Consider the following 57,671-nt stretch of genomic DNA (forward strand, 5'->3'; position numbering starts at 1 on the left):
CTCCGCGCTCGCGAAGACGTTGCGCAGCACGTTGGAGATGTCGCGCTCGGGCGCGACGAAGCCCGGGACCTCGGCGTTCGTGGAGTCCGAGAGGAGGAGGTCGATGCCTTCCTCACTCAGACGGGCGAACGCGTGGAGGTCGGTGAGGCGGCCGTCCAGCGGGAGCTGGTCCATCTTGAAGTCGCCGGTGCAGACCACGAGGCCGGCCGGGGTGCGCAGGGCGACGGCCAGTGCGTCCGGGATGGAGTGGTTGACCGCGATGAACTCGCACTCGAACGGGCCGAGACGCTCGGTGTCGCCCTCGACGACCTCAAGGGTGTACGGGCGGATGCGGTGCTCCTGGAGCTTGGCCTCGATCAGGGCGAGGGTCAGCTTGGAGCCGATGAGGGGGATGTCCGGCTTGAGGCGGAGGAGATAGGGGACTCCTCCGATGTGGTCCTCGTGGCCGTGGGTCAGGACGATGCCCTCGATGTCGTCGAGGCGGTCCTTGATGGAGGTGAAGTCCGGCAGGATCAGGTCGATGCCCGGCTGCTCCTCCTCGGGGAAGAGGACGCCGCAGTCGACGATCAGCAGACGGCCGTCGAACTCGAAGACCGTCATGTTGCGGCCGATCTCGCCGAGACCGCCCAACGGAGTGACGCGGAGGCCGCCCTTGGCGAGCTTCGGCGGGGCGCCCAGTTCGGGATGCGGATGACTCAAAAGACTCTCCTCACCACACCCGCCATGGATCTCGGGGATCGTGGCGGGCATGTCGTGTGCGTGCAGTGGCTGCACGGGCTGCTGCTGTCTGTGGGGGTACTGCTCGGTGGTGCTTGTTCAGTTGTGAAGTCAGTGTTCAGAGGTGTACCCCGCCTGCGGCGAGGTCGATCTTGAGCTGGTGGGTCTCGTCCGCGGACAGCTCGACGAGCGGCATGCGCAGGGGGCCGGCCGGCAGGTTCTGGAGAGCCAGGGCCGCCTTCGTGGTGATCACGCCCTGGGTGCGGAACATGCCGGTGAAGACCGGGAGGAGACGCAGGTGGAGCTCGGTGGCCTTGCGTACGTCGCCGGAGAGGTAGGCGTCCAGCAGGGCACGGAGTTCCGGGGTGACGACGTGGCCGACGACGGAGACGAAGCCGCACGCGCCCACCGAAAGGAGCGGGAGGTTGAGCATGTCGTCGCCCGAGTACCAGGCGAGGCCGGAGCGTGCGATCGCCCAGCTGGCGCGGCCGAGGTCGCCCTTGGCGTCCTTGTTGGCGACGATCCGCGGGTGCTCGGCCAATCGGACGATCGTCTCGGTGTTGATGGGAACGCCGCTGCGGCCCGGAATGTCGTAGAGCATCACCGGGAGCTCGGTGGCGTCGGCGATGGCGGAGAAGTGCCGGAACAGGCCCTCCTGCGGGGGCTTGTTGTAGTACGGCGTCACCGCGAGGAGGCCGTGGGCGCCGGTCTTCTCGGCGGTGCGGGCCAGCTCAAGGCTGTGACGGGTGTCGTTGGTGCCCACTCCGGCGATGACGTGGGCCCGGTCGCCGACCGCTTCCAGTACCGCCCGTACCAGCTCGTTTTTCTCCGCGTCGCTGGTGGTCGGGGACTCGCCGGTGGTGCCGTTGACGACGAGGCCGTCGTTGCCTGCGTCCACCAGATGGGCGGCGAGCCGCTGAGCGCCGTCGAGATCGAGTGCGCCGTCCGCCGTGAAGGGCGTGACCATCGCGGTGAGGACCCGCCCGAAGGGGGTCTGCGGAGTGGAGATCGGAGCCATGGGTAACACGCTACTCGCTGCTCAGCGCGGGGTGTCCCCTCGGGGGCACAGTGTACGGCGGGGGAAGAGGACACCGGCACTGCCTGCTCGGGGGTTCAAGCAGTGCCGGGTCCGTTTGATCAGCCTAGATGAACTTCTTGAAACGCCGCAATACGGACACCTCGTGCGGCCCATCCGTACATCTGTGCCCGCAAGGTGCCTGTGCAGCGTTACGGGGCGACCCGGCCGTTCTTGTTGAAGGCGGCGTGGGTGAGCGGCATGAGCTGCGCCCAGTGCGATTCCATCTGCTCGCCGACCATCTCGATCTCCCGCTGCGGGAAGGACGGGACCTTCGCCAGCTCGTGCTGGGTGCGCAGCCCGAGGAAGTGCATCAGCGAGCGCGCGTTGCAGGTGGCGTACATGGAGGAGTACAGGCCGACGGGGAGGGTGGCACGGGCGACCTCGCGGGCGACGCCGGCGGCCAGCATCTCCTGGTACGCCTCGTAGGACTGGCGGTAGGAGTCCTCCATGACGCGGGAGGTGAGTTCCTGCTGCGCCTCGGTGCCCTCGACGAACACGTACTTGCCGGGGCGGCCCTCCTGGACGAGCTTGCGGTCCGCGCCGGGCACGTAGAAGACCGGGTCGAGACGGCGGTAGCGGCCCGATTCCTCGTTGTACGACCAGCCGACGCGGTGGCGCATGAATTCGCGGAACACGAAGATCGGGGCGCTGATGAAGAAGGTCATCGAGTTGTGCTCGAAGGGGCTGCCGTGGCGGTCGCGCATCAGGTAGTTGATGAGGCCCTTCGAGCGCTCGGGGTCCTTGGTGAGCTCGTCCAGGGACTGCTCGCCGGCCGTCGAGACGCGGGCGGCCCACAGGACGTCCGAGTCCTGCGCGGCGTGCTTGACCAGCTCGACAGTGACTTCACTGCGGAAGCTGGGCTTCTGGGTCTCTTCGGGGGTGCTGTCCGGGGTCACGGTCACCGGCGGTCCTTCCACTTGCGTCGCTCTGGGCGGCGTCCACTCTACGGGCCGCGAGGGCGTCGCCGGGACGGACGGACCGTCAGGACATTCTTTGAGGTAGTCGGGGAAACAGGGCACCAAGTGGCAGCCCCGTTCGTCTCTCTCTGTAGAGGCATCACCGATGCGCCGACATTCGAAAAAGCAAAGGAGCGACACTCATGTTTCGCCGGCGAGAAGCCGTCCCGTTCGCCTTCGTGGCCGAGGCCGACCGCTTCCGCAGTAACGTCACCCCTCCCCCTCCGGAACGCCCGAGTGCGTCGCAGATCTTCGGGCGCTCGCTCGTCGGTCTGACCGTGGTCGCCGGGCTGGTGGGCTCGCTGATGTTCGGGCTCCCCGCCCTCGATCCGCAGAACTCGCCGGGCAAGGCGCAGCAGTCCGAAGCCGCTCAGGGGCGTTGACCTTTCGGGCATTCGGGTAGCTCACGACACGTCAGGTCTCTTCCGGGCCCCCTGAGGTGGCTCGGCGGAACGCCGCTCGGTAGCCTCACCGGGCACAGCCCAACCGAGCGTGCTTGTGAGTGAGGACCTGTCGTGCCCCTGCCCTTCTTGACGGCCGACCGCGCTTTTGCAGCCGACGCGTACGACATCGCGCTGCCGTACGACGACCACGACCAGTGGCGGCGTCCGTACCGCCCCGGGCCCTATCGGGTCGGGGCCGCCGCGGTGTTGCTGCTGCTCGCGTCGTTCGTGCTGCTGTCTGCGACGATCATCGCGTTCGCCGCGGAGCTGACCGCCGGGCTGATCGTGCTCGGCATCGGGCTGGCCACGGTCGCCTGTGCCCTGCGGATCCTGCGGATGGGGGTCTGGGTCAGCGGGGCGGGCCTCCGTCGGGTGGGTTTCCTGAGCACCGTCACGGTGCCGTGGGGGCAGACCGAGGTCGTACGGACCGTGCAGCAGCCGGTGCGCTGGCTCGGGCTGCCGCGGACCGTGCAGGGACAGGCGCTGGTCGCGCAGCGGCGGGGCGGGTCGCCGCTGCCGCCGCTGCTGACCGATCACAACGCGGACTTCCTGTCCCGTCCCGAGGCATTCGACCGGGCGGCCGACACGGTCGAGGCGTGGGGTGCCGAGTACCGGCGGTAGTCAGGGCGAGTACGGCATGAGTACTTGAGTAAGGGGCGACCTCCTGGAGGTCGCCCCTTACTCATGTACGGGTCCGGTCAGTCCGTGCGCACGGGTTTGCCGTCGTGCAGGGCGATGGCGCGCTGCATCGCCTTGCGGGCGCGCGGGGTGTCACGGGCGTCCTGGTAGGCGACGGCCAGGCGGAACCAGGAGCGCCAGTCCTCCGGGTTGTCCTCGGTCTCCACGCGACGCTTGGCGAACACCTCGTCGGCGGAGTCGCGGTCGATCCGGCCCGCCGGGGTGCGCCTCAGTTCGTCGACGGGCAGGGCGCCTTCGGCGTCGAGTGTCGCGGCGAGCTTGTTGGCCTTCCGTACGAACTCGGTGTTCTTCCAGAGGAACCAGACGCCGATGAGCGGGATGATCAGGGCGGCGGTGCCGAGGCCGATGCCGAGCGGGGTTCCCAGCTTCATCATGGCGACGGCACGGCCGCCGACCAGGACGAAGAAGACGACCAGGACGGCGGCCGTGACGAGGTAGGTGATCTTTGCGCGCATGGCTGTGGGGACCGCCGTCAGTTCAGGTCGAGGAAGTGTTCCAGGCCGAAGGTGAGGCCGGGAGCGGTGACCACGCGGCGGGCGCCGAGCAGGATGCCCGGCATGAAGCTGCTGTGGTGCAGGGAGTCGTGGCGGACGGTCAGGGTCTCCCCCTCGGCGCCCAGCAGGACTTCCTGGTGGGCGAGGAGGCCGCGCAGCCGGACCGAGTGGACGGGGATGCCGTCGACGTCCGCGCCGCGGGCGCCGTCCAGGGCGGTCGCCGTGGCGTCCGGCATGGGGGCGCTGCCGGCCTCGGCGCGGGCGGCGGCGATGAGCTGGGCCGTGCGGGAGGCCGTACCGGAGGGGGCGTCGGCCTTGTTCGGGTGGTGCAGCTCGATGACCTCGACGGACTCGAAGTACGGCGCGGCGATCTGCGCGAACTTCATGGTGAGGACGGCCCCGATGGAGAAGTTGGGGGCGATCAGGACACCGGTCGAGGGGGAGGCGTCCAGCCAGGAGTTCAGCTGCGCGAGGCGGTCCTCGGTCCAGCCGGTGGTGCCGACGACGGCGTGCATTCCGTTGCGCACGCAGAATTCGAGGTTGTCCATCACCGAGTCGGGGGTGGTCAGTTCGACGACGACCTGGGCGCCGGAGTCCTTGAGGGTCTCCAGCGTGTCGCCGCGACCGAGCGCGGCGACGAGTTCCAGGTCTTCGGCCGCTTCCACGGCCCGTACGGCTTCGGAGCCGATGCGGCCCTTCGCGCCGAGGACCGCCACGCGCAGCTTGCTCATTGCTCTTTGCTTCCTTCGGTGGAGTGGAGTTATGCGACCGCTTCGTCGAGGCGCGCGGCCTGCTTGCCCTTGAGCGGGCCGATCACCGAGAGGGACGGCCGGCTGCCCAGGATGTCGCGGGCCACCGAGCGCACGTCGTCGGGGGTGACGTCGGCGATACGGGTGAGCATGTCGCTGACGGACATGTGCTCGCCCCACGCGAGTTCGCTCTTGCCGATCCGGTTCATGATCGCTCCGGTGTCCTCCAGGCCGAGGACGGTGGAGCCGGAGAGCTGGCCGACGGCGCGGGAGATCTCGTCGTCGGTGAGGCCGTCGGCCGCCACCTGGTCGAGTTCGTCGCGGCAGATCTTCAGGACGTCGTGGACCTGGCTGGGGCGGCAGCCCGCGTACACCCCGAACAGGCCGCAGTCGGCGAAGCCCGAGGTGAACGAGTACACGCTGTAGGCCAGTCCGCGCTTCTCCCGGACCTCCTGGAAGAGTCGCGAGGACATGCCGCCGCCGAGTGCGGTGCTGAGCACGCTCAGGGCCCAGCGGCGCTCGTCGGTACGGGCGAGGCCCGGCATGCCGAGGACGACGTGGGCCTGTTCCGTCGTGCGGTCGAGGAGTTCGACCCGGCCCGCCGTGCGGAGCTTGCGGGAGCCCGCGCGCGGTGCGACCGGCGTGGCGTCGGGGCTGCCGAGGGCGTCGGCCCTCTCGAAGGCGCGGCGCACCTGTCGTACGACCGTGGCGTGGTCGACGTTGCCCGCGGCCGCGACCACCAGGTGGGTGGGGTCGTAGTGCTTCTTGTAGAAGCGGCGGATGCGGTCCGCGGTGAGCGCGTTGATCGTGTCGACGGTGCCGAGGACCGGGCGGCCGAGGGGGGTGTCGCCGAGCATGGTGTGCGCGAAGAGGTCGTGGACGCAGTCGCCCGGGTCGTCCTCGGTCATCGCGATCTCTTCGAGGATGACTCCTCGCTCGGCGTCGACGTCCTCCTGGCGGATCAGCGAACCGGTCAGCATGTCGCAGACCGTGTCGATGGCGAGGGGGAGGTCGGTGTCGAGGACACGCGCGTAGTAGCAGGTGTACTCCTTCGCCGTGAAGGCGTTCATCTCGCCGCCGACCGCGTCGATCGCGGAGGAGATGTCGAGGGCGCTGCGCTTGGCGGTGCCCTTGAAGAGGAGGTGTTCGAGGTAGTGCGTCGCGCCGTTCAGGGAGGGGGTCTCGTCGCGCGAGCCGACGTTGACCCAGATCCCGAAGGTGGCGGAGCGGACGGAGGGGAGGGTTTCGGTGACGATGCGCAGGCCGCCGGGGAGGGTGGTCCTGCGTACCGTACCGCTTCGCTTCGCTACGCCTTTGCTCAATTTTCCGTCCTTGGAGGCAAAGCTGCCGTTCTCCCCCTGGAGAAGCGTTTGGGTACGGGCGACGGCCCGCCCCTCCGAGGAGGTGCGGGCCGTCGTCACGGAACTACGGGACGTCACTTTTAGGCGTCGTCCTTCGTTTCGTCGTTCTCTTCACCCTCGATGACGGGGATGAGGGAGAGCTTGCCGCGGGAGTCGATCTCGGCGATCTCGACCTGCACCTTGGAGCCGACCGCGAGCACGTCCTCGACGTTCTCCACGCGCTTGCCGCCGGCGAGCTTGCGGATCTGCGAGATGTGCAGCAGGCCGTCCTTGCCCGGCATGAGCGACACGAACGCACCGAAGGTGGTGGTCTTGACGACCGTGCCCAGGTAGCGCTCGCCGACCTCCGGCATGGTCGGGTTGGCGATCGAGTTGATCGTGGCGCGGGCGGCCTCGGCGGCCGGTCCGTCGGCGGCACCGATGTAGATGGTGCCGTCGTCCTCGATCGTGATGTCGGCGCCGGTGTCCTCCTGGATCTGGTTGATCATCTTGCCCTTGGGGCCGATGACCTCACCGATCTTGTCCACCGGGATCTTGACGGTGATGATCCGGGGGGCGTTCGGGGACATCTCGTCCGGGACGTCGATGGCCTCGTTCATCACGTCGAGGATGTGGAGGCGTGCGTCGCGGGCCTGCTTCAGCGCGGCGGCCAGGACCGAGGCGGGGATGCCGTCGAGCTTGGTGTCGAGCTGGAGCGCGGTGACGAAGGTCTTCGTACCGGCGACCTTGAAGTCCATGTCGCCGAACGCGTCCTCGGCGCCGAGGATGTCGGTGAGCGCGACGTAGTGCGTCTTGCCGTCGATCTCCTCGGAGATGAGGCCCATGGCGATACCGGCGACGGGGGCCTTGAGCGGCACACCGGCGTTCAGCAGCGACATGGTCGAGGCGCAGACCGAGCCCATCGACGTGGAGCCGTTGGAGCCCAGCGCCTCGGAGACCTGGCGGATCGCGTAGGGGAACTCCTCGCGCGTCGGCAGGACCGGCACGATCGCGCGCTCGGCGAGCGCGCCGTGGCCGATCTCGCGGCGCTTGGGGGAGCCGACGCGGCCCGTCTCGCCGACGGAGTACGGCGGGAAGTTGTAGTTGTGCATGTAGCGCTTGCGGGTCACCGGGGAGAGGGTGTCCAGCATCTGCTCCATGCGCAGCATGTTGAGGGTGGTGACGCCCAGGATCTGGGTCTCGCCACGCTCGAACAGGGCGGAGCCGTGCACGCGCGGGATGGCCTCGACCTCGGCGGCCAGCGTACGGATGTCCGTGACGCCGCGGCCGTCGATGCGGACCTTGTCCTTGATGACGCGCTCGCGGACGAGCTTCTTCGTCAGGGCGCGGTAGGCACCGGAGATCTCTTTCTCGCGGCCCTCGAAGGCCGGGAGGAGCTTCTCAGCGGCGATCTCCTTGATGCGGTCCAGCTCGGTCTCGCGCTCCTGCTTGCCCGCGATGGTGAGGGCCTGGGAGAGCTCCGACCTGACGGCCTTGGTGAGGGCCTCCAGGACGTCGTCCTGGTAGTCGAGGAAGACCGGGAACTCGCCGGTGGGCTTGGCGGCCTTGGCGGCGAGGTCCGACTGGGCCTTGCAGAGGTTCTTGATGAAGGGCTTCGACGCGTCGAGACCGGCAGCGACGACCTCTTCGGTCGGGGCCTCGGCGCCGTCCTTGACGAGCTGGATCGTCTTCTCGGTGGCCTCGGCCTCGACCATCATGATCGCGACGTCGCCGTCCTCCAGGACACGACCGGCGACGACCATGTCGAAGACGGCGTCCTCAAGCTCGGTGTGCGTCGGGAACGCGACCCACTGGCCCTTGATCAGGGCGACGCGGGTGGCGCCGATCGGGCCGGAGAAGGGCAGGCCCGCCAGGATCGTGGAGCAGGACGCGGCGTTGATCGCGACCACGTCGTACAGGTGGTCGGGGTTGAGCGCCATGATCGTCTCGACGATCTGGATCTCGTTGCGCAGGCCCTTCTTGAAGGAGGGGCGCAGCGGCCGGTCGATCAGGCGGCAGGTGAGGATCGCGTCCTCGGAGGGCCGGCCCTCGCGGCGGAAGAAGCTGCCGGGGATCTTGCCGGCGGCGTACATGCGCTCTTCGACGTCCACCGTGAGGGGGAAGAAGTCGAGCTGGTCCTTGGGCTTCTTCGACGCGGTCGTGGCCGACATCACCATGGTGTCGTCGTCCAGGTACGCGACGGCGGAGCCGGCGGCCTGCTTGGCCAGGCGGCCCGTCTCGAAGCGGATGGTGCGGGTGCCGAAAGTGCCGTTGTCAATGACGGCCTCGGCGTAGTGGGTCTCGTTCTCCACTAGCGTTTTCTCCTCGTCTTCGTCCCCAGTCGCCCGTGTGGCGGTGGGACGGTGGCGGAGAAGCGTGCGCTGCGACTTGGTGCGGGCCGGTCTTCGATCGAAGCACCCGGGGTCGTGTTTCTCCGGGGGCCACTACCGAGGACCGGCGGGCTGGGCGGCGCGCCGCTTCTCGCTCTTCGTTTTGTTTCCTGCGTCGTGCTTGTCGTACGGCGTGCGGGGTGCCCCGTACGACGTACGCGCTGCGCGCCACGTCGTGCGTGCAGCGTCGAGCTGGTGCTGCGTCTTTCCCGTGCAGCGGGGTCCTACGCGTCCCAGACTAGATGCGGTCCGGTACGTCCCGCACGTACAAGTTCTGCACGTACGGCAAAGGGAGCGGTCCCAGTAGGCGGGAACCGCTCCCTTCGTGGCGTCTTACTTGGCGCCGCCGGCCGCACCGCGGCGGATGCCGAGGCGGTCGACCAGCGCACGGAAGCGCTGGATGTCCTTCTTGGCCAGGTACTGGAGCAGGCGACGACGCTGGCCGACCAGGATCAGCAGACCCCGGCGGGAGTGGTGGTCGTGCTTGTGCGTCTTCAGGTGCTCGGTCAGGTCCGAGATGCGGCGGGAAAGCATGGCGACCTGGACCTCGGGAGAGCCGGTGTCGCCCTCCTTCTGGCCGAACTCGGACATGATCTGCTTCTTGACAGCGGCGTCGAGCGCCATGCGTGCTCCTCGTGATGAAGTGATTGCCACCGAGTGCCCCTGGTCTCGTTCTCAGGGGAGCTTCCGTTACTCGGGAGGCGGGGATCCGATGGGCGCAGCCCGCAGAGCTCCGGGGAGTCTCCGATGGGCGCGTACACAAACGGCCGTAGGTCAGAGTACCAGGCCGGAGGTTCGGTCCTCGCAGGGTGAGCGTGAGGGGTGCCGGGCGCCGGGACGCGGCGCGGACTACCGGAAGCCGGTGCGGAGCAGACGGTACATGTCGAAGACGGCCAGGCAGAGCGGGACGAGGGTGAGCAGGACGCAGGCCTCGGCGATCTCCAGGAAGCGGCCCCAGAAGGGAGTGACCCCTTTGTTCGGGACGATCAGGGCGATGGCCGTCAGCACGGCGGCGGCGAAGGCGAGGGCCGCGGTGAGAGTCACCGTACGGAGGTCCGCGTGGCCGGGGGCGAGGGCTCCGGCGATCGGGACGGCCGGCGGGCGGAGGGCCGGGCCCAGACCTGCCAGCAGAAGGGCGGTGAGTCCTGCGGCCAGCACGCAGCCTGCTTGGGCCGTGTAGCGGAAGAGGTGGGCGCGCAGCAGGAGGGCGACGCCGAGGGCCAGGGCGAGCAGCTGGGCGTGGGCCTCGCCGGAGAAGCCGAGTACGGCGGCGGACACGACGGCGACGAGGGCGCATCCGCCGATGAGGCCGGTGAGGAGTTCGTGACCGCGGCGGGTGCGGGCGGCGATGCGCACCGGGTCGACGGGGTCGCGGCGCGATTCTCCGGCGTCGAGGTCCGGGTCGGGGTCTGCCGCGTAGCCGTCGGCGGCCGGGGTGGGCGGCGGGGCGAAGCCGACCGGGAGCCGGGCGAAGCGGGCGGACAGTCCGGGAAGGAAGGCGAGCGCGCCGGCCACGAGCGGGGCGCAGAGGGCGGCGGCGCGGGAGGGCGTGAGGTCGGCGACGGTCGCGAGGAAGGCGAGGAGGAGACCGGTGGCGGAGGCGACGGTGGTGGCGACGAAGGAGGCGTCGGTGGGGGTGCTGGTGGGGAGGGGGGTGCCGCGAACCGAGTGACGTGGGGAGTGGACAGGGTCGGCGGGGTTGAGGGGGCCGTGGTGAGTGCTGCGCGAGGCGGTGGTGGCGGTGTCGCCGCGGCGGGAGGCGATGAGGAGGAGCACGGAGGAGAGGAGGACGGCGGCACAGGCGAGCAGGAGGCGGAGCTGCCCCGTTTCTGTGCCGGGTGCCGCCGGCACGAGCGCGGCCCCGGCGACGGCCGCGTGCGCGAGGGCCGCGAGGCCGAGGGAGACGGCGGAGCCCTGGTCGTCGTACACCCGGGTGCGGACGGCGGCGAGTGCGAGGAGGAGGACGGCGGCCACCGCGGCGAGGGCGCCGGGGAGTCCGTGGGTGCCGTGGCCGGGGGCGTCCCAGAGGATGAAGGCCAGCAGCACGAGCAGCGCGGCTCCGGCGAACAGGCCGGTGGTGCGGGTGAGTTGATCGCCCCAGAGGGTGCGGTCGCGGATCACCGCGGAGGCGACGGCGTCCGTGACGTCGTCGAAGACGGGCGGGGCGAGGGACTCGGCGAAGGGGCGCATCGCCAGGATCTCGCCGTCGAGGACGCGCTGGGCGGCGAGGCTGCGGGAACTGTCGAGGACGGAGCCGTCGCGGCGGACGAGGTGGTGGCCCACGGGGGCGTGGGGGACGGGGCGCTGGCGGGAGAGGCGGAGGATTTCGGGCTGGAGGTCGGCGAGGGGGAGGTCGTCGGGGAGGGCTACGTCGATGCGTGAGTGAGGGGTGGTGATGGTGAGGCGGCGGAAGCCGGTGGGGTGGGTGGGCACGCGGTGGGGAGTGAGGGAGGTGGGGGGCCGGGAGGGGGTGTGGGAGGCGGGGGGTCGATGCGGGGTATGGGGGACGGGGGTGGGGAGCGGGGCGGGAACGGGGGCTGGGTCAAGGGTCGTGGGGGCTGAGCCAGGGTCTCTACGGGTTACGGGCGGGGGCGAGGGGGCTGGGTCAGGGGCTGTATGGGCTGCGGGCGGGGGCGAGGGGATCCCGTGGGGGGTCAAGTGGACTGCTCCTCAAGGGGGGTCAGCAGGGCTCTTTTGTTCGTCAAACGGCGCGTGGGCGGGAAGGTGGCGGGTCCCGGCACCTCGGGACTGAGCCAGGGGCTCTACGGGTCGCGGGCGCGGGCGAGGGGCTCCGGTGGAGGGCCAAGTGAAGTGCTCATCCCGGGTGGTTGGCAGGGTTCGCCTGTTCGTCAAACGCCGCGCGGGCGGGAAGGTGGCGGGTCCCGGAGCGTCGGGAGGCGCGGGGGTTGGTGGGTTGACGTCGAGGGCGGGGCGGGTGGGCTGGGGCAGTAGGATCCGGCCGCGGCCGGGGCCCGGATCGTTGGGATGTGGGTGCAACACGGCTGTTCGGTTGGGGAATGGGGGATCGTGGGCCAGATCGTCGTGAAGCGTCCGCCTCGTGTCGTGCCGCCGGCTTGCGCAGGAGAGCCGGTGCAGTTGCCGCCGCCTCCGGAGCTGCCCCGGGAACAGCAGGAGGGGATGCTGATGCAGCTCCTGCCGATGCTGGGGATGGGCGGCTCGGTCGTCTTCCTGCTCATGGGGAACAACTCGCTCATGAGGTTCATGGGCGGGTTGATGATCGTGTCGACCGTGGCCATGGCAGTGGCGATGTTCGTCCGGCACCGGCGGGGCGCACAGGGGCAGTTGGCGGAACTGCGGCGCGACTATCTGAGACATCTGGCCTCGGCGCGGAGGAAGGTGCTGCGGACCGCCCGGCAGCAGCGGGACGTGCAGTACTGGCTGCATCCGTCGCCCGAGCAGTTGTGGGCGTTGGTCGCCGAGGGGAGCCGGCTGTGGGAGCGGCGGCCCGGGGACGCCGACTTCGGGCAGGTGCGGGTGGGGCTGGGAAGTCAGGGGCTCGCCACTCCCCTGGTGGCTCCGGAGACCGCGCCGGTGGACGAGCTGGAGCCGTTGGCGGCGGGGGCGCTGCGGCAGTTCCTGGAGACGCACAGCACGGTGGCCGCGCTGCCGATCGCCGTGTCGTTGCGGGCCTTCTACCACGTGGTGGTGAGCGGGGACGCGGACCGTGTGCGGAGTGAGGCACGGGCGATGGTGGCGTCGTTGACGGCGCTCCACTCCCCCGGCGACCTGGTCGTCGCGGTCGCCGCTGGTGGGCGGAGCACGGCGGAGTGGGACTGGGTGAAGTGGCTGCCGCACGCACAGCGCGCGGGCGTGCCGGACGCGGCGGGGACTCCGCGGCTTTTCGCGGGTGGGGTGCGGGAGCTGGAGGGGCTCCTGGGGAGGTTGCTGGAGGGGCGGCCGCGGTTCCGGGCGGACGGGCCCGCGGCCCTCGACCGGCCGCACGTGGTGGTGGTGCTGGACGGCGTGACCGTGCCCGTGGGCGCGGCGCTGGCCGCCGCCGAGGGGTTGCAGGGGGTGACGGTCGTCGAGGTCGTGCCGGGTGAGCTGGGTGAGGGGGAGGTACGCGGCGGGCTGGGCGTGGTCGTACGCGAGGGCGGGGCGCTGCGGCTGGAGGCGGGGGACGGGGTCGTGTACGAGGGGGTGGCGGACGCGCTGGGCCGGACGGGGACAGAGGCGCTGGCCCGGCAGCTGGCGCCGTTGCGGGTGCCCGCGGGGGTGGACGAGGGCGAACCGCTCCTGGCCGAGCTGGAGTTCACGGATCTGTTGGAGCTGGGTGACGCGGACGGTGTGGAGGTCGCACGGACCTGGCGGCCCCGGGCGCGGGCCGACCGGCTCCGGGTGCCGATCGGGGTGGGCGAGGACGGCGCTCCCGTACTGCTGGACCTGAAGGAGGCGGCGCAGGAGGGGATGGGGCCGCACGGGCTGTGCGTGGGGGCGACGGGTTCGGGGAAGTCGGAGCTGCTGCGGACACTGGTGCTGGGGCTGGCGGTGACGCATTCGTCGGAGACGTTGAACTTCGTGCTGGCGGACTTCAAGGGCGGGGCGACGTTCGCCGGGATGGCGCAGTTGCCGCACGTGGCGGCGGTGATCACCAACCTGGCCGACGACCTGTCGCTGGTGGACCGGATGGGCGACTCGATCCGGGGTGAGCTGAACCGGCGGCAGGAGCTGCTGCGGGACGCCGGGAACTACGCGAACGTGCACGACTACGAGCGGGCGCGCGCGGCGGGGGCGAAGGGGGCGGGCGGGGCGGCGCTGCACCCCGTTCCCTCACTCGTCCTGGTGATCGACGAGTTCAGTGAGCTGTTGAGCGCCATGCCGGACTTCATCGAGATGTTCGTGCAGATCGGGCGGATCGGCCGCTCGCTGGGCGTGCATCTGCTGCTGGCCTCGCAGCGGTTGGAGGAGGGGCGGCTGCGCGGGCTGGAGACCTACCTGTCCTACCGGGTGGGGTTGCGGACCTTCTCGGCGGCGGAGTCGCGGGCGGCGCTGGGGGTGCCGGACGCCTACCAGCTCCCGAACGTGCCCGGTTCGGGTTATCTGAAGCACGGCACGGACGAGCTGGTGCGTTTCAAGGCGGCGTACGTGTCGGGGCCGTACCGGGATGCGGAGGTGGCGGCGGCCGTCGACGCCGCGGCGGGTACGGCGGCGGTGGAGCGGCGGCCGGTGCTGTTCACGGCGGGCCCGGTGGAGGGGCGACGGGCGGTGTCGGACGTGCGGGCGACCGTGGCGCCGTCCGTGCCCGGGGCACGGGCCGCCGGGGACGGGGCGTCGGCCGCTGCCGTGCCCGCCGACGGCGTGCCGACGGATCCGGCGCCGACGGAGGACACGTGGGCGGGTGGGGCACCGGAGGGTTCTCCACCGGGGGAATCCGCGCTGTCCGATTCCGTACTGGACGTGATCGTGCGACGGCTGGAGGGGCAGGGGCCGCAGGCGCACCGCGTATGGCTGCCGCCGCTGGAGAACCCGCCGTCACTGGACGCGCTGACGTCCGCCGCAGCCGCGGCACGGCTCTCGGTGCCGCTGGGGCTGGTGGACAGGCCGTTCGAGCAGCGGCGGGACGCCCTGTGGCGGGACTTCTCCGGGGCCGCCGGGCACATGCAGATCGTCGGGGGACCGCAGTCCGGCAAGTCGACGCTGCTGCGGACTCTGGTGGCGTCCTTCGCGCTGACGCACTCGCCGCGGGAGGTGCAGTTCTACGCGCTGGACTTCGGTGGCGGCGGGCTTTCCGCGGTGGCCGGGCTGCCGCACGTGGGCGGGGTGGCGTCCCGGCTGGACCCGGAGCGGGTGCGCCGTACGGTCGCCGAGGTGTGCGGGGTGCTGGCGGAGCGCGAGGAGTACTTCCGGGCGGAGGGCGTCGATTCGGTGGCGACGTACCGGGCGATGCGGGCGAGCGGCGCGATCCCGGCGGCCGAGCAGCCGTGGGGAGACGTCTTCCTGCTGATCGACGGCTGGGGCAACTTCCGTACGGAGTACGAGGCGTTGGAGTCGGTGGTGGCCGACCTCGCGGCGCGGGGGCTGGGCTACGGCATCCACGTCGTGCTGACGGCCTCGCGGTCGATGGAGGTGCGGGCACAGCTCAAGGACCTCCTGATGAACCGCCTGGAACTGCGGCTCGGCGACGTCATGGACTCGGAACTGGACCGGAAGGCGGCCGCTCAGGTGCCGGCCGGGGTGCCGGGGCGGGGGCTGACGCCGGAGAAGCTGCATTTCATGGCTGCGGTGCCGCGGGCCGACGGGGTGGGGTCGGGCGACGGGCTGTCGGAGGGGACGGCGGCACTGGTGCGGGAGGTCGCGGCACGGTGGCCGCACGCGGCGCCCCAGGTGCGGCTGCTCCCCCGGCGGTTGGCGGCCGAGGAGCTGCCCTCCGGAGGGTCGCGGCCCGCGGAAGGGGTGGCGTTCGGGCTCGACGAGGACCGGTTGGACCCGGTGTTCGTGGACTTCGAGCGGGATCCGTTCTTCCTCGTGTTCGGGGAGGCCGAGTCCGGCAAGACGAACCTGTTGCGGCTGCTGATCGCGCAGTTGAGCGAACGGTACGCGGGCGAGGAGTGCAAGTTCTTCGTCATCGACAACCGGCGCGGCCTGCTGGACGTGACGCCGACGACGCACCTGGCGGAGTACGTGCCGATGTCGCACGCCATGGACCACCATGTGGCGGCGCTGGCCGAGCTCATGCAGCGGCGCACGCCGTCGGCGGACGTGACGGCACACGAGCTGCGGGAGCGGAGCTGGTGGCAGGGGCCGACGGTGTTCGTCGTGGTCGACGACTACGACCTGGTGTCGGCGTCGAGCGGCAACCCGCTCGCCCCGTTGACGGAGTTGCTGCCGTTCGCGCGGGACGTGGGGGTGCGGTTCGTGGTGGCGCGCAACACGGCGGGCGCCGGCCGGGCCGCGTACGAACCCTTCGTGCAGCGGATGGTGGAGCTGGGGGCGCAGGGCGTGGTGCTGTCCGGCGACCCGAACGAGGGGGATGTCTTCGGCGGCGTGCGTCCGCGTCCGATGCCGACGGGGCGGGGCGTGGTGGTGTCGCGGAGGCGGGGGGCCACGTTGGTGCAGACGGGGCTGGTCGGGCGGACGGGGACGGTGGGTCCCCCGGGCCCCGCAGCCTCCCCGGCCTGACGTCTCCCGGGGGTTCCTGGGCGGCGGCCGAGCCGGCAGGTCGGCGCTGGTCGGCGCTCCGGGGCCCCGACGGGGTCGGCCGCGCACGAGGCAGGGCAAAGGGACGGGCGGTACGTCGGTGGCGGGTGCGGTACCCGGTCGGGTCGCCGGGGACCGCACCCGCTCGTCGCCCAACGGCCGTTACATGAAGCCCTGGGCGGCCTTCTTGTCGCCCGCGCGGTAGGCCGGGGCCGCTTCCTGGACGGCGCGGGCGATCTGCGTGAGCGACGTGTGGATGGCCTTGGCCTGGCGGTCCCAGTCCGCCTGGGCCATGTTGTAGGCCTCGCGGGCGTCGCCCGACCACAGCTCGGAGACCGAGCTGATCTTGGTCTTGATCGCGCGCAGGCTTTCGTCGAGTGCGTTCGCCTGGCTCCTGATGGTGCGGGCGGCCTCGTCGAGTGCGGCGTAGGTGACCAGCATGGTGCCGTCGTTCTGGGACATGGTGGAACTCCTTGTCAGTAGCTGCTGAGCTTGGAGGCGGGGGTGGTCGCGGGGGGCGGCGGGGAGGATCCCGCGTACCCGTCGACGACGTCGATTCCCCGCATGGCGGCGCTGACCGCGTCCTCCGTGTTGCCGGAGATCGTGCGGGCCGCTTCGATCGCTTCCTGGAACTTCAAAAGGAGCTTTCCGATGCCGACCATGTTGTTGTTGATCTGCGTCTGCTTCGCGTTGAAGGCGCCGGCTCCGATACCCCGCCACTGGCCTTCGAGGTTGTCGATCGTGGCGTGGAGCCGGGACAACTGGCCCTTGACGCTGAGGAAGTTGTGGGTGAGCTCGGTCTGGAGTTGGGCGAGTGCTACTCCGTTGACCTTCTGGATTGCCATGGACAGGTCTCCTCAGTGGAGTGGTGGGGCGGGAGTCGGGGGCGGGGTGATGACGGGCGGCGTCGGAGCCCGGCCGGGGGTGGTGGCCCAGGTTTCCTGCTCCTCCGTCGGGCGGTCGGTCCTGGGGTGTTGCTGTCCGCGCCGAGGACGTGTGGGCCTGCGGGGGGTGGGCGGCTGGTGCAGCGGCGGGGGACCCGGGCGCACCAGGCCCGTGCCGCCCGGGGTGAAGCCGCGGCCGCCGGGGGTGGAGGCCGATGCGGGCGGGCCGACGGGGGCTGTCCGCACGGGCGCCGGAGAGCTGAGCGGGATAGGGGTGCCGCCGATCACTCCGTAGGCGCGGGCGGACGTGGCGGGACCCGGGCGGCCGTTCGCAGCGCTGGGCGAGGAGGCGTACCCGGAGGTGGTGGGGACCCGGGGTGGGAGTGTGGGGCCGCCCGGGATTCCGCCGACGATTCCGGGGAGCGGGGGCGGGAGGGACGCGGAGAGCGCGGCAGGGGCAGCGGCGGTAGCGGGCGGGGTGCCGGGGAGAGCTGCGGTGGTACAGGGAGCGTGGGGAGTGGCGAGGCTGTTGAGTTCCATGGCGGGAGGGGCTGCCGTGGGCTGCGGGGAGGAGGCCGGGGGCATGGCCGGATGCCGTCCCGGGCCCGGCTCGTCCGCTCCCGGGGGCACCCACCTGGGCGTGGTGCCCGCCGGGACGTCGAAGGCCGCCGGGGTCGCGGCGGGACCTTCGGTCGGTCGGGCGGGCCCTTCCGCCGGGTGGGCCGGGACGGCGCCCGCCCAGCCGGGTGCGCCGGAGCCCGCACCCGCCGGGCCGGACGCCCCGGGGCCGGTTCCCGACGGGGTGGGGGTCGTCGGGCGGGGCACCGCGGCCTTCAGGTCGGCGTCGAAGGCCGGGGGGTTCTGCTCCCTCAGGACCGCCGTCGTGATCGTGTAGTAGGAGGTCAGGCGGTTGAGCTGGTTGATGGCTTCCTGCCGGTCCGGTTCCGGGGCGACAGCCCCGGCCACCCCCTTCGGGGGCATGGAGTTGCGTACCGAAGCCAGTCCCGTCGCCGCTTCCGTGAGCTGCTCGCCGACGACGTGCGCGTACGTGCCGAGGTCTTCGGCGTGCCTCGCGAGGCGGCTGCCGAACCTGCGGAACTCGGTGCCCGCCTCGCCCCGCCATTCCGCCGCGTCCAGGTGGCCCCGCAGTTCCCGGGAGGCGTCGAGGAACGCGGCCCTCATGTCGGTGAGGCCACGGCCCGCCCGTGCCAGGGCCCGGGGGTTTCCGGCCGCCACCAGGTCGACCATGGTGGCGAGTTCGTACGACTCGAACCGGGTCATCGCGGGGCCCTCCGGCTCTCGTCCGTGCCGCCCTCGTGCTCCGCACGGATGCGCGAGGCTTCCGCGCGGGTGCGGATGGCCCAGAAGCGGCGGCGGAGGTCTTCCTCCACGTTGTCGAAGCCGACCTCCGCGCCGTGCACGGCGATGCTCAGGGACTCGATCTGCTCGGTGAGGGAGCGGGAGAGCTGTACGAGACCGGAGTGCACACGGCGGTACTGGGCGTGCAGTTCGTCGGCTTCCGGAAAGGGGACGCCGGGCGCGCCGAAGTGGGCGCGGGAGAGGGTGAGCGTCGCGGCCTTCCTCGTACCGGCGTCGCCGTCCTCGAAGGCGGCCAGTATCGCGTGCACACGGGTACGGAACTTCTTCAGTGCGCCCACGCCCCGTTCGAGGTCGCCGGTGCCGCCGGGCGGGCCGCCTGTGTCGGGCACGGTGCTGCTCCTTTCGTCCTGGTGCGGGTCCTGCGGGTCCTGCGGGTCCTGCGGGTCCTGCGGGTCCTGCGGGTCCTGCGGGTCCTGCGGGTCCTGCGGGTCCTGCGGGTCCTGCGGCGGGAGTGTCCTGCCGAGGAGGTCGTTCCACTCGGGGTCGTGGTGCTGAGCGGCCACGCACGGCGCCGCCGGGGCGGTGCGTCCCGCGTGGGTGGCCGGGTGTGCGAAGTGCGCGGTCGGCACAGGCTCGTACGGCCGTGCACTCACCCGAGCGTGCCACCGGCCCGGTCCGGCGGATCCGGCCGAGCAGCTGGTCGGAGCCGGTGATGGCCCGCGATCTCCGCGTGTACGGGACGGCCTTCCGACACCCGTTCGGCGGGTGGCGTCAGGCCGGGCGGTCCCCCGGCGTACGTCGTCCGCGTCGCCTCGCGTCGCGCAGGGCGACCGCGCCGCCCACCAGCGCCGCGACGGCCGCGCCGGTACCCAGAAGGGTGTAGGTGGCAAGTCGCGCGGCGCGTTCCTGCGGTGTCTCGCCCTGCCGGGCGGGGGCCAGGAGGGCGGCCCGCTGCCGCGGCGGACCGCTGTCGGGCACCGGGCCGGCGCCGGGCTCCGGTTCGTCCTCCGTCAGGGCGCGCACCGGGTCGATCACTCCCCAGCCGGTCAGCGGGTCGGGGCCGGGGCCGGAACGTTCGGCCGTCTGCTGGAGCTGGGTGACGACCTGCTTCCCGCTCCACCCTCCGTGCTTCTCCTTGAGGAGTGCGGCCACCGCCGCGACGTACGGCGCGGAGAAGCTCGTCCCGCTGTCGGTGCAGTGGCCCCCGCGCGGGACGGTGGAGACGATGTCCGTGCCGGGGGCGGCGATGCCGACGAAGCCTCCGGACTGGGAGAAGTACGCCCGTTCGTTGTTGCGGTCGGAGGAGGCGACGGCGAGCACGCCGGGGTGGGAGGCGGGGTAGGAGGACTTCGGTGCGCCGTCCGCTCCGTCGTTTCCGGCCGAGGCGACGACCACCACGTTCCGGCCGAGGGCCAGGTCGAGCGCCCGACGCAGCTTGTAGGTGGGCTGCTGGGACGCCGCCATGTTCTGCGAGATGTTGATGACCTGCGCTTTGCGGGCGACCGCGTGCTCGATCGCCGCCGCGAGCGTGTCCGCGTCGCCGTTGTTGTCGTCGTCGTTCTGGACGAGGGGAAGGATGGTGGCGTCCGGGGCGAGGCCGGTGAAGCCGGTGTCCGGGTGCGGGCGGGCGGCGATGATGCCGGCGACCTTGGTGCCGTGGCCGACCGGGTCGGCGGTGCCGTTGCGGGTCGGGTTCCTCCGCTTGCCCGCCGCACCGAGGAAGTTGTGTCCGCCGGTGGTGTTCACCGCCGTCCTGAGCTGCGGGTGGGTGACGTCGACTCCGGTGTCGATGACGGCCACCGTGACGCCCTTGCCGGTGGCCTGCGCCCAGAGTTCGTCCAGCAGGACGCGTTGCAGGGGCCAGGGGCGGCCCGCGTACGGCTTGTTCGGGAAGGTGCAGGGGCCGCTGTCCACAGCCGGGTCGCCCTCGGCCTGTGCGGCGGGCGCGCAGAGGGTGACCAGGGCCACGGTCGCCATGCAGCGGGCGAGGCCGCGGTGCGCACCGGGCCTCTTCCCCCGCCTCGTACGGAACACCCGTCCTCCGCTTCTCATGAGCCCTGCGGCTGCTGCGCCGCACCTGTCGACAGTCGCGGCCCCGTCGGCAGCAGTTCCGACCAGGCGGCCGGGACGGGTACGGGACGCTTCTCCCCGTACCCGAGAAGCTGTGCGGCAGTCATCGGAGGGCCGGACGCGGCGGCGGCGTCCTTGTGTGACGGGCGTGGCGGGCGTGACGTGCCCGTCGGGGTGTCCGCGTTGTTCTGCAGCGCGTGGCGCAGGCCGGTGTCGGTGAGCAGGTAGTCCGTGCCGCTGCGGGTCTGCTTGCCCTTGAACTGGCGGAAGTACTGGCCGGATCCGGGGGTGACGCGGACGGCGGCGTCGCTGGTCGGCAGGGACTGGGGGAAGTGTGCGCCGGCCCACACGCCGAGCCGCGCGGCCCCCTTGCCGTCGACGCCCAGCAGGACGCTGCACACGGTGTTGCGGCTACCGGGCACCGGGCTCGGCGAGTTGACGGAAGCACGGGTGTGCTGCGGCCACTCGGCACCGCCGGGAGGTTCGAACGGGGCGCCGGGGGCGAAGCCGCCGTTCGCGGGGAACGGGGTCCCGCCGGGATGGAGCCGCGACAGCTCCGGGCTCGTCACCAGGAGCCTTGCCATGAGGTCCGAGACCGGGGCGATGCGGTCGGGAAGCACGAGGTAGTGCTGCCGCCGTCCGCCGGCGACCCCGGCCGTGACGACCGCGCCGACCTCGTCGTAAGGGGGAAGCACGCGCGGGGCGTGGGTGCGGACGCCGGGTTTCGCACCGATCGTCGGGAAGCCGATCGTGCCGCCCCTGTGCAGCGTCGCGAGCCAGCGCGCGGACACCTGCTGCGGCGCGCGTCGGGGACCGACGACCTGGCTGAGGAGGCCCGGGTCGGGGGCGTGCGGGTCCGCGGTCTTCGCGCCCGCGCGGGCCTGGACCGACCCGGGGGCTCGGACCGGCCCGGGGGTTCGGGCCGGCGCGAGGCGGTACGCGGTGCCTGTCGCGTCGACCACGTGATGCGACCCGTCCGGGGCCCTGACGTACAGGAGTTCACCGTCCTTCAGCCGTCGTGCGTCGGCGAGGGGGACGCGTTCCTCACCCGCGAGGACGAAGACCGCTCGCTGGACGGTGCGCCCGGCGCCGGGCCCTGGTCTCTCGCACACGGCCCAGCTCTTGCGCGCGACGGCCTCCCCCGGGTCCGGCAGCCGGTCGGGGGCGTACGGGATGCCGACGGCGGGGCCGCGGTCCAGACCGCTCGTGTCCAGGACCCTTTCGTCGACCTTGACGAAGCCCTTCCTGCTGTCCTTGAGCAGCAGCAGGCGTGCCGAGGACATGTTCAGGACGGGGTGGAGCCGCTTGGTTCCGTCGAGATCCAGCACCACGTAGCGGGCGGTGGACCGGCCGGCGACGATGACGTTCTCGCGCGGCTTCTTCCAGTCGGCCGGTGCGGCCGGTTGGAACAGCCCCCATGCCGCGGCGCCCGCGAGCGTCACCGCACCGACGAGCACCCCCGGCAGCACCGCGCGCAGCGGTCGCGGTGCGCCTTCCTCCGAACCGGTGGGGCTGGGCCGGAGGAACTGTGCGACCAGCCTCCGCTTGGCGAAGGTGTACGCATTGAGTTCGTCCCGTCGTGAGGCCATCGGACCGCCGCCACTCTCCCCTGTCGCCGCTGTCGGCACCCGTTCTCCGGCTCTCGCCGGTCCGGTTCCGGCCGTACGATTCGTCACTCTCAGCTCGGATAGGGTGAACGCTCGGTCAACTTCCGCAGGTGGGCGGGGGTTACGGTCGCAGGAGGTGGGGCGGCGATGGGGATGCGTGTGCGGGGGTTCAACTTCCCTTACGGCGTGCGGGAGTTGGTTATCTGCCAAGTGTCGCTCGCGGTGGCGGCGGCGGGCGCTGCGAACGGGTCGCCGTGGCGCGCGCCGGCACTCGGGTGCGCAGCCGCCGGGCTGGCGCTCGCGCTGCCGCGCAGGCGCGGCAGGGCCGCCTGGGCGTGGCTCGCGGTGACGGTCGCACATCGGGTGAGAGTGCGGCGCCACCGGCAGGCCCCGGGGGCGCGGACGCATTCCGCTTACGGAGGCCCCGAGGAGCGCGGGCTCCACGGGATGCCGGGGCTGCGGCCGTACCCGTACGAGACCAGGGACCGGCGGGTCGTCGGGATGATCGGCGACGGGACGTTCCTGACGGCGGTGGTGCGCGTCGGGGCGGGCGGGGGCGGAGGGCTGCAACCGGCGGGGGGCGCACGGCAGTTGCCGCTTCCGTTGCTGGCGGACGCGTTGGAGGTGGACGGCATCGCACTGGCCTCGGCGCAGTGGGTGCAGCAGGTGCGGGGTGGATACGCGGTTGGAGGCGACGGGGTGGGCGGGGGGTTCGACGGGCGGGACGAGGGGCGGGGTGCGGGTCGGCGCGGGGGTCGGTCTGACGGTCGGAGTGGGGGGTGGGTTGGTGGGTGGGTTGGTGGGTGGGTTGGTGGGTGGGTTGGTGGCCGGAGTGGAGGGCGGGGTGGCGGGCGGTCCGGCGGCCGGGGTGGGGAGCGGGGTGGCGGGCGGTCCGGCGGTTGGCGTGGGGGCGACGACCGGACGCGGGAGCCTTCCATTGACCCGGACCTGTACGCCATGGGCATCTCTACGCCTGCGATGCGTCTGACGTGGGTGGCATTGCGGCTGGAACCGGACTTGTGCCCGGAGGCGGTGGCGGCGCGCGGGGGTGGACTCGGCGGGGCGCAGCGCTGTCTGGTGCGGGTGGCCGACCACGTGGCGAGCCGGCTCGCGGGATCGGGGCTGCGGGCAGAGGTGCTGGACCAGGACGAAGTGCACTCGGCACTGCGGGCGGCGGCTTGCGCGGAGTCGGGGGAGGCTGCGGGCGGGGCGATTGGTGCGGGTGCGAGTGGTGCGCGTGCGGATGCGAGTACGTCTATCGACGCGAACGGGGCGGACGTGGCGGGCACGGCGAACGGCATGAGCTGGGCGGACGGTGCGGGCGGCTCGGACGGTGCAGACGGGACCGTTCGTGCGCTCGACTCGGACGGTGCAGGCGGAACCAGCGGTGCGGGCGAGGTGGACGGCACAGGCGGGCCGAGTGCGCCACAAGGCGCGTCGGGGGCTGGCGGGATCCGCGGCACTGAGTCCGTGCGGACCTGGCAGTACGGGAGTCGGCTGCACACCGTCTACGCGGTGCACGGGTGGCGGGACGGAGCCGGCACCCTGCTCGGTGCGCTGCCCGGCCGGGCGGCCACCGTCGGTCTCACGGTGCGGCGCGGCGCGCAACGGGGGACGGTGGAAATGACCTCACACGTTCGGGTCACGGGGTCGAGTAGGAGCGAACTGATCTCGACAGGAGTGGAGTTGGAACGTCACCTGGGTGCGTCGCGAGTTCGTCTCGTACGGCTGGACCGGGAGCAGTGGCCCGGGATGCTCGCCACGCTGCCGCTGGGAAGTGGGCGCGGACAGGGGCCGGGCCGGGAACGACACGTGGAGCGGGTTCCGGTTCCGAGGCAGGGGCAGAGGCAGGAGCAGGGGCATGAGCAGCTGCCGCAGGGAGGCGTGGCGCGGTGAGGGGCGCGTGGAGGGTTCGCGGGACGGGGCGGAGGGGCGGGGATCCAGCGGTGTCGGCCGCGCCGGGTGATGCGGATGTGCGGGACGGTTCGGCGGGGGCGGCCGAGTCGGGGACGGAGGCCGGGGCTGCGGGGGCGTTCCCGGCAGACGTTTCGTTCGCTTCCGTCGGAGCGGGTGAGCCCGTCGGGGCGGGTACGCCTATCGGGGCGGGCACGGCCGTCGGGGCGGGCACACCTATCGGAGTGGGTACGCCCGTCGGAGCAGGTGTGGCCGTCGCGGGAGGTACGCCCGTCGGAGCAGGTGTGGCCGTCGCGGGAGGTACGCCCGTCGGAGCAGGTGTGGCCGTCGCGGGAGGTACGCCCGTCGACTCCTCCCGCGCCGGTCTGCCTGTAGGAGGTGACGGGATCCTCGTCGGGAGTGACGCGGAAGGACGGCAACTCTTCCTCGGGGTGCACCGGCCTGCTCCGTACGACGTGCTGCTGATCGGAGGGCTGTGGACCGCCCAGGTGCTGGCGCTGCGTACGGCCCGGTCGGGTGCGGGAGTCCGGGTGGCCGTCGAGACCGCGAGGACCCCGGCTTGGGCAGGGGTCGCGCAGGTGGGCGGTACGGCGGAAGCCCACGGGGGCGAGTGCGAGGGCGCAGCCGGGGTGGAACTGTTCGAGGTGGGGCGGGTGCCGGTGCTGGGGGCTATCGAGGGCCGACCGGTACTGGTGGTGCGGGATTGCGGAATGCGTCCGCCGAGGGGCCGGGTACGGCCTTCCCCGTGGCAGACGGTGGTGACGTTGCTGCCGTACCTGAGTCCGGTGGCGCCCCGGCTGATCCGGGAGTCGGCGCTCGTCGGCGTACAGCAGGTGTCTCCGGAGGAGGCGGCCCGGCTCGGGCGGCTGCTGGGGCTGTCGACCGAGGAGACTGCGGCCCTGCCGGGCCTGGACGACGGGGTGACGCTGTGGTGTGCGGGACACGACCAGCAGTGGGTCTCGACCGTGCCCGTCGGGGGCGAGGAGGCGCTGCTGGGGCCGCCTCGCAGGACGGAACCGGCCCCCCGGCCCTGAACCGGTCAGGACACAGGAACGGCAGCGGCAGCGGCAGCGGCAGCGGCAACAACGCCAGCAGCAACCGGAACGTCGGCCTGCTCGGCGCGCACGTGTCCGGCGTGCGGTAAGGCTCCGCATCACCTCGCTGCCGAGGACGTCGGATGCGCACGCGACGGAGGACCCCGGACCGGTTCGGGCGCGTGGCTGGACCGACCTGCCGGTGGGCGGGCGCGGCGTCTCGGCGAAGTCCTCGGGGGTGCGGGCGGCTGCGCGGGGCCGTCGCCTGCGCCACGGACGCACCCACGGGCGACCGGGCACAAGCGGACGCAGGCAGCCACCCGGGCGAAGGCGTCAGCGGCAAGGGACGCTTTCACCGGCCCGGCGGGGGTACGACGCACCCTCGCGGGACCCGGGCACAAGCGGACACAGGCAGCGACCCGGGCGAAGGCGTCAGCGGTAGGCGGCACCTACACCGGCCCGGCTGCGGTACCAAGCACCCTCGTAGGACCGGCCACAAACGGACGCAGCCGGCAACCCGGGCGAAGGCGTCGACAGTAGCGGGCACCGCCCGGCGGGGGCACCACGCGCCCTCGCGGGACCGGCCACAAACGCACGCAGACAGCAACCTGGGCGAAGGCGTCGGCAGGCAAGCGGACACAGGCGGCAACTCGCACCCTCGTGCGGCCGGCCGCGGCACGGAGCTGCGCGGACGCCCCGCCACTCCCACCACTCTCAGGCGCCAACCCGTGGCCCGGCACACGACCACCCACGGACACCTGCCGACGCCCACCGGCAGGAGCCCCCGAACCGCACCGTCGGGGCCTGTCGGGGACTCCTCCCCCCCACCACGATCGGCGCGATCGCGCAACCCCCCTCCGGCGCATCGGGCACCATGGGCGAAGAGCTGGACCAAGTGGACGCGAAGGGACACCGGAATGGGAACGCAGCAGGAGAAGGACGCCCTGTACGCCCTCGACATCTCGGACGTGGAGTGGCTCGGTGCGCCGGGCACCGAGGATGCCGAGGAGCGGGTGGAGATCGCGTACCTGCCCGAGGGTGCGGTGGCGATGCGGTCGTCGGCGGACCCCGCAACGGTGCTGCGGTACACCGAGGCGGAGTGGACGGCCTTCGTGCTGGGCGCGCGTGACGGCGAGTTCGACCTCACGTGACCGGCCGCTGACGGTCACCTGCGGGTGATCGTACGCAGATGACGGAGCGGTCCACCCCGGGGGCGGTGCAACCGGGTCGGGCCGCTCCGTCATGTGTGCGGTGCAGGAGTGCGTGACCTCATGATGACGCTCGCCACAGCGGGGGCACTTGGGTGCCGGGGTGTGAGAGCCCCCTGTATGTGAACGGCCCGTATGGGAACGGCCCGTATCCCGTAGGGAGATGTCAGGCGATGACCGTTTTGTTCGCCGGGAAGCGGCGCAGGAAGACCGCTTGTGGGCGTCATGTGACGGCAGATGCGCGGTTCGTCGGGCGATCGGGCCTGCCCTACCGGTGGTGCTGACGACTAGGCTGACGCCTGGGCGCGACAGGTGCACTCCGGCGGACCTGCGGCACATACGGGCCGCCGAGCGGTCCTGCGCCCCGTAGTTGCACGCAGGAGACGGGGAAGTACGGGGAAGTGCCGAGCGGATCGGACGACGGAAGCGGTCACCCCACCCACCACGCACGGCACCAGGGTGCTCGACCACAGCAGGAGGCAATGTGAACGGCGAGCGGGACGAGATCCGCGAGGACTGGAACGTGCCCGTCGACGAGACGCCCGACGCGGAGGCCGACCGCACGGGTGAGTTCACCATCGACTACACGCCGCCCGCTTGGTACACCCAGCACGCGACCCCTTCGGGCCCAGCGAGCGCGGCCGATCCGTCGGGTCCGGCAGGCGACGACGTCGCGGGTGCGATCCCGGCGCCCTCGCCGGACGCCGGTGACAGTGCGCGGGAACCGGCTCGGAACGGCGACCTGGAGAGCGGGGCGACCATGCGGTTCTCCCCCGCCGCTCTGCGACGGCAGTTCGAGAATCTCGCGGACGCCGCAAAGACCGGAGCGGGTACCGCCGCGGGCTCGGAAAGGGCGACCGGCGCGGAGGACGCGAAGAACGCGGAGAACGCGGAGAACGCGGACGCTGCCGGCGTGGCCCCCGGGGCTGACGTCCGCCCAAGCCCTCTCGGCAACGAGGACGGCCCTGCGGCCTCGGCCGCCGACTCCACCACCTCGGACGTACCGGCCGGTGCCGGGACGGCAGCAGACGCCGAGGCCCGCATCGACGACGGGTCCGGGCCCGTGAGGCAGGACGCCGACCGCCGCTCCGACGCCGGGTCCGCCGCCTCGGCGGGGTTCGGCGACGTCACGGACACCACTGACGCACACGCCCCGGCCGAATCCGCCGAGGCCCCCGCGAAAGCTGCCGTTCCTGCCGAACGTCACGGCTACGCCTCCGCCGAGGAGAGCTGGTCGCCGTCGGGTCGCGGGGCCGGCCCGGACGTGAACGCAGCCGGGCCAAGTGACCCCGGCAGCACGGACGTCGACGCCTGGAACTCCCCCACTGACGGGGCGGAAGCCGGTGGCGGCACCGGTGGCGTGCGGAGCGAGGACGAGCCGAGCGACTCCGTTCCGAGCAACTACACGGCGGACGGCACGTCGACGGACGAGGACTTCGCGCCGAGCGATTCCGTACCCCGCGACGTCCTCACGAGCACCTCGGGCACGGACACCTCGCACTTGGACACGCCCGGCTCGGACACGTCCGGCGCGGGCACCTCGGACGCGGACACGCCCGGCACAGACGCGCCCGGCACGGACACATCGCGCTCGGACACGCTCGACACGGCGGACGCCCTTCCGTACGACGGGATCAGCGACGCCGTTCCTCCGGGCGCAGGCGAGCCGCAGGACGAGCCGAGGGACACACCGCCGTCCGGCGCAGCCGTGGCGCCCGTCGGCCAGTCGTGGACTCCCCCGGCTCCGCCGCAGGGCAGCCTTCCGCCGCTCCCGCCGTCCTTCCCGCCCGCGGCGCCCCCCACCGCACCGCAGTGGCCGGCCCCTGCCCCTCCGCAGTCCTGGTCCCCGCCCGCACCGTCGAGCGAGACGTCCGGGCAGCAGGCGCAGGGGTCCCCCGGATTTCCCCAGAACCCCGCAGCGGCACAGCCGGGAGCGTACGGATTCCCGCAGCCGCCGCAGGACCCGCACTCCTCCGGTTCGCCCGCCCAGCAGGGTGGTCACCTCGCACCGCAGCCCCCGGCACCGCAGCCCCCGGCACCGCAGGGCGCATTCCCGCAGGGCGCATTCCCGCAGACCCACGCTCCCGGCGCGCCTCAGGCCGGTTACGGATTCCCGCATCAGCCCGAAGCCGCCCAGGCCGCCTCCCAGCCCGCCGCCCCCCAGCCCACCGCCCCCGAGCCAGAAGCCGGTCAGCCGGGCGCGTACGGCTTCCCGCAGCAGGGCCCCGTTCCCACGGGGCAGGGCGGCGGGTTGCCGCACGCAGCAGCCGCGCCCCCTGCCGCCGGTGCACCCGAGCCCGTACAGCCGCAGCAGCCCGGCGTCCCCCGGCAGCCGTTCGCGGCACACACCCACGAGGCGCAGGACGGCTTCCCGCAGCAAGCGGCTCCCGGCGCACCCCAAGGCGGGTACGGCTTCCCCCAGCAAGCGGCTCCCGGCGCACCCCAAGGCGGGTACGGCTTCCCCCAGCAGCCCGCAGCACCGGGCGCTCCCTCCGTCGCCGGACTGGAAGAACCCCGAGTCCCCGTGTACGGCACGACCGGCGACGCCCACCAGCAGGGCGGTTACGGGTTCCCGCAGCCCTCCGCCCCCGGCGGCCTGCCGGCGGAGCAGCCGTCCCGGGCACCGGACGCGCAACCGGCCCCCGTACAGCAGCCCCAGCAGCAACAGCCTGCACAGCAGCCCCAGGCGAGCGGTGCGCCGGGCGCGCCCGTCGACCCCCGCACCGGGGCCGCCTGGCCGTCTCCCGTCGCACACGACGAGCGGCAGCAGTCGCACCCCGGCGCCCCCCTCGGCTACACCGCCGCAGTCGAACTGTCCTCCGAGCGGTTGCTGCGCAACAACAAGCCGAAGCCCAAGTCCAGCCGGAACCCGTCCGGTGCCTCCCGCTTCAAGTTCGGCGGGAAGAAGGAGGAGGCCGAGCGGCTGCGCAGGCTCGAACTGATCCGTACCCCGGTGCTGTCCTGCTACCGCATCGCGGTCATCTCCCTCAAGGGCGGCGTCGGGAAGACCACCACGACGACCGCGCTCGGAGCGACCCTCGCCACCGAGCGGCAGGACAAGATCCTCGCGATCGACGCCAACCCGGACGCGGGCACGCTGGGCCGTCGTGTACGGCGCGAGACCGGGGCCACCATCCGCGACCTCGTCCAGGCGATTCCGTACCTCAACTCCTACATGGACATCCGGCGGTTCACCTCGCAGGCCCCGTCCGGCTTGGAGATCATCGCCAACGACGTCGACCCGGCCGTCTCGACCGCCTTCAACGACGAGGACTACCGGCGCGCGATCGACGTGCTCGGCAAGCAGTACCCGATCATCCTGACGGACTCGGGCACCGGCCTGCTGTACAGCGCGATGCGCGGAGTGCTGGACCTCGCCGACCAGTTGATCATCGTCTCGACGCCGTCCGTGGACGGTGCGAGCAGTGCGTCGACCACGCTGGACTGGCTGTCGGCGCACGGGTACGCGGAGCTGGTGCAGCGTTCGCTGACGGTCATCTCCGGGGTGCGAGAGACCGGGAAGATGGTCAAGGTCGACGACATCGTGCAGCACTTCGAGACGCGGTGCCGTGGTGTGGTGGTCGTGCCCTTCGACGAGCACCTGGCGGCGGGCGCCGAGGTGGACCTCGACATGATGCGGCCCAAGACGCGCGAGGCGTACTTCCACCTGTCGGCGCTGGTCGCGGAGGACTTCGTACGGGCGCAGCAGGCGCAGGGCCTGTGGACGGCGGACGGCAACCCGCCCCCGCACCTGGCACCACCGCTGCCGGGACAGGGACAGGCCCAGGGCCAGCCCTCGGGCCGGCCCCAGCAACCGTACTCAGCCCAACAGCCGTACGCAGCCCAGCAGCACGCAGCCCAGCAGCACGCGGCCCAGCAGCACGTACAGCCGCAGCACGTACAGCCAGGGCAAGCCGCACCGCACGCACAGCCGGGGCAGCACGTACCACCCGCACAGCCGGGGCACACCGGTCAGCAGGTACAGCCGGGTCAGCCATGGCCGCAGCAGCCCGGCCAGGTGTCCTCCGGACACTCCGCGCCGCACGGAACGCCCGGTCGGCCGGGGCAGCAGTTCCCCGGCGCCACCCCCCAGCCGTACCCGGACCCGCAGCACCACCCGCACGCGCACCCGGACCCGCAGCAGCACCCGCAGCAACCCCAGTCCCACGGCAACTGGCAGCAGGCCCCCGCACCGCAGGGGCAGCCCGTTCCGCAGGGTTCAGCCGCCCCGCAAGGGCAGCCCGTTCCGCAGGGTTCAGCCGCCCCGCAAGGGCAGCCCGCCCCGCAAGGGCAGCCCCCCGTCCACGCCCAGCCCACTCCTCAGGGACAGGTTGCTCCCCAGGGGCAGGCGGCTCCCCACGGGCAGCCCGCGCCCGGCGCCCAGCAGTTCCCCGGCGCGCCGGGCCAACTCCCGTCCGCGCAGCCCCGGACAGACGGGGCGCCGATCCCCGCGCAGCCCGGCCCATCGGATCAGCCGGGCCAGCCCGGACAGCCCGCTCCGTCGGGGCAGCACGGTCAGCCGATGCCTCCCGCGCAGCCCGGCGACCCGTATCCCGCTGCACCGGAGGGCATCGTTCCACCGCCGGGCGACTGGTCGCAGCAGCAACCCCCGCAGCCGCCGCCGGCCCCTCAGCAGTAGGGCGTCAGGGGTTCGGACCACTGGAGGCCCGCGCCACGGTCACCACGACCGTGACGCGGGCCTCCCGCATGTCCGGACGTACACACGAACGAATGAACCGGCGAACGCTCGGCCGCGCCCCCCATGGCGCGCCGACCTCTCCCCCAAACCACTGGTACGGGACCTTTTCCCTTTGCCAGCACAGGAGTTGATGAGCCGTTGACATGTCCGGAAGCCCGCTGGTAGACCTGCGCCACATCACATGCCACCCATGATCCACCCGCCTGATGGGCATGTACGAGCAGACAGACGAGCCGGCAGACGAGCCAGTGACGACGCGAGGTCTCCGACCATGGACACAAAGGGCACCACCACCGACGTTCCGCCGCCCCACGCCCCACCCCGCCCCGCCCGTGCCCGGGTGCGCCGCCTCGTGGCGACCGGTGCCACCGCCTTCGCCCTGCTGGCGACGGCCGCCGCTCCGCAGGGCGCGCAGGTGCCGTACGCCGCGCAGGGGGCGAAGGCAGCGCAGGAGGGAAAGGCCGCAGCCGCCGGTTCCCCGGTCGCGGCTGCCGAGGGCGGCCGGTCCCTCACCGTCGCCGTCTCCCAGAGCGTCGACTCGCTCTCGCCGTTCCTCGCCGGCCGTCTCGTCAGTACGACGATCCACCGCCTGGTGTACGAGTACCTGACGAACTACGACGTCAAGGACGCGCGCACCGTCCCCGCCCTCGCCACCGAGTGGACGTCGTCCCCGGACAAGCTGACGTGGACGTACAAGATCCGTAAGAACTCGAAGTGGTCCGACGGCAAGCAGGCCACCGCCGAGGACGCCGCCTACACGTTCAACAAGATGATGACGGACGAGGGCGCCGCCACGGCCAACGGAAGCTTCACCGCCAACTTCAAGAAGGTCACGGCCACCGACGCCGAGACCCTCGTCGTCGAACTGAAGAAGCCGCAGGCGACGATGACGGCGCTGGACGTGCCCATCGTGCCCCGGCACGTGTGGGAGAAGGTCGGCGACTTCTCGAAGTTCAACAACGACAAGACGTTCCCGATCGTCGGCAACGGGCCGTACGTCATCACCGCCTACAAGCCCGACCAGTACGTGAAGCTGAAGGCCAACAAGACGTTCTGGCGGGGCGCCCCCGAGTTCGACGAACTGACCCTGAAGTACTACAAGGACAACGACGCGGCGGTGGCCGCCCTGCGCACCGGCGAGGTCGGCTTCGTACAGAACCTGACGCCCGCCCAGGCGAAGTCCCTGAAGTCGGCGCCGGACATCAAGGTCAACGACGCGCCGGGCCGGCGATTCCTCGCGCTCGCCGTCAATCCCGGCGCGCAGGACAGGAAGGGCCGGAAGTTCGGCGACGGGCATCCTGCGCTCCTCGACCCGCAGGTCCGCAAGGCCCTGTTCGCGGCCGTGGACCGCAAGGCCATCGTCGACAAGGTCTACCAGGGGCACGCGGTGGAGGGGCAGGGCTACATCCCGCCGCGCTTCGCCGACTACCACTGGCAGCCGTCCGCCGACCAGAGGATCGACTACGACCCGACCGCCGCCGAAAAGCTCCTCTTCAGCGCCGGGTACAAGAAGAACGCGGAGGGCAAGCGCGTCGGCAAGGACGGCACACCGCTCGAATTCCGCATCCTGTGCCACGCCACCGACCCCAACGACAAGGCGATCGGCAAGTACCTCCAGGAGTGGTGGGGCGCGCTGGGCATCGGCTTGCAGGTCCAGTGCCTGGACAACGTCACCGACCCCTGGCAGGCCGGCGAGTACGACCTCGCCTTCGACGGCTACTCGGTCAACCCCGACCCGGACTACGTCCTGTCCATCCACACCTGCGCGGCACTGCCGTCCGGTCCCAGGGCCACCGGGCAGACCGACAACTTCATCTGCGACAAGCAGTTCGACGACCTGTACGCCCAGCAGATCGTCGAGTACGACAAGGCGAAGCGCGTCGACCTCGTCAAGCGGATGCAGTCGCGGCTGTACGACACCGGGTTCATGAACGTGATGGTGTACCCGAACGCGGTGGAGGCCTACCGCACCGACCAGATCAAGTCGATCAAGACCATGCCGGAGGCGGCGGGCAACATCTGGGGCCAGGACGGCTACTGGAGCTGGTGGTCCGCCGAACCCGCCGTCGGGGACGACGGGGACGGGGGCGGCGGCTCCGGCCCCACGCTCTGGATCGTCGTCGGCATCGGCGTACTGCTGCTCGCCGCGGTCGGCGTCGTCGTCGCCATGCGCCGCCGCACCACCGCAGAGGACCGCGAGTAGCCGATGGACCCTGCGTCGAGGGACCCCGCGTCGAGGGACTCTGCACCGGGCGACTCCGCCTCCGTGGGCTCCGCTTCCATGGGCGCCGCACCGAGGGAAACCGCTGCGATGAGCGCCACACGCCCTCCGGCCGAGGGGCGGGGGCCTGGCGACGGCCCCGAGCAGCCCGGGCCGGCGTCGCGCACCGGGACGCGCGGCCCGGGTCCCCGGGTCGCCTATCTGCGGTACGGGACGGGAAAGTTGGGCGGTGCGGCCGTCTCGCTCTTCGCCGTGCTGGTCACCAGCTTCTTCCTGTTCCGAATCATCCCGGGCGACCCGGTACGCGCGATGACGCACGGCCGCCAGGTCTCGGCAGAGCAACTCAGCGCGCTGAGACGTCAGTTCGGGCTCGACCTGCCGGTGTGGCAGCAGTTCACCGAATACTGCGCCAGGGCACTCGGCGGCGACCTGGGCACCTCGTACCAGTTCCACGCCCCGGTGGGCGAGCTGATCGCCGCGAAGTTCCCCGCGACGCTGCTGCTCACCGGGGTCGCCGTGCTGGTCTACTCGACGCTCGGTCTGTGGCTCGGCACCCGCTCTGCATGGCGGCACGGCAGCCTCGGCGACCGGGTCAGCACCGGGGTGGCGCTGACCCTCTGGTCGATCCCGGCCTTCTGGCTCGGACTGCTGCTGATCATCGTCTTCTCGGTGGGTGTCGGTCCGCTCCCGGGCCTCTTCCCGACCGGTGGCATGGAATCCGGCAACGAGACGGGCTTCGCGTACGTGCTGGACGTCGCCCATCACATGGTGCTGCCGGTCACCACCCTCGTCGCGGTCGGTTACGCGCAGACGCTCCTGGTCATGCGTTCCTCGCTGCTGGACGAGATGGGCAGCGACTACCTGACGACGGCACGCGCGAAGGGGCTGCGGGACGCCCTCGTACGCCGCAGGCACGCCGTACCGAACGCGTTGCTGCCCACCGTCACCATGATCTTCATCAATCTGGGCCATGTGGCGGCGGGTTCGATCCTCGTCGAGACGGTGTTCTCCTGGCCCGGACTCGGCGGTCTCTTCTACGCGGCGCTCAGCGTGCCCGATCTGCCGCTCGTCCAGGGCCTGTTCGTGGTGTTCGCGGGCGCGATGATCCTGATGAACCTGCTCGCCGACCTCCTCTATCCGCTGCTCGACCCCAGGGTGGCCCGATGACGACCGAGTCCGCGCCGAAGCCTCCTCCGCAGAGCGCGTCCGACCCGCCCGTCGCGGCGCCGGCGGGAAGCGCGAAGGCCCTCGCGCGGGCCCGCCGCCGCAGGTCCGCCGCCCGCTTCTGGAAGCAGTACCGGGCACACCGGTCCGGCCTGTTCGGGCTCGCCGCGCTCGTACTGATCGCCGTACTGGCCCTCGCGGCCCCCCTCCTGGTCGGCGACGACGTGCAGAACGTCACCGACGCTCCCGGCGACGCGCTCGAATCGCCGAGCGGCCGGTTCCCGCTGGGGACCGACCAGTTCGGACGCGACCTGCTCGGACTGCTGCTCTGGGGGACCCGGGTCTCGCTCGCCGTCGGACTGATGGCGGCGGCCCTGTCGGTGGCCATCGGCACCCTCGTCGGCATCCTGGCCGGGCACTTCGGCGGCTGGTTCGCCACCGTCGCGATGCGCATCACCGACTGGTTCCTGGTGATGCCCTCGCTGGTCCTGGCGATCGTCCTGGCCACGGTCCTGTCCCACAGCATCTGGACGGTCGTCCTCGCCATCGGCGTCGCCTCCTGGCCGACCACCGCCCGTCTCGTACGGGCCCAGACCCTCGCCGTCGAGTCCCGCCCGTACATCGAACGCGCCCGCGCCCTCGGCGGTGGCCACGCCCATCTCATGACCCGGCACGTCCTGCCCAACGTGATGCCGCTGGTCCTGGCCCAGACGACCCTCGGCATCTCCAGCGCCATCCTCACCGAGGCCACCCTCGCCTTCCTCGGCCTGGGCGATCCCGACGTCGTCTCCTGGGGCGGCATGCTCCAGGACGCACGCGAGACGGGCGCGGTGTCGTCCGGGCACTGGTGGTACCTGGCACCGCCCGGCATCGCCATCGCGGTCGTCGCCCTCGCGTTCACGCTGTGCGGGCGGGCGATCGAATCCGTGCTCAACCCCAAGCTGGGAGTGGCCCGTTGAGCACCTCGACGCACACCGGTACCGTGCCCCTCCTGGAACTGAGGGACCTACACGTGACGTACGGCACGGACGTGCACGCCGTCCGGGGGGTCAGTCTCACCCTCCCGGCCGGGCAGAAGCTCGGCGTCGCCGGCGAGTCCGGGTGCGGCAAGTCCACCCTGGCGCTCGCCCTGCTGCGGCTACTGCCGGCGAGCGCCCGGCTGTCCGGGGAGATCCTGCTCGACGGCGAGGACGTGCTCACCATGAAGTGGGGCCGGCTGCGCGCGGTCCGCTGGGCGGGCGCCTCCCTGGTCTTCCAGGGCGCGATGCACTCCCTCAACGCGGTGCACCGCATCGGCGACCAGATCGCCGAGCCCCTCCTCGTGCACGGCCTGGCCACCCCGGACGCGGCAAGGCGGCGCACCGCCGACCTCCTCGAACAGGTCGGCCTGCCCGCCGCGCGCGCCGACGCCTATCCGCACGAGCTCTCCGGCGGCCAGCGTCAGCGCGTCATGATCGCGATGGCGCTGGCGTGCGACCCGCAGCTGATCGTCGCCGACGAGCCGACGACGGCCCTGGACGTGATGATCCAGGCGCAGATCCTGCGGCTGATCGAACAGTTGGTCGCTGAGAAGGGCATCTCGCTGCTCATGATCAGTCACGACCTGGCGGTGCTCGCGGACACCTGCGACCGGCTCGCCGTGATGTACGCGGGACGGGTGATCGAGGAGGGGCCGGCGGCCACCGTCCACACGGCGACCCAGCATCCGTACGGGCTCGCCCTCGCCGCCGCGTTTCCGCGCATCGGCGACCCGGCGTCCCGGCGGGCGCCGCGCGGGCTGCCGGGCGATCCACCGGACCCGGCGCTGCTTCCGTCCGGGTGCACTTTCCATCCCCGGTGCCCGGTGGCGCTGGACGCGTGCGCGACGGAGGACCAGGAGCTGCGGGAGGCGGGGCGGGGGCACTGGGCGGCCTGCGTGCACGTGGAGGCGCGGGGGACTTCCGGGCACACCGGACCGGACTGACGGACCGGCCCCGGGGCCGGTCCGCTCGCCGGACCCGGCCCGCCCGACGCTCCCGCGACCGGCCCGCCCGGCCAGCGACCGCCTCTCACGTCCGGTCCGCTCGCCCGACGTGCCCCGGCCGCCCGGCCACCGTCCGGTCCCCTCACCACCCTCAACGCCCGCCCGGCACCCCCCGGTCCCTCACCACCCTCAACGCCCGCCCGGCGCCCCCGGAGCTGCTCAGCCACCGTCCGGCCCCCTCATCACCCACACCGACCGCCCCTCCCGACGTCCGCCCGATCCCCGTAACGGAGTCACGCCCATGACCACCGCCCCGGCGGCCACCGCACGGCCCTCACCCGCCGCCCCCCTGCTCACGGCGACCTCCCTGCACGTCACGTTCCCCGGGCGTCACCACGCTCCCCCGGCCCGTGCCGTGGACGGGGTCGACCTCGCTCTCGGCCCCGGCGAAATCCTCGCTCTGGTCGGCGAGTCGGGCTGCGGGAAGACGACGCTCGCCCGCGCGCTGCTCGGTCTGGTCCGGCCCACCTCCGGCCAAGTGGCCTTCGCCGACGTGCCGTTGGACTACCGCTCGCGCGCCCTGAAGGCGTACCGCAGACGCGTCCAGCTGATTCTCCAGGACCCGAGCGGCTCCCTGAATCCCCGGCACACCGTCTACGACGCCGTCGCCGAGGGGCTGCGCATCCACCGGTACGAGGGGGACGAGCGCGCCGCCGTCGCCGAGGCCCTCTCGCGGGCCGGGCTGCGCCCGCCCGAGCGCTTCTTCCTGCGCTACCCGCACGAGCTCTCCGGCGGTCAGCGTCAGCGCGTCGTCATCGCGGGCGCCCTCGTCCTCGACCCGGAACTCGTCGTCGCCGACGAGCCGGTCGCCTCCCTCGACGCCTCGGTGCGCGGCGAGATCCTGGCCCTGCTGCTCCGGCTGCGCGACGAGTTCGGCCTCTCCGCCCTCGTCGTCACCCACGACCTCGGCCTCGCCTGGAACATCGCCGACCGCGTCGCGGTCATGTACCTGGGCCGCATCGTCGAGTCGGGGCCGGTGGAAAGCGTCCTGACGCGCCCTCAGCACCCTTACACGCAAGCTCTGTTGTCGGTACTCCCGGAGGCGGGCCGCGAGCCGGTCGTGCTCGGCGGAGAGCCCCCGGACCCCTCCCGGATCCCATCCGGCTGCCGCTTCCACGCCCGCTGCCAGATCCTCGCCTCGGGCGAGGCGGACGCTGCGGGTGTCGCCGCAAGGTGCCGCACGGAAGAGCTGCCCGTCCTCGCGGCGGGCGGCGAGGAACCCCGGGTCGCCTGTCACTGGGCGGCCACCGGGCGGACACGGGAGGAGCAGCAGGGGCAACGACGAGACGGCCGCTGACCACGGCGGTGGAGGGCCCCGGCGCGCCGGGAACCCTCCACCGCCGTACCTGAGAAGGAACCGCCTCAGGCGTCGTCGTCCTTCTTGCCGGAGAGGGAGTCCTTGACGCCGCCCAGCTTGTCCTTGGCCTTCTCGCCCAGCCCCTCGGCCTTCGCCTTCAGCTGGTCGGTCTGGCCCTCGGTCTCCATGCGGTCGTCTCCGGTGGCCTTGCCGCCGAATTCCTTCGCCTTGCCCTTGAGCTTGTCGAACGTGCTCTCGCTGTCGGACACGGGGTTCCGCCTTTCGCCGGGGTACGCGTTCCGGGACCACGTTGCCGCAGCTCGGAGCGTTCCGCATGTCGAGGCGGGCCGGTCGACTGCTATTCCGCTTCCGCGTCGGCCGTCAGGACCCGGGCCTGCTTCACGTCGTCGGCGATCGCTTCGAGCAGCGCGTCGATCGACTCGAACTTGGCCATACCGCGTACGTACGCGAGGAATTCGACGGCGACGTGCAGCCCGTACAGATCGAGCCCCACCCGGTCGATGGCGTACGCCTCGACCGTCCGTTTCTTGCCCTCGAACTGGGGGTTCGTGCCGACGGAGATCGCGGCGGGCATCCGCTCGCCGTCGGCGGTCAGCCAGCCCGCGTACACGCCGTCGGCGGGGATGGCGGTGTGCGGGAGGGTCTCCACGTTCGCGGTCGGGTAGCCCAGCTCGCGACCGCGCTGTTCGCCGCGTACGACCACGCCCTCGACGCGGTGCGGGCGGCCCAGGATCTCGGCCGCTCCCGCCACGTCGCCCTCGGCGACGAGCCGCCGCGTCAGTGTCGAGGAGAACGGTTCGCCGCCGCCCGCCTCGCCGCTCACGAACAGGTCGATGACCTCGACGTCGTAGTCGTACGTGGGGCCCAGCTCGGCCAGGAACTGCACGTTTCCGGCGGCCTTGTGCCCGAACCTGAAGTTCGGGCCCTCGACCACCAGGCGTGCGTGCAACTTGTCGACCAGCACCTTCACCACGAACTCGGCCGGTGACAGCTTCGAGAACTCGCTCGTGAAGGGGAGGATCAGCAGGGCGTCGACGCCCAGGCCCTCCATCAGCTCGGCGCGCCGGTGGTGCGGGGCGAGCAGTGGCGGGTGGCTGCCGGGGCGGACGACCTCGCTCGGGTGCGGGTCGAAGGTCACCACGACGGACCGTGCGTCCAGTTCGCGGGCGAGGTCCACCGTCCGCCCGATGATGAGCTGGTGCCCACGGTGCACGCCGTCGTAGGAGCCGATGGTGACGACGCTGCGTCCCCAGTCCTGGGGGATGTCCTCCAAGCCGCGCCAGCGCTGCACTGTGACCGCTCCTTGTACGTCTCTGGTACGTGATGTTGGCTGCCCCACGGGTCCGGACGGACCCGGAAGCCTGCTCTTACGCAGGTCTAAGACTGCCATGCCCACGCCCGGCGCCCCGCATCGGTGCCCTTACCGGGCCGCCTCTCCGCCGCCTGCGGGCCGTCCGGGACGCACGGCCCGCCGGATGTCCCCTCTCCCGGTGCCTCCCGCGGCGTACGGGCGCGCTCCCGCTCTCATCGGCCGCCGGTCCGGCAGCCTTCCCGGCCGTTCCCCGGTGTGCTCCTCCGGGCGGGCTCCGCCGCGGCCGTCCCGCTTCCCGGCGGCCCGTCCACCGGTCCGGTCGGCCCGTCGTCCGGCCCTTGCCGCCCGCCCGCCCCCTCCGGTCCGGCTTCCGTCTCCGCCAGGGCCTCGACCGTGCGTCGCGCGCTCGGGCCGACCAGCGCCGCCCAGTCCTGCGGCGCCTGGGCCGTCCAGCACACGAGGCGTCGCGCGAAGCCCGGTACCTCGCGTGCCAGGGCCACCAGTCGCCGGTCGAAGCGGGCCGCGCCCTCGGGTGTCCGTACGAGGAGCGCCGCGGTGCGCCGCACGAGGTCCCGGGTCCCGCTGTCCGGCCGCTGCCCGGAGCCGAGCGCCGCCGCCCGCAGCACGGCGACGAGGGCGGTCGCGTCCCGGTCCCGGGCGGCGTCGTGGCGCGCGTGCTCCTCGTACTCCAGGAGTACGTCGAGCAGTTCCGCCCGCAGCGGGGCGGAGGCGGGGCCGCCGGGCGTGGCGAGTACGGTCGCGAGAGCGCTGCGCAGCTCCTCCGGGCTCCCCCGCAGCAGTCCGCGCACCAGCGGCAGCAGTTCCGTGCGCGCCGCCGGGCCGCTCTCCAGCCGGGCCCGGACGAACTCCGCGGCGTACACCGCGTCCTCGGGGCGTCGTGCCACGTACTCGGCGACCAGGGCGGCCGACCGGCGGGCGAGGGCGGGCGCGGTCACGGCGGCGAGCGCGTGCAGCACCTCCCGGGCCCGCGCGTCCACGTCGTACAACCCGGTGCGAAGGGTCGCCAGCACCGGCTCCGGGTGGGTGGCCAGCGCGCGGACCAGTGCATCGGCGGGGACCCGGGGCTCGCCGACCACGAAGGCGGCCATCGCGCGGGGCAGGTACCGCGACCGGGTGTCCGGGTCCGCTACGAGCAGGGCGAGCGCCTTCCCGTGCAGGCTCACGTCCGCGGTCCGCCCCAGCAGTGCCAGCGCCGCGCACCGCAGCAGTTCCCGGTCCGCCTCCGCCGCCGCGTGCGACGCGGCCACCAGCCCGTACGCGGCAGCTGCCACGCGCCGTTCCACCCGGTCGTCGTGCGCCCACCGGGCCACGGCGCGGCACAGCGCGGAGGGTTCGTCCGCCGCCAGCGCGTGCAACAGTTCGTCGGCCCGTGGACGTCCGGCCTCCGCGAGCGCCTCCAGGAGGTCGTCGACGGCCGGGCCGCGGTGCGTGTGCAGCAGGGCCTGTGCCACTTCGGCGACCGTCGCCGCGGCCCCGCCGGGCAGGACGCGCTCGTCGTCGAACCACCCGCACAGCAGCATCTGCACCCGCCGCACGTCGCCCCGCAGCAGCCGTACGACGGCGTCGAGGTAGCGGTCGGGGGGCCGCCCGCCGCGTCCTGCCGCGCTCTCCGGCGCCCCGTCGGCGAGCACCAGTACCCGCAGCAGGTCGACCCGCTCGGCCTGGTCGACCCCCAGCCGCTCCCAGAACCGGGGGCCGAAGACGCCCAGCCCGCAGCCCAGCCCCTGTGGCCCGCCCGCCCGCAGCGACCGCGCGGTCACCGCTTCCGCCAGCTCCCGCAGGACACCGCGATACGGGCCGAGGTCGGGCACCCGGGCCAAGGTGTCGCCGATCAGGTGGGCGGCCCACCACTGGGCGTCCGCGCTCTCCGGCCCGTCCAGCACTTCGAGACGGCGGATCAACGCGCGCATCCGGGCCGCGAGACCTCCGGGGCCGTGGTGCCGTTCCAGCAGAAGCATCGCCTCGACGACGGGCCCGATCCGGTGCCGGGGCACGGGCAGCCCCCGCTTCGCCCCGGCCGGCCGGCCCCCCTGCTGCGCACAGCCGGGAGAAGGGGAGGGTTCAGGAGCGCCGCGTGCGGCGGGACCCGCGCTCTTCGCCGCCCCCCGCCTCGCCACCTGGGCGGGGACTCGTCCCGGGCCCGCGGCCGCCCCGGCCCCCACCAGCCGCCTGACCGCCTCGCCCAGATCCAGGTGCGCCCCCTGCACCCAGTCCGCCACCTCCTCGTGCGCGAACCGGTACCCGCCGCCCGCCGGCACGAGTACGCCCTCCGTCAGCACCGCCGACGCCCATCCGCTCCGCCACGGGAAGATCTCCTCGAACGCCTCCCGCCCCAACTCCCCCTGCCCCGGCCCCAGGCACCGCCGCGCCGCCTCGTGCAGGCGCCCGGACACCTCCGCCGCCAGCCTGCGCACCGCGGTACCGCGCAGGGACGGGCGGTGCGCGGCGGCCACCCGTACCGCCACTCGCAGACACACCAGCCCCAGGTGCGCCTCGAACACGTCCTCGCGCGTCGGGCATCCGTCGACCACTCCCCCGGGCACCGCGGCCCGCACCTCCGCGAGCAGCCGCAGCGTCAACGGATGCCGTGCGTCGGCCTCCCCCAACGCCCCCTCCGGCACCCCGTACCGCTCCCGCGCGCACACCGCCTCGGGCTCGGCCAGATCACCCAGCGCCACCGCCGGCGGCAGCCGTTCCGCGGCCCCCGGGTGCAGTGCCTCCGCCGGGTACAGGGCCCCCGCCTGTTCCCAGTGCTCGGGACGGCAGGCGACCACCAGCCGGGCCCCGCACTCCCGCAGCCAGCCCGCCGTCCCGGCCGTCCACTCGGCCGTCCGGTGCGCCGGCACGGGCGGCATCTCCTCCGGCCCGTCCAGGAGGACGAGCAGCGGCCTCCCGGCGTCCCGTGCCAGCCGGGCCACCCGCTCCGGCGTGGCCACCCCCATGTCCCCCGGCGTTCCCGAGGCGGCGAGGATCCGCCCCGCCCGCCTCAGCGCCCGTCCCACCGCGTCGGCGACGGACGCGTCCCCGTCGCGCAGGTCGGCTCCGCGCAGCCATACGGTGGGGGCGGGCGCGGGTCCGCGCGCCCGCCGCGCGGCCAGCGCCGCCAGTTCGGTGCTCCGCCCGGTCCCGGGCATCCCGACCAGCCCGAGGACACACTGCTGCGCCGCCTCGAACCGTTCGAACTCCGCGACGAGCCAGGCCCGTTCCACCGGTTCCCGCCAGGTGTCCGGCCCCGCCGACCCCACCGAGGTCGCCGTCAGCTGGAGCGCCCCTGCCAGGTTGAGGTCCCTCCCGTACGCGGGCACGGTCGCCGCGTTCCGCCGCAGCAGTTCGCCGAGCGGCCCGCCCCCCGTCTGCCCGCCGGTGAGCGGCACGGCGAAACCCGCCGCCCGGTGGACGGCGGGGACCTCCCCGTCCCGCACCCGGCCCGGGGCGTGCGGAAGCAGGGACGTGGCGAGCACCGCCAGCACCGCCCCGGTCTCCGCGTCCAGCACCGGCCCCCCGGCCGCCGCCCCGCCCTGCCGCAGCGCGTCGCTGCCCGCCGTGCCCATCGCCAGCTCCAGCGCACGGTCGAGGAGGTGGACGCGGTCCGTGGCGGTGTGCGTGACGGGCGCGACCCCCAGCACCCGCGCTTGCCGCCACCCCCCGGCGGCCAGTCGCACGTACGACCCGACGGGCACCGAGGCCCGCGCGGTCACCGGCAGCGGCCGCACTCCGAGCCCCTCGGTCCGTACCAGAGCGAGCCCCGCCTCCGGCAGCGGCACTAGGGCGTCGGCCGCGACACGGCAGGTCCGGTCGCCGGGGGCGCACAGCAGCAGTCCGCTCAGGCCGTCGACGACCTCGTGGCCGGTGACGACGGTTCCCAGGTGGTCCGCGACGAAACCGGTGCCGCGCGGCCGTCCGGCCGGGTCACAGATCCGTACGAGCACGGCCTGGGCGACCGGTGCCGCCTGTGCGGCCGGTTCTGCGGGCCCGGCCGGTGGAACCGACGCCATAGAGAAGCACCCCCTGCCACGACCGTAGGCAGGGGGTGATCAGCGAAAGAAGGACGCCTGACGAAAGCGCCCCCCGTCACTCCCCGTATTCACTCCGAGCGCCCGCCCGAAGGGGTGATTCGGAGGCCGGGAACGGACAGACCCTGGAGCAGGGGGAGGCAGCGGGAGGGGATCGTGGAGCGGGCAGTACGTCGTCTGCCCGCTCCACGGTTTCGCCCGGTCCGCGCGGAGCGGACGGGTCAGCCGAAGACCGCCAGGCTCTTCGCCTTGCCCCGCTGGTCCTCGACCAGGGCGAGGAGGCGCCCGTCGGGCCCGTAGACGGCGACCGGGTTGCGCGGGTGCGCGGCCATGTCGATGCGCACCCCGTTCATGATCAGTCCGGCGCGCTTCTCGTCCACGTCCCAGCGCGGGAACGCCGCCGCCGCCGCGTCCGCGATCGGCATGACGGTCAGCTCCTCCTGGTGCTGCTCCAGGGTGCGGGCCGCGTCGAGTCCGTAGGGGCCGACCCGGGTGCGGCGCAGCGCCGTGAGGTGCCCGCCGACGCCGAGACCGGCGCCGAGGTCGCGGGCCAGGGCACGGATGTACGTGCCCGACGAACAGACCACGGAGACGACCAGGTCCACGACGGGCGTGCCGTCCTCCGCGACCGCCGGGCGCACGTCGTACACCTGGAAGGAGGAGACGGTGACCGGACGGGCCGGGATCTCGAAGTCCTCGCCCTCGCGGGCCCGCTTGTAGGACCGCTTGCCGTCGATCTTGATGGCACTGACCTTGGACGGCACCTGCATGATGTCGCCGGACAGCTTGGCGACGCCCGCGTCGATGCCCTCACGGGTCACCGCGGAGGCGTCGGTGGAGGTGATGACGTCGCCCTCGGCGTCGTCCGTGAGGGTGTCCTGGCCGAGCCGGATGGTGCCCAGGTACTCCTTCTCGGTCAGCGCGAGGTGGCCGAGCAGCTTGGTGGCCCGCTCGACGCCCAGGACGAGGACACCGGTGGCCATGGGGTCGAGCGTGCCGGCGTGGCCGACGCGGCGGGTCCTGGCGATCCCGCGCATCTTGGCGACGACGTCGTGCGAAGTGAAGCCGGACGGCTTGTCGACGATGACAAGTCCGTCCGGCGTCCTGCTCACTGCTGTGTCGCTCATGCGGTGGCGTCGTCCTCGTCGTCGTCACCGGGCTTCTTGTACGGGTCCGCGTCGCCGGCGAACGTGGCGCCCGAGGACACCTCGCGCACCTTGGCGTCGTTGGCCCGCGCCTTGTCGAGAAGGCTCTCGATCGTCTTGGCGTTCTCCGGGAGCGCGTCCGCGACGAACGTGAGGGTGGGCGTGAACTTGGTGCCCGCCGCCGCACCGACCGCCGAGCGCAGGATGCCCTTGGCGCTCTGCAGGCCGGCGGCCGCGCTGGCGCGGTCCTCGTCGTCGCCGTACACCGTGTAGAAGACCGTGGCCTCCCGCAGGTCACCGGTGACGCGGGTGTCCGTGATGGTCACGTGCGTTCCCAGCCGCGGGTCCTTGATGCCGCGCAGCAGCTTCTGGGCGACCACCTCCTGAATGAGGTCCGCCAGCTTCTTCGCCCGAGCGTTGTCGGCCACTGGTCCTTCTCCTTGTTGATTACGTGCTCAGTCTTCGTCACTGTGCAGCCGCCGTCGTACCGACAGCAACTCCACCTCGGGCCGGGCGGCGACCAAGCGCTCGCACCGGTCCAGTACGTCTGCGAGGTGCCCCGTGTCGCCGGACACCACCGCCACGCCGATCTCGGCCCTGCGGTGGAGGTCCTGGTCGCCGACCTCCGCCACGCTGACCGCGAACTTGCGGTGCAGCTCGGCGACGATCGGACGGACGACGGAGCGTTTCTCCTTCAGCGACCGTACGTCGCCGAGCAGGAGGTCGAAGGACAGAGTCCCCACATACATGTGTGTCCGGATGTCCCGCCGGTTCGGGTTCATGTGCCGCTGCCACTGCTTGGCAGGGACACCAGAACCGTACACGCAACGGCCGGGGCCGCTCGACGGAAATAATCTCCGCCGAGCGGCCCCGACCACTGCTGACATCAGGGGCTGTGCCCCGGGTCACGGTTCTCGCTGCGTGGCTGTCAGCCGCGCGGCTTCTCCCGCATCTCGTACGTCGCGATGACGTCGTCGATCTTGATGTCGTTGAAGTTGCCGAGGTTGATACCGCCCTCGAACCCTTCGCGGATCTCGGTGACGTCGTCCTTGAAGCGGCGCAGGCCCTGGATGTTGAGGTCCTCCGCGACGACCTTGCCGTCGCGGATGAGGCGCGCCTTGGTGTTGCGCTTGACCTCGCCGGAGCGGATGAGGACACCCGCGATGTTGCCGAGCTTGGACGAGCGGAAGATCTCGCGGATCTCCGCGGTACCGAGCTCGACCTCCTCGTACTCCGGCTTGAGCATGCCCTTGAGCGCTGCTTCGATCTCCTCGATGGCCTGGTAGATCACCGAGTAGTAGCGGACGTCGACGCCCTCGCGCTCGGCCATCTGCTGAGCACGGCCGGCCGCACGGACGTTGAATCCGATGACGATGGCGTCGGAACCCGTCGCCAGGTCGATGTCGGACTCGGTGACCGCACCCACACCACGGTGCAGGACGCGGATGTCGACCTCGTCGGAGACGTCGAGCTGGAGCAGCGAGGACTCGAGAGCCTCCACCGAACCGGACGCGTCGCCCTTGATGATGATGTTGAGGTCCTGCACCAGACCGGCCTTGAGGGCCTCGTCCAGGTTCTCCAGGGAGAACCGGACGCCACGGCGGGCGAACGCCGCGTTCCGCTCACGAGCGGCACGCTTCTCGGCGATCTGACGGGCCGTGCGGTCCTCCTCGACGACGAGGAAGTTGTCGCCCGCGCCGGGGACGTTGGTGAGACCCAGCACCAGGACGGGGGTCGAGGGACCCGCTTCCTGCACGTTGTTGCCCCGGTCGTCGAGCATGGCGCGCACACGGCCGTAGGCGTCGCCCGCGACCATCGTGTCGCCGACGCGGAGGGTACCGCGCTGGACGAGGACGGTGGCGACGGCGCCGCGGCCCTTGTCGAGGTGGGCCTCGATCGCGATGCCCTGTGCGTCCATCTCCGCGTTCGCCCGAAGGTCGAGCGACGCGTCCGCGGTCAGGACCACGGCCTCCAGCAGGGAGTCGATGTTGAGCTCCTGCTTGGCGGAGATGTCGACGAACATCGTGTCGCCGCCGTACTCCTCGGCCACCAGACCGAACTCGGTGAGCTGACCGCGCACCTTGGTCGGGTCGGCGCCCTCGACGTCGATCTTGTTGACCGCGACCACGATCGGCACGTCGGCCGCCTTGGCGTGGTTCAGCGCCTCGATCGTCTGCGGCATCACACCGTCGTTGGCCGCGACCACGAGGATCGCAATGTCGGTGGACTTCGCGCCACGGGCACGCATGGCGGTGAACGCCTCGTGACCGGGGGTGTCGATGAAGGTGATGGCGCGCTCTTCACCGTTGACGTCGGTGGCGACCTGGTAGGCACCGATGTGCTGGGTGATGCCACCGGCCTCGCCCGCGACGACGTTCGTCTTGCGGATAGCGTCGAGGAGGCGGGTCTTGCCGTGGTCGACGTGACCCATGACGGTGACGACCGGCGGACGGGAGACGAGCATGTCCTCGCCGCCCTCGTCCTCGCCGAACTCGATGTCGAAGGACTCCAGCAGCTCGCGGTCCTCCTCCTCCGGGCTGACGATCTCCAGGACGAAGTTCATCTCGTCCGCGAGCAGCCTGAGCGTCTCGTCGGAGACGGACTGCGTGGCAGTGACCATCTCGCCGAGGTTCATCATCACGCCGACGAGCGACGCCGGGTTGGCGTTGATCTTCTCGGCGAAGTCGGTGAGCGAGGCACCGCGCGACAGGCGGACGGTCTGTCCGTTGCCGCGAGGCAGCATCACGCCGCCCACGGACGGGGCCTGCATGGCCTCGTACTCCTGGCGCCTCTGACGCTTCGACTTGCGACCGCGGCGCGCGGGACCGCCGGGACGGCCGAAGGCGCCCTGCGTACCACCACGTGCGTTGGGACCACCGGGACGGCCGGCGAAGCCGGGACGTCCACCGCCGCCGCCACCGGGGCGACCGGCGAAGCCGCCGCCACCGCCGCCGGGACCGGCCGGACGGCCTGCGAAGCCGCCGCCGCCGCCACCGGGACGGCCTGTGAAGCCGCCGCCGCCGGGACGACCGCCGCCGCCACCGGGACGACCCGCGCCGCCGGTGCCGGGACCGCGACCGCCGCCACCGGGACCGCCGCCAGGGCGGGGACCAGCAGCCGGACGCTGCGGCATCATGCCCGGGTTCGGGCGGTTGCCGGAGGGAGCGCCACCGGCGCCGCCGGGACGCGGTGCGCCGCCCTGCGGGCGGGGCATGCCACCGGGGCTCGGACGGCCTGCGCCGCCCTGACCCTGCGGACGCGGAGCGCCGCCGGGGCCGCCCTGCGGGCGCGGGGCGCCACCGGGCGCACCGGCACCGCCGGGACGGGGCGCGCCGCCCGGACGGGGCGCCTGGGGGCGCGCCATGCCGGTGGAACCGCCGGAGGTGAAGGGGTTGTTGCCGGGGCGGGGACCCGAGGGGCGGGCGCCGCCGGGGCGCGGGGCGCCCTGACCGGCCGGACGTGCGGGACGCTCTCCGCCGCGCTCGCCACCGCGGTTGTCGCGCTGGCCGCCCTCACGGGGGGCGCTGTCACGCTGGGCCGGGGCCGGACGGGCCGGACGCGGACCGGGGGTGGCGCCGGCGGGACGCGGGGCCTGGGGCGCTGCCGGAGCGGCGTTCTGGGCCGGTGCGTTCTGGGCCGGTGCGGGTGCGGAGAACTCGGCCTGCGGCACCGGGGTGACCGGGGCCGGCTTGGCCGCGGCGGGCTTGGGGCCCGGACGCGGACCGGCGGCAGCCGGGGACGCGGCGGGGGCCGTGGGCTCGCTCTTGGGGGCCTCGGCCGCGGCCGGCTTGGGGGCCGGTGCGCCGGGCTTGGGGGCGCCGGGGCGGGGAGCCGCCGGTGCCGGGGTGTCCGCGGACGGTGCCGCGGGCTTGGCAGGCGTCGCCTTGCGGGGCGCGCCGGGCTTTGCTGCGGACTTGCCGGCGTTGCCGCCGGGGCCCTGCAGTGCGTCAGTCAACTTGCGTACCACTGGCGCCTCGATCGTCGAGGACGCCGAACGTACGAATTCACCAAGTTCTTGGAGTTTGGCCATGACGACCTTGCTCTCCACACCGAACTCCTTGGCGAGTTCGTATACCCGGACCTTAGCCACTTCGCTCCTTTTAGGTCCGGGTTGAACGCCGGACCGTCGCTACTTCATGGGCGTACTCATCGCGTACTCATCGAGTGCTCATCGCAATCTCGACCTACTTCCAACTCGCGAGGTACCTGACCGCACGGGGACCCGTGCCGTTCGTTTGTTGCGTCTTACGGTGTCGCCTGCCCGACGTCGCGCGCCACGTATTTCTCCAGTGGCGCGGTGTCGAGCGGTCCCTGACCCCGAAAGGCCCGGGGGAACGCCCGGCGGCGGACCGCCAGGTCGTAACAGGCAGAGGCGGGGTGCACGTAGGCACCCCGGCCGGGCAGCGTACCGCGAGGATCAGGGACACACTCACCCTCGACCACCACGATGCGCAGCAAATCGCTCTTGGCCGCTCGCTCCCGGCAACCCACACAGGTTCGCTCAGGGCGTGCGCCGGTCTGCGTTTGGCCAGACACGACTAAGTCTACCTCCCCGCACCGACCTCACCCCTTGGGGGCAAGGATCGACAAGCTGTTCGTCAAAAAAAGATGTGGCCCGGGTCTCAGCCGGGCCCACCTCGCGACGTCCGTCCCGCTCAGCCGCGGTCGTCCCGGCGGTCACGGCCGTCACCGTTGGCACGGCGGTACTCACCGGGCTCCTCGCCCTCGGCGAGCTCCTCGGTGTCCGGGCGGATGTCGATGCGCCAGCCCGTGAGGCGGGCGGCCAGGCGGGCGTTCTGGCCCTCCTTGCCGATCGCCAGCGAGAGCTGGTAGTCCGGGACGGTCACCCGGGCCGAACGGGTCGACATGTCGACGACCTCGACCTTGGAGACGCGGGCCGGGGACAGCGCGTTGGCGACCATCTCCGCCGGGTCGTCGGACCAGTCCACGATGTCGATCTTCTCGCCGTGCAGTTCGGCCATGACATTGCGCACACGGCTGCCCATCGGGCCGATGCAGGCGCCCTTGGGATTGATGCCGGAGCGCGTCGAGCGGACCGCGATCTTGGTGCGGTGGCCGGCCTCGCGGGCGATGGCCTCGATGACCACCGAACCGTCGGCGATCTCCGGGACCTCCAGCGCGAACAGCTTCTTCACCAGGTTGGGGTGGGTGCGCGACAGCGTCACGGACGGACCGCGGACGCCCTTGGCGACCCGTACGACGAAGGCGCGCAGGCGCAGGCCGTGCGTGTACTCCTCGCCCGGGACCTGCTCCTGCACCGGCAGGATGGCCTCCAGCTTGCCGATGTCGACCAGGACGTTCTTGGGGTCCTTGCCCTGCTGCACGAGCCCGACGACGACCTCGCCCTCGATGCCGGCGTACTCGCCGAAGGTCTGGTCGTCCTCGGCGTCGCGCAGCCGCTGGAGGATGACCTGCTTGGCGGTGCTGGCGGCGATGCGGCCGAAGTCGTCCGGGGTGTCGTCGAACTCCTTGGGCTCCTGGCCCTCTTCGAGGTCCGCCGGGTCCTCCTTCGCCCACACTGTGATCTTTCCGCTCTCACGGTCGAGCTTCACCCGGGCACGGCGGAAGCTGCCGTCGGTGCGGTGGTACGCGATGAGGAGGGCCTGCTCGATCGCCTCGACCAGTACCTCGAAGGAGATCTCCTTCTCCCGTACCAAACCCCGCAGGGCGCTCATGTCGATGTCCACGGCTACGCCTCCTCTTCCTTCTCGTCGTTCACGTCTTCGTTCTTGTCCTTGCGGTTGAACTCGACCTCGACGCGGGCCTTCGCGATGTCGGCGAACTCCACGCGGCGGGCGGTGGGCCTGCGCCCCTTCACGCCCGGCACCTCCAGGTCGAGCCCGTCCTCGTCGACGACGAGGATGCGGGCGGTCAGCTCGGCGCCGTCGCTCAGCGTGAGCCGGGCGAGGCGGCCGGTGGCCCGTACGTAGTGGCGGTGCTCGGTGAGCGGGCGGTCCGCGCCCGGGGAGCCGACTTCGAGGACGTACTCCTCGTCGCCCATCGCGTCGCTCTCGTCGAGCTTCTGCGAGATCGCCCGGCTGACCTCGGCGCACGCGTCGAGTTCGACGCCCTCGTCGGAGTCCACGACGATTCTCAGCACGCGGCGCCTGCCGGCCTTGGCCACCTCGATCTCTTCGAGGTCCAGGTCCTGGGCGGCGACCAGCGGTTCCAGCAGTTCGCGCAGCCTGTCGCTCTGGGTGGTGCTCATCCGGGTGACTCCTCGGCCGCGTGTGCTGTTGTCTGTTTCGTCGTGTGTCAGATCAAAGGGTATCCGGTCCGGAGGGGTGTTGCCGTCCGTCCACCGGACACCGCGGGTACGCTCGCCTGCGGTGATCACCCGGGAACCGAGGGAGACGGACACGTGCGCACGCCCACCACTCGCAGACGTGCGCTGGCCTGGAGCACAGCCGCCGCGGCGGGCCTCCTGGCCGGCTGCTCGGACGGCTCCGGACCCGCCGGCTCCGCCGGTACGGAGACGGGCTCGACCGCACGGAAGGCAGCCGTCCGGATCCGCGAGTCCTCCGCACGGACGAGCCTGGACCTGCTCGCCCACTACGACGCCCTGCTGAAGACACACCCCGCCGAGGCAACCCGGCTGAGACCGCTGCGCACCCAGGTGGCCCGCCAGGCGGACGTGCTGCGCGGGGAGGGCCGACCCGTCGCGGGGCGGGCCCCGGTGACGGTGGCCGCCGACCCCCGCGCCGCCGTCAAGGAGCTCGCGGCGGCCGAACAGCGCGCCAGTGACGCCCATCTGGCCGCCCTCGGCGGAGCCACCCCCGAACTCGCCCGCCTGCTGGCGTCGGTGGCGGCTGCGGGCGCCGCCCACGCGTACCTGCTGACGAACGGAGCCGAGCGATGACGCTGACGGCGGTACAGGCGGCGCTGGCCGCCGAGCACGCGGCCCTGTACGGCTACGGGGTGGTCGGCGGACGGATCGGCGCCGAGCGCCGCGCCGAGGCCCGCGAGGCGTACGACGCCCACCGCTCACGGCGCGACGCCCTGGTCCGCACGGTGCGCGACCTGGGCGGCACGCCGGCCGTCGCGGAGGCGGCGTACGCCCTGCCCTTCCCGGTGCCGGACGCGGCGACGGCGGCGCGGCTGGCCGCGGTACTGGAGGACCGGATCGCCGGGGTGTACTCGGACCTCGTACGCGCCGCCCGGGGCCCGCTGCGGCGGGAGGCCGCCGGGGCGCTGCGGGAGGCAGCGGTGCGGGCGGTCCGCTGGCGGGGCAGCAGCGTAGCCTTTCCTGGGCTCGCCGAACTGACCACTTCGGTACGCGAAGGCGTGTAAGCCCTACGAATCGAAGGAGAGCACGCCACCTATGGCTTTCGAACCGTCGCAACGCCTGGTGAGGGCGCTGGGCGAGGCGCAGGGGGAATCGGCCGCAGCCGACTGGCTGGAGCGGCTTCCGTCACTGGCTCAGGAGGCTCTCGCCGGACGGGAGTTGACGGTCGAACGCGTCCAGGCGCCGGGAGGCCGCAGCAGCATGGTGGTGCTGGTACGACGGCCCGACGGCACCCAGGGCGCGCTCAAGCTCGCCCCGGAGGCGGCGCACCCCGAGCGGGAACGGGCCGCGCTCGCGCACTGGAACGGCTGGGGTGCGGTACAGCTCGCCGAGGACGAGTCCCCCGACGGCGCACTGCTGCTGGAACGCCTCCACTGCGAGGTGTCGCTGCGCTCGCTGCCGGAGGCGAAGGCGCTGCTGGAGGCCGCCGGCCTCGTACGGAAGCTGTGGGTCGCCCCGGCCGACGGGCACCCCTTCGAAACGGTCGAGGAGCGCACCGGACGCCAGTGCGGCCCGATGCGCGAGGCGCCGCGGGATCTGACGCCGTTGGTCGACGCGGCCCTCGCGGCCCGCGACTCCCTGGTGTCCTCCGCCCCCGAGGTCCTGCTCCTGCACGGCAACTTCCGGCAGGGCAAGGTCCTCGGCGGGGATCGCACCCCGTGGCTCGCCGTCGGCCCCGACCCGCTGGTGGGCGAGCGCGCGTACGACCTGGCCCGGCTCGTCCGCGACCGCATCGACGACCAGATCGCCACCGCCGCCGGCTCCCCCGCGACCCGCCGCCGGATCAACCGCCTCGCCGACTCCCTCGACGTGGACCGCGAGCGGCTGCACGGCTGGACCCTGTTCCGCGCGGTGGAATCGGGCACCCGCGCCCTCGCGGCGGGGCGGACGCAGGACGGCGAGATGCTGCTGGAGTTCGCGAGCTGGCTGTAGGGCGTGCAGCCAACGGGTCGGGCAGGTCCGGAACATGTCCGTCCGAAGCTGGTGGTACAGCGCACCCGGCCCCGGGGCCCAGGGGCGCGTAGGCCGGGTGCACGTCGGACGGCGGTGCGTGTCGGGCGGGTGTACGTGGGACGGCGGTGCGCGTAGGGCGGGTGCGCGCAAAGCGGTGCGCGCGGCCTGAGCTCGTACGGCCTACGTACGGTCCAGGCACGTACGGCCGAAGCCCCGCACCGGATGCCGGTGCGGGGCCCTCGGCCGTACTGAGGCGCCGGTAGCGGGCTACTGGGCGGTCAGGCGGGCGATCGCTTCGTCCACCGTCAGTTCCTCGCGCTCGCCGGTGCGGCGGTCCTTCAGCTCCAGGACGCCGTCGGCGGCGCGCCGGCCCGCGACCAGGATCTTCGGGACGCCGATCAGCTCGGAGTCGGTGAACTTCACGCCGGGCGAGACGCCGGGGCGCTCGTCGACCAGGACGCGCAGGCCCGCTTCCGCCAGCTTCTCGGCGACCTCGACGGCCAGTTCCGTCTGGAGGGCCTTGCCCGCGGCGACGACGTGCACGTCGGCCGGGGCGACCTCGGCGGGCCAGCACAGGCCCTTCTCGTCGGCGGACTGCTCGGCGAGGGCGGCCACCGCGCGCGAGACGCCGATGCCGTAGGAACCCATGGTCACGCGGACCGGCTTGCCCTGCTGGCCCAGCACGTCGAGGGAGAACGTGTCGGCGTACTTGCGGCCGAGCTGGAAGATGTGGCCGATCTCGATGGCGCGGTCCAGCTTGAGGCCGGTGCCGCAGGCGGGGCACGGGTCGCCCTCTTCGACGACGACCACGTCGAGGTAGTCGTCGACCTCGAAGTCACGGCCGACGACGACGTTCTTGGCGTGCGTGTCGGCCTTGTTGGCGCCGGTGATCCAGGCGGTGCCGGGGGCCACGCGGGGGTCGGCGAGGTAGCGGACCTTGGCGAGGCCCTGCGGGCCGACGTAGCCGCGCACGAGGTCGTCGCGGCCCTCGAAGTCCTCGGCGGTGACCAGCTCGACGACGGCCGGGGCCAGGTGCTCGCCCAGCTTGCCCAGGTCGACCTCGCGGTCGCCGGGCACGCCGACGGCGACGATCTCGCCGTCCACCTTGACCAGGAGGTTCTTCAGGGCCGCCGAGGCGTCGACGCCGAGCTGTGCGGCGAGCGTCTCGATGGTGGGGGTGTCGGGGGTGTCCAGGTCCTCGGCGGCCGGGTGCGTGACGCCCTCGACGGCCTTGAGGGGGAAGGTGACGGCCTCGGTGTTCGCGGCGTAGTCGCAGTGCGGGCAGTCCGCGAAGGTGTCCTCGCCGGCGGCGGCCGGGGCGAGGAACTCCTCGGAGGCCGAGCCGCCCATGGCGCCGGAGACGGCGGACACGATGCGGTGGTCCAGGCCGAGCCGGTTGAAGATCTTGATGTACGCCTCGCGGTGCAGGCGGTACGACTCGACGAGGCCCTCGTCGGTGGTGTCGAAGGAGTACGAGTCCTTCATCTGGAACTCGCGGCCGCGCAGGACGCCGGAGCGGGGGCGGGCCTCGTCGCGGTACTTCGTCTGGATCTGGTAGAGCATCACCGGCAGGTCCTTGTAGGACGTGCACTGGTCCTTGACCGTCTGGGTGAAGATCTCCTCGTGGGTGGGGCCCAGGAGGTAGTCGGCCCCCTTGCGGTCCTTGAGGCGGAAGAGCAGGTCGCCGTACTCCTCCCAGCGGCCGGACGCCTCGTACGCCTCCTTGGGCAGGAGGGCGGGCAGCAGCACCTCCTGCGCGCCGATGGCGTCCATCTCCTCGCGCACGACGCGCGAGATGTTGTCCAGGACCTTCTTGCCGAGCGGCAGCCAGGTCCAGATGCCGGCCGCGTTGCGACGTACGTAACCGGCGCGGACCAGCAGCTTGTGGCTGAGGGTCTCGGCGTCCGCCGGGTCGTCGCGCAATGTCTTGACCATCAAACGGGACATGCGCTGGACCTGGGCCATGGTGAACTCCTGCTCGGAAGGGTGATGTCAGGAGGTTAGCCGGGGGGTGGGGGCGGGCGGAAATCGGTTACGGAGGGGGCCGGTCCGTCGCCGGGCCGCGCGCGGCGACGCAGCGGCAACCGCGCGCCCATCACCGCGTACGGGCGCGGCGCGCTCGGAAAGAGGACCTGCTGGGCGAGGTCCGTGTACCCCAGCGACCGGTACAGCGCCCGCGCCGGACTCTCGATGTCGATCGCGGAGAGGATCGACCGCGGCTCCGCGGCACCGTCGGTGAGGGCCGTGATCAGGGACCGCCCCACCCCCCGCGCCTGGAAGTCCGGGTGGACGTGCAGTTCGGTGATGACGAAGGAGTCGTCGAGCCACCCGTCCCGGTCGTACCGGCGCAGGTACGGCTCGACGACGGTCGACCACCAGTGCGTGCGGTCGTTCGGCATCCCGTACACGAACCCGACGAGCCGTCCGTCGGGCGTCGTCGCGCCGAGCGCCCGCGCCCCGGGGTTCGTCATGTGGCGCAGGACGATGTGGCGGCGTACCCCCACCTCGTCCGCGCCGAGCCCGAAGGCGACCGCCTGCACGGCGAGCGCCTCGTCCACGTGGGCGGCGAGGTCGAGGGGGCCGACCCGTACGTCATCCGTCATGGCCGCACCCTAGCCGCCGCGGCGTCCGCGCCTCAGAACAGGACGCTCATGAACTCGCCGACCTCGCGGAAACCGACCCGGCGGTAGGACGCCCTGGCGGGGGCGTTGAAGTCGTTGACGTAGAGGCTGACGACGGGCGCGACCTCGGCGAGGGCGTGCCGCAGGACGGCGGCCATGCCGGTGACGGAGAGGCCGCGGCCGCGGTGTTCGGGGGCGACCCAGACGCCCTGGATCTGGCAGGCGTCGGAGGTGACGGCGCCGATCTCGGCCTTGAAGACGACCTTGCCGTCCTCCGTGCGGGCGAAGGCGCGTCCGGCGCCGACGAGTTCGGCGACCCTGGCCTGGTAGAGGAGGCCGCCGTCGCCGGCCATCGGGGAGACGCCGACCTCCTCGGTGAACATGGCGACGCACGCGGGCATGATCACGTCCATCTCGTCCTTGCGGACGCGGCGGACGAGCGGGTCGGGCGTGATGTCGTCGGGCATCCGGTCGGCGGCCATGAGCGGCTGGCGGGCGCGGACCTCGCGGGCCGGGCCCCAGCTGGGTTCGAGCAGCCGCCACAGTTCGGCGGTGGGCTCGGCGGGGCCGACGAGCGAGGAGCAGCGGCGGCCGGTGCGCCGGGCCCGTTCCGCGAAGGCGCGTACCGCCTCGGGGGTGGCGCAGATCGGCACGAGGTTGGCGCCGGAGTAGCAGAGGCTGCGCAGCCTCCCGCCCTCGTACCAGCCCCACATCTCGCCGCCGAGCCGCCACGGGTCGAGGCCCGCGACCCTGACCCGGGAGGTCACGAACGCGTTGTTGACGGGCTCGCTCTCCAACAGGGCCATGGCCTCGTCCAGATCGGCTGGTGCGAGGACGCGGGTGGTGGTCGTCGTCAACACGTGGGGGCCTCACCGGTACGAATTCGCTGATCTCCGCACTGTACCCGCGCCGTTCGAAAGCACCCACCCGGACGGAAAAGCCCCGCGCCCGGTCGATGCCGGGGCGGGGCTCCTCGGGGAACGCGGCGGGGTCAGCTGATGGAGACCTCGGGTTCGCCGGACGGGATGCCGTCCTTCTCCATCTGCTCGGCGATCTTCATCGCCTCTTCGATGAGGGTCTCCACGATCTTCGACTCGGGGACGGTCTTGATGACCTCGCCCTTGACGAAGATCTGGCCCTTGCCGTTGCCGGAGGCGACGCCGAGGTCGGCTTCGCGGGCCTCGCCGGGGCCGTTGACGACGCAGCCCATGACGGCGACGCGCAGCGGCACCTCCATGCCCTCCAGACCGGCGCTGACCTGGTCGGCGAGCTTGTAGACGTCGACCTGGGCGCGGCCGCAGGACGGGCAGGAGACGATCTCCAGGCGGCGCTGGCGGAGGTTGAGGGACTCCAGGATCTGGATGCCGACCTTGATCTCCTCGACCGGCGGGGCGGAGAGCGAGACGCGGATGGTGTCGCCGATGCCCTCGGAGAGCAGGGCGCCGAAGGCGACCGCTGACTTGATGGTGCCCTGGAAGGCGGGCCCGGCCTCGGTGACGCCGAGGTGCAGCGGGTAGTCGCACTGCGCGGCCAGCTGGCGGTAGGCGTTGACCATCACGACCGGGTCGTTGTGCTTGACCGAGATCTTGATGTCGCCGAAGCCGTGCTCCTCGAAGAGGGAGGCTTCCCACAGGGCGGACTCCACGAGGGCTTCCGGGGTGGCCTTGCCGTACTTCTTGAGCAGGCGGGCGTCGAGGGAGCCCGCGTTGACGCCGATGCGGATCGGGGTGCCGCTGTCGCGCGCGGCGTGCGCGATCTCCTTGACCTTGTCGTCGAACTGCTTGATGTTGCCGGGGTTGACGCGGACGGCCGCGCAGCCGGCGTCGATCGCGGCGAAGACGTACTTCGGCTGGAAGTGGATGTCGGCGATCACCGGGATCTGCGACTTCCGCGCGATGGTGGCGAGCGCGTCGGCGTCGTCCTGCGTGGGGCAGGCGACGCGGACGATCTGGCAGCCGGACGCGGTCAGCTCGGCGATCTGCTGGAGCGTCGCGCCGATGTCGGACGTCCGGGTGGTCGTCATCGACTGCACCGACACCGGTGCGTCCCCGCCGACCGCCACGGTACCGACCTGGATCTTGCGGCTGACCCTCCGGTCGGCGAGCTTCGTCGGAACGGACGGCATTCCGAGAGAAATTGCAGTCATCTGCTGTGCAACCCCAAGTGTGGATCTAGGTCCCGGGACGATCGGCGGGCTCCGGTCTTACAGGGCTTCGAGCGTACGTCACCCTGCACGACCGGAGTACACCACGTCGACAAATCCACTCAATGGAGCGTTACGGGATGTCCCGGTGCGTACCGGGGCCCCGGGTGCGTCAGGAGATACGGACGGGGTTGACCACGTCCGCGACCAGCACCAGCACGGTGAAGCAGATGAACAGGCCCGCGACGACGTACGCGACCGGCATGAGCTTCGCGACGTCGAAGGGGCCCGGGTCGGGCCGCCGGAACACCTTCGCCACGTTGCGCCGCAGCGACTCCCACAGGGCTCCCGCGATGTGGCCGCCGTCGAGCGGGAGCAGCGGCAGCATGTTGAACAGGAACAGGGAGAGGTTGAAGCCCGCGACGAGGAACAGCATCATCGCGACGGTGTTCTCCATCGGCAGTCCGAGGCCGAGGATCTCGCCGCCGACCCGGGCCGCTCCGACCACGCCCATCGGGGAGTCGGCCTGCCGCTCCTCGCCGAGGAACGCCGCGTTCCACAGGTCGGGGACCTTGGACGGCAGGGCGAGGAGCGAGTCGAAACCGGACTGGACGATGACGCCCATGTGGTCGACGGACTCGGTGAAGGTGAGCGGGATCGTGGCGCTGGC

44 protein-coding genes and 2 pseudogenes (2 of these 46 running past the window's edge) are annotated in these 57,671 nt (G+C 72.3%); 16 read left to right on the top strand and 30 right to left on the bottom strand.

Translation table 11 applies throughout. The annotated features are described in order from the left end of the window. The 3 genes from ACQPZG_RS09460 to thyX form a co-directional block, all read right to left on the bottom strand. On the bottom strand, positions 1-699 hold the start of the coding sequence (locus ACQPZG_RS09460; RefSeq protein ID WP_433545381.1) for a ribonuclease J. The gene continues 987 nt to the left of window position 1, outside the view; 699 of the gene's 1,686 nt are visible here — the first part of the coding sequence; its start codon is at positions 697-699; its stop codon lies off the left edge, out of view. A 136-nt stretch (positions 700-835) separates the two neighbouring features. Beyond that, positions 836-1,735, bottom strand: coding sequence for a 4-hydroxy-tetrahydrodipicolinate synthase (gene dapA / locus ACQPZG_RS09465; protein ID WP_433545382.1), 900 nt, complete (start codon positions 1,733-1,735; stop codon positions 836-838). Positions 1,736-1,944: 209 nt separating this feature from the next. Beyond that, positions 1,945-2,697, bottom strand: coding sequence for an FAD-dependent thymidylate synthase (thyX, locus tag ACQPZG_RS09470; protein ID WP_185034562.1), 753 nt, complete (start codon positions 2,695-2,697; stop codon positions 1,945-1,947). Between the two features lie 197 nt (positions 2,698-2,894). On the opposite strand from thyX, the gene ACQPZG_RS09475 reads away from it, so the two are divergent. Together ACQPZG_RS09475 and ACQPZG_RS09480 are read left to right on the top strand one after the other, a co-directional pair. Beyond that, positions 2,895-3,134, top strand: coding sequence for a hypothetical protein (locus ACQPZG_RS09475; RefSeq protein WP_433545383.1), 240 nt, complete (start codon positions 2,895-2,897; stop codon positions 3,132-3,134). Between the two features lie 132 nt (positions 3,135-3,266). Continuing rightward, complete coding sequence (locus tag ACQPZG_RS09480; protein ID WP_433545384.1) at positions 3,267-3,815, top strand: hypothetical protein; 549 nt, start codon at positions 3,267-3,269, stop codon at positions 3,813-3,815. Positions 3,816-3,892: 77 nt separating this feature from the next. Here ACQPZG_RS09480 and ACQPZG_RS09485 read toward each other — a convergent pair whose 3' ends face one another. The 6 genes from ACQPZG_RS09485 to eccD all read right to left on the bottom strand — a co-directional run bounded on the left by ACQPZG_RS09485 (position 3,893) and on the right by eccD (position 11,299). Further along, complete coding sequence (locus ACQPZG_RS09485) at positions 3,893-4,348, bottom strand: hypothetical protein (protein ID WP_433545385.1); 456 nt, start codon at positions 4,346-4,348, stop codon at positions 3,893-3,895. A gap of 17 nt (positions 4,349-4,365) precedes the next feature. Continuing rightward, positions 4,366-5,118, bottom strand: coding sequence for a 4-hydroxy-tetrahydrodipicolinate reductase (gene dapB / locus ACQPZG_RS09490; protein ID WP_433545386.1), 753 nt, complete (start codon positions 5,116-5,118; stop codon positions 4,366-4,368). 29 nt (positions 5,119-5,147) lie between these two features. Further along, a complete protein-coding gene (locus ACQPZG_RS09495; RefSeq protein ID WP_433545387.1) occupies positions 5,148-6,575 on the bottom strand; it encodes a M16 family metallopeptidase in 1,428 nt (475 codons plus the stop codon). 2 nt (positions 6,576-6,577) lie between these two features. Beyond that, positions 6,578-8,788 carry a polyribonucleotide nucleotidyltransferase gene (locus ACQPZG_RS09500; RefSeq protein ID WP_433545388.1) on the bottom strand — a complete coding sequence of 737 codons (2,211 nt, stop codon included), beginning with the start codon at positions 8,786-8,788 and terminating at the stop codon, positions 6,578-6,580. A 411-nt stretch (positions 8,789-9,199) separates the two neighbouring features. Beyond that, entirely contained in the window at positions 9,200-9,490 is a 291-nt protein-coding gene (rpsO, locus tag ACQPZG_RS09505; protein ID WP_185034549.1) for a 30S ribosomal protein S15, read from the bottom strand. Positions 9,491-9,715: 225 nt separating this feature from the next. Then, complete coding sequence (eccD, locus tag ACQPZG_RS09510) at positions 9,716-11,299, bottom strand: type VII secretion integral membrane protein EccD (RefSeq protein WP_433545389.1); 1,584 nt, start codon at positions 11,297-11,299, stop codon at positions 9,716-9,718. Between the two features lie 594 nt (positions 11,300-11,893). Between eccD and eccCa the strand changes: the two genes are divergently transcribed. After that, on the top strand, positions 11,894-16,006 hold the full coding sequence (gene eccCa / locus ACQPZG_RS09515) for a type VII secretion protein EccCa (protein ID WP_433545390.1): 4,113 nt from the start codon (positions 11,894-11,896) through the stop codon (positions 16,004-16,006). A 180-nt stretch (positions 16,007-16,186) separates the two neighbouring features. Here eccCa and ACQPZG_RS09520 read toward each other — a convergent pair whose 3' ends face one another. From ACQPZG_RS09520 to ACQPZG_RS09545, 6 genes are all read right to left on the bottom strand, one after another. Then, positions 16,187-16,486 carry a WXG100 family type VII secretion target gene (locus ACQPZG_RS09520; RefSeq protein ID WP_185034545.1) on the bottom strand — a complete coding sequence of 100 codons (300 nt, stop codon included), beginning with the start codon at positions 16,484-16,486 and terminating at the stop codon, positions 16,187-16,189. A 14-nt stretch (positions 16,487-16,500) separates the two neighbouring features. After that, on the bottom strand, positions 16,501-16,869 hold the full coding sequence (locus ACQPZG_RS09525) for a WXG100 family type VII secretion target (protein ID WP_433545391.1): 369 nt from the start codon (positions 16,867-16,869) through the stop codon (positions 16,501-16,503). A gap of 12 nt (positions 16,870-16,881) precedes the next feature. After that, complete coding sequence (locus ACQPZG_RS09530) at positions 16,882-18,189, bottom strand: hypothetical protein (RefSeq protein WP_433545392.1); 1,308 nt, start codon at positions 18,187-18,189, stop codon at positions 16,882-16,884. Beyond that, positions 18,186-18,881 carry a hypothetical protein gene (locus ACQPZG_RS09535; protein WP_433545393.1) on the bottom strand — a complete coding sequence of 232 codons (696 nt, stop codon included), beginning with the start codon at positions 18,879-18,881 and terminating at the stop codon, positions 18,186-18,188. The genes ACQPZG_RS09530 and ACQPZG_RS09535 overlap by 4 nt, the downstream gene beginning before the upstream one ends. Before the next feature lie 118 nt (positions 18,882-18,999). Further along, positions 19,000-20,205 (bottom strand): type VII secretion-associated serine protease mycosin, encoded by a 1,206-nt coding sequence (mycP, locus tag ACQPZG_RS09540; protein ID WP_433549332.1) that lies wholly within the window; start codon positions 20,203-20,205, stop codon positions 19,000-19,002. Positions 20,206-20,276: 71 nt separating this feature from the next. Then, entirely contained in the window at positions 20,277-21,887 is a 1,611-nt protein-coding gene (locus ACQPZG_RS09545) for a type VII secretion protein EccB (RefSeq protein ID WP_433545394.1), read from the bottom strand. Between the two features lie 498 nt (positions 21,888-22,385). On the opposite strand from ACQPZG_RS09545, the pseudogene ACQPZG_RS09550 reads away from it, so the two are divergent. From ACQPZG_RS09550 to ACQPZG_RS09595, 10 genes and pseudogenes are all read left to right on the top strand, one after another. Then, positions 22,386-22,589 (top strand): annotated as a pseudogene (locus ACQPZG_RS09550) (type VII secretion protein EccE); the annotation flags it as partial. 288 nt (positions 22,590-22,877) lie between these two features. Beyond that, positions 22,878-23,090: pseudogene (locus tag ACQPZG_RS09555) on the top strand (type VII secretion protein EccE); the annotation flags it as partial. Between the two features lie 1,049 nt (positions 23,091-24,139). Continuing rightward, complete coding sequence (locus ACQPZG_RS09560; RefSeq protein WP_433545395.1) at positions 24,140-24,853, top strand: hypothetical protein; 714 nt, start codon at positions 24,140-24,142, stop codon at positions 24,851-24,853. 917 nt (positions 24,854-25,770) lie between these two features. After that, positions 25,771-26,004, top strand: coding sequence for a DUF397 domain-containing protein (locus ACQPZG_RS09565; RefSeq protein ID WP_433545396.1), 234 nt, complete (start codon positions 25,771-25,773; stop codon positions 26,002-26,004). A gap of 541 nt (positions 26,005-26,545) precedes the next feature. Next, complete coding sequence (locus ACQPZG_RS09570) at positions 26,546-30,700, top strand: SCO5717 family growth-regulating ATPase (protein ID WP_433545397.1); 4,155 nt, start codon at positions 26,546-26,548, stop codon at positions 30,698-30,700. A gap of 331 nt (positions 30,701-31,031) precedes the next feature. Then, positions 31,032-32,963, top strand: a complete 1,932-nt coding sequence (locus ACQPZG_RS09575; RefSeq protein WP_433545398.1) for an ABC transporter substrate-binding protein — start codon at positions 31,032-31,034, stop codon at positions 32,961-32,963. A 108-nt stretch (positions 32,964-33,071) separates the two neighbouring features. Next, complete coding sequence (locus ACQPZG_RS09580; RefSeq protein WP_433545399.1) at positions 33,072-34,148, top strand: ABC transporter permease; 1,077 nt, start codon at positions 33,072-33,074, stop codon at positions 34,146-34,148. After that, complete coding sequence (locus tag ACQPZG_RS09585; protein WP_433545400.1) at positions 34,145-35,104, top strand: ABC transporter permease; 960 nt, start codon at positions 34,145-34,147, stop codon at positions 35,102-35,104. Before ACQPZG_RS09580 ends, ACQPZG_RS09585 begins: the two co-directional genes overlap by 4 nt. After that, positions 35,101-36,108 (top strand): ABC transporter ATP-binding protein, encoded by a 1,008-nt coding sequence (locus ACQPZG_RS09590; protein ID WP_433545401.1) that lies wholly within the window; start codon positions 35,101-35,103, stop codon positions 36,106-36,108. Before ACQPZG_RS09585 ends, ACQPZG_RS09590 begins: the two co-directional genes overlap by 4 nt. A gap of 301 nt (positions 36,109-36,409) precedes the next feature. Beyond that, a complete protein-coding gene (locus ACQPZG_RS09595; RefSeq protein ID WP_433545402.1) occupies positions 36,410-37,465 on the top strand; it encodes an oligopeptide/dipeptide ABC transporter ATP-binding protein in 1,056 nt (351 codons plus the stop codon). Positions 37,466-37,530: 65 nt separating this feature from the next. Here ACQPZG_RS09595 and ACQPZG_RS09600 read toward each other — a convergent pair whose 3' ends face one another. The 10 genes from ACQPZG_RS09600 to rimP form a co-directional block, all read right to left on the bottom strand. Further along, the gene (locus ACQPZG_RS09600; RefSeq protein WP_433545403.1) at positions 37,531-37,734 is read right to left on the bottom strand and encodes a CsbD family protein; all 204 of its coding nucleotides are present in this window, start codon (positions 37,732-37,734) and stop codon (positions 37,531-37,533) included. Positions 37,735-37,823: 89 nt separating this feature from the next. Then, a complete protein-coding gene (locus ACQPZG_RS09605) occupies positions 37,824-38,777 on the bottom strand; it encodes a bifunctional riboflavin kinase/FAD synthetase (protein ID WP_433545404.1) in 954 nt (317 codons plus the stop codon). Positions 38,778-39,010: 233 nt separating this feature from the next. Beyond that, positions 39,011-42,814 carry a serine protease gene (locus tag ACQPZG_RS09610; RefSeq protein ID WP_433545405.1) on the bottom strand — a complete coding sequence of 1,268 codons (3,804 nt, stop codon included), beginning with the start codon at positions 42,812-42,814 and terminating at the stop codon, positions 39,011-39,013. Positions 42,815-43,053: 239 nt separating this feature from the next. Further along, positions 43,054-43,959, bottom strand: a complete 906-nt coding sequence (gene truB, locus ACQPZG_RS09615) for a tRNA pseudouridine(55) synthase TruB (protein ID WP_433545406.1) — start codon at positions 43,957-43,959, stop codon at positions 43,054-43,056. Continuing rightward, positions 43,956-44,405 (bottom strand): 30S ribosome-binding factor RbfA, encoded by a 450-nt coding sequence (rbfA, locus tag ACQPZG_RS09620; RefSeq protein ID WP_433545407.1) that lies wholly within the window; start codon positions 44,403-44,405, stop codon positions 43,956-43,958. The genes truB and rbfA overlap by 4 nt, the downstream gene beginning before the upstream one ends. A 27-nt stretch (positions 44,406-44,432) precedes the next feature. After that, on the bottom strand, positions 44,433-44,726 hold the full coding sequence (locus tag ACQPZG_RS09625) for a DUF503 domain-containing protein (RefSeq protein WP_433545408.1): 294 nt from the start codon (positions 44,724-44,726) through the stop codon (positions 44,433-44,435). A 179-nt stretch (positions 44,727-44,905) separates the two neighbouring features. Next, positions 44,906-48,067 (bottom strand): translation initiation factor IF-2, encoded by a 3,162-nt coding sequence (gene infB / locus ACQPZG_RS09630; RefSeq protein WP_433545409.1) that lies wholly within the window; start codon positions 48,065-48,067, stop codon positions 44,906-44,908. 155 nt (positions 48,068-48,222) lie between these two features. Next, positions 48,223-48,513, bottom strand: coding sequence for a YlxR family protein (locus tag ACQPZG_RS09635; protein ID WP_433545410.1), 291 nt, complete (start codon positions 48,511-48,513; stop codon positions 48,223-48,225). Between the two features lie 119 nt (positions 48,514-48,632). Beyond that, positions 48,633-49,685, bottom strand: coding sequence for a transcription termination factor NusA (gene nusA, locus ACQPZG_RS09640; protein ID WP_433545411.1), 1,053 nt, complete (start codon positions 49,683-49,685; stop codon positions 48,633-48,635). A gap of 2 nt (positions 49,686-49,687) precedes the next feature. Continuing rightward, positions 49,688-50,206, bottom strand: coding sequence for a ribosome maturation factor RimP (gene rimP, locus ACQPZG_RS09645; protein WP_433545412.1), 519 nt, complete (start codon positions 50,204-50,206; stop codon positions 49,688-49,690). A 153-nt stretch (positions 50,207-50,359) separates the two neighbouring features. On the opposite strand from rimP, the gene ACQPZG_RS09650 reads away from it, so the two are divergent. The 3 genes from ACQPZG_RS09650 to ACQPZG_RS09660 are packed head-to-tail and all read left to right on the top strand — an operon-like array spanning position 50,360 to position 52,216. Further along, on the top strand, positions 50,360-50,857 hold the full coding sequence (locus ACQPZG_RS09650) for a hypothetical protein (protein WP_433545413.1): 498 nt from the start codon (positions 50,360-50,362) through the stop codon (positions 50,855-50,857). Continuing rightward, positions 50,854-51,288, top strand: a complete 435-nt coding sequence (locus ACQPZG_RS09655; RefSeq protein WP_433545414.1) for a ferritin-like domain-containing protein — start codon at positions 50,854-50,856, stop codon at positions 51,286-51,288. The genes ACQPZG_RS09650 and ACQPZG_RS09655 overlap by 4 nt, the downstream gene beginning before the upstream one ends. Positions 51,289-51,319: 31 nt before the next feature. Beyond that, positions 51,320-52,216 carry an aminoglycoside phosphotransferase family protein gene (locus ACQPZG_RS09660; RefSeq protein WP_433545415.1) on the top strand — a complete coding sequence of 299 codons (897 nt, stop codon included), beginning with the start codon at positions 51,320-51,322 and terminating at the stop codon, positions 52,214-52,216. A gap of 288 nt (positions 52,217-52,504) precedes the next feature. Here the strand turns inward: ACQPZG_RS09660 and ACQPZG_RS09665 are convergent, their stop codons facing one another. The 5 genes from ACQPZG_RS09665 to ACQPZG_RS09685 all read right to left on the bottom strand — a co-directional run. Further along, positions 52,505-54,202 (bottom strand): proline--tRNA ligase, encoded by a 1,698-nt coding sequence (locus ACQPZG_RS09665; protein WP_433545416.1) that lies wholly within the window; start codon positions 54,200-54,202, stop codon positions 52,505-52,507. A gap of 35 nt (positions 54,203-54,237) precedes the next feature. Beyond that, entirely contained in the window at positions 54,238-54,840 is a 603-nt protein-coding gene (locus tag ACQPZG_RS09670) for an N-acetyltransferase family protein (protein WP_433545417.1), read from the bottom strand. 32 nt (positions 54,841-54,872) lie between these two features. Next, positions 54,873-55,715 (bottom strand): GNAT family N-acetyltransferase, encoded by an 843-nt coding sequence (locus ACQPZG_RS09675; protein ID WP_433549333.1) that lies wholly within the window; start codon positions 55,713-55,715, stop codon positions 54,873-54,875. Between the two features lie 134 nt (positions 55,716-55,849). Then, positions 55,850-57,004: a flavodoxin-dependent (E)-4-hydroxy-3-methylbut-2-enyl-diphosphate synthase gene (ispG, locus tag ACQPZG_RS09680; RefSeq protein WP_433545418.1), complete on the bottom strand. Its 1,155-nt coding sequence runs from the start codon at positions 57,002-57,004 to the stop codon at positions 55,850-55,852. A gap of 169 nt (positions 57,005-57,173) precedes the next feature. Further along, positions 57,174-57,671, bottom strand: partial view of a M50 family metallopeptidase gene (locus tag ACQPZG_RS09685; RefSeq protein WP_433545419.1) — the 3' portion only. The gene runs 804 nt beyond the window's last position; only the last 498 of its 1,302 coding nucleotides appear in the window; the start codon falls outside the window, past its right edge — the gene reads right to left on this strand; the stop codon is at positions 57,174-57,176.

This window comes from Streptomyces sp. CA-294286 (genome assembly GCF_050947155.1).
Classification (GTDB): Bacteria; Actinomycetota; Actinomycetes; order Streptomycetales; family Streptomycetaceae; genus Streptomyces.

Coding starts and splice junctions, on each gene's coding strand:
- dapA (WP_433545382.1), bottom strand. CDS start 1,735: ATGGCTCCGATCTCCACTCCGCAGACCCCCTTCGGGCGGGTCCTCACC.
- ACQPZG_RS09475 (WP_433545383.1), top strand. CDS start 2,895: ATGTTTCGCCGGCGAGAAGCCGTCCCGTTCGCCTTCGTGGCCGAGGCC.
- ACQPZG_RS09485 (WP_433545385.1), bottom strand. CDS start 4,348: ATGCGCGCAAAGATCACCTACCTCGTCACGGCCGCCGTCCTGGTCGTC.
- dapB (WP_433545386.1), bottom strand. CDS start 5,118: ATGAGCAAGCTGCGCGTGGCGGTCCTCGGCGCGAAGGGCCGCATCGGC.
- rpsO (WP_185034549.1), bottom strand. CDS start 9,490: ATGGCGCTCGACGCCGCTGTCAAGAAGCAGATCATGTCCGAGTTCGGC.
- ACQPZG_RS09520 (WP_185034545.1), bottom strand. CDS start 16,486: ATGTCCCAGAACGACGGCACCATGCTGGTCACCTACGCCGCACTCGAC.
- ACQPZG_RS09525 (WP_433545391.1), bottom strand. CDS start 16,869: ATGGCAATCCAGAAGGTCAACGGAGTAGCACTCGCCCAACTCCAGACC.
- ACQPZG_RS09530 (WP_433545392.1), bottom strand. CDS start 18,189: ATGACCCGGTTCGAGTCGTACGAACTCGCCACCATGGTCGACCTGGTG.
- mycP (WP_433549332.1), bottom strand. CDS start 20,205: ATGGCGACCGTGGCCCTGGTCACCCTCTGCGCGCCCGCCGCACAGGCC.
- ACQPZG_RS09545 (WP_433545394.1), bottom strand. CDS start 21,887: ATGGCCTCACGACGGGACGAACTCAATGCGTACACCTTCGCCAAGCGG.
- ACQPZG_RS09565 (WP_433545396.1), top strand. CDS start 25,771: ATGGGAACGCAGCAGGAGAAGGACGCCCTGTACGCCCTCGACATCTCG.
- ACQPZG_RS09575 (WP_433545398.1), top strand. CDS start 31,032: ATGGACACAAAGGGCACCACCACCGACGTTCCGCCGCCCCACGCCCCA.
- ACQPZG_RS09580 (WP_433545399.1), top strand. CDS start 33,072: ATGAGCGCCACACGCCCTCCGGCCGAGGGGCGGGGGCCTGGCGACGGC.
- ACQPZG_RS09585 (WP_433545400.1), top strand. CDS start 34,145: ATGACGACCGAGTCCGCGCCGAAGCCTCCTCCGCAGAGCGCGTCCGAC.
- ACQPZG_RS09595 (WP_433545402.1), top strand. CDS start 36,410: ATGACCACCGCCCCGGCGGCCACCGCACGGCCCTCACCCGCCGCCCCC.
- ACQPZG_RS09610 (WP_433545405.1), bottom strand. CDS start 42,814: ATGGCGTCGGTTCCACCGGCCGGGCCCGCAGAACCGGCCGCACAGGCG.
- truB (WP_433545406.1), bottom strand. CDS start 43,959: ATGAGCGACACAGCAGTGAGCAGGACGCCGGACGGACTTGTCATCGTC.
- ACQPZG_RS09625 (WP_433545408.1), bottom strand. CDS start 44,726: ATGTATGTGGGGACTCTGTCCTTCGACCTCCTGCTCGGCGACGTACGG.
- rimP (WP_433545412.1), bottom strand. CDS start 50,206: ATGAGCACCACCCAGAGCGACAGGCTGCGCGAACTGCTGGAACCGCTG.
- ACQPZG_RS09655 (WP_433545414.1), top strand. CDS start 50,854: ATGACGCTGACGGCGGTACAGGCGGCGCTGGCCGCCGAGCACGCGGCC.
- ACQPZG_RS09660 (WP_433545415.1), top strand. CDS start 51,320: ATGGCTTTCGAACCGTCGCAACGCCTGGTGAGGGCGCTGGGCGAGGCG.
- ACQPZG_RS09665 (WP_433545416.1), bottom strand. CDS start 54,202: ATGGCCCAGGTCCAGCGCATGTCCCGTTTGATGGTCAAGACATTGCGC.
- ACQPZG_RS09670 (WP_433545417.1), bottom strand. CDS start 54,840: ATGACGGATGACGTACGGGTCGGCCCCCTCGACCTCGCCGCCCACGTG.
- ispG (WP_433545418.1), bottom strand. CDS start 57,004: ATGACTGCAATTTCTCTCGGAATGCCGTCCGTTCCGACGAAGCTCGCC.